The organism is Nocardia sp. (genome assembly GCF_025465275.1).
Taxonomy (GTDB): Bacteria; Actinomycetota; Actinomycetes; order Mycobacteriales; family Mycobacteriaceae; genus Nocardia.
The window spans coordinates 1-57,671 of the sequence record NZ_JAODNK010000012.1; the positions used below are offsets into that span (position 1 = coordinate 1).

Below are 57,671 nucleotides of genomic sequence, written 5' to 3' on the forward strand. Positions count from 1 at the left end.
CAGGTGTTCGCCTCCGGTGAGGCGCTGCCCGGCAGCACCGCGCAGAAGGTCCGCGAGCTGACCGGTGCGCGGGTGCACAATCTGTACGGCCCGACCGAGGCCGCGGTCGACGTCACCTATCACGAGGTCACCGACGCGGACATCAGCTCGGTGCCGATCGGTGCGCCGGTCTTCAATACCCAGGTGTACGTGCTGGATTCGCGACTGAACCCGGTTCCGGTGGGTGTCGCGGGCGAGCTGTATCTCGCGGGTGTGCAGCTGGCGCGCGGGTATGTGGCGCGGCCGGATCTGACCGCCGATCGGTTCGTGGCCGATCCGTTCGAAGCGCGGGGAGGCGGAGCGATGGGTGCGCGCATGTATCGCACCGGCGATCTGGTGAAGTGGGATGCGGGCGGTGAGCTGGAGTATCTGGGCCGCACCGACTTCCAGGTGAAGTTGCGTGGTCTGCGTATCGAGCTGGGCGAGATCGAGGCGGCGCTGCTGGCGCAGCCGGGTGTCTCGCAGGCCGTGGTCGTGGTGCGCGCCGATGCGCACACCGGTGATCAGCTCATCGGCTACGTGGTCGCCGATGCCGACGGCGAGGAGCTGAAAACCGCTCTCGCCCAGTCGCTTCCGGCCTACATGGTGCCGTCCGCGCTGCTGGTGCTCGACGAGTTCCCGCTCAATGCCTCGGGCAAGCTGGACCGTAAGGCGCTGCCCGCACCGGTTTTCGAGGCCAAGATGTTCCGGGCGCCGTCGACTCCCATCGAGGAGATTGTCGCCGGGGTCTTCGCCGAACTGCTCGGTGCGGACCGAGTCGGCGCCGACGACGACTTCTTCGAGCTGGGCGGTAATTCGCTCATCGCCACCCGGGCCGTGGCCCGGGTCAACGAGGCGCTCGATACCGATGTCGCGGTGCGCGAACTGTTCGAGACCTCCACGGTCGCCGGGCTGGCCGCTCGCGTGGTGCCCGGTGCGGGCGTGGGCGCGCGGCCGCCGCTGGTCGCGGGGGAGCGCCCGGCGCGGGTGCCGCTGTCACTGGCGCAGCAGCGCATGTGGGTACTGAACCAGTTCGATCCGGAGTCGGCGGCCTACAACATCCCCATGGCCATCCGCCTGCAGGGCGCCCTCGATGTACCCGCGCTGCGGCAGGCGGTCGAGGATGTGCTGACCAGGCACGAGGTGCTGCGCACGTGGTATCCGGAGTCCGCTCCGGGCGCGGCGGCGTACCAGGAGATCCTGTCGGTGGCCGAGGTGCTGCCGGATGGTCTCGAGGTGGAGCGGGCCGACGACATCGGCGCGCGGGTGGCCGAGCTGGTCTTCACCGGATTCGATGTGGCGCAGCATGTTCCGCTGCGGGTGCGATTGATCACCGGCGATGATCCGGACGACTACCTGCTGGTGCTGGTCGCTCATCACATTGCGGCCGACGGCGCCTCCATGGCTCCGCTGGCGCGCGATCTCGTGGCCGCCTACCTGGCACGCAGTGCGGGCCGGGAGATCGGCTGGTCGCCGCTGTCGGTGCAGTACGCCGATTTCGCGGTGTGGCAGCGTGCCGTGGTCGGCGTCGACGAGGACGAGAACTCGCTGGCCGCACAGCAATTGGCGTTCTGGCGCGAGCAGCTGGCGGACCTTCCGGCCCCGAGTCTGCCGCTGGATCGTCCGCGTACCGCGGCATCCTCCACGGCGGGCGCGTTCGTGGACTTCCGGCTGCCCGCCGAAGTGCACGTTGCGCTGAATCGTATTGCGCGGCAGCACAATGCCTCGCTGTTCATGGTGGTGCACGCCGCCGTCGCGGCCTGGCTGGCGCGGCTGTCGGGTAGTACCGATGTGGTCATCGGCACCGCCGTCGCCGGTCGCGGTGAGCGGGCTCTCGACGATCTGGTCGGCATGTTCGTCAATACCTTGACGCTGCGCACCCCGGTCGACCTCGACGCGCCGTTCGATGTGCTGGTCGCGCAGGCCCGGGAGACCGACCTGAATGCCTTCGGCAATGCCGATGTGCCGTTCGAGCGGGTTTCCGAGGTGGCGGCCGCCGGTCGCGGCGCCGCGAATCCGCTACTGCAGGTGGTGCTTTCGCTGCAGAACACCGAGACCCCGGTGCTGGAACTGCCGGGGCTGCGGGTGTCGGCCATCGATACCGAGCTGGCCGCGGCCAAGTTCGATCTGCAGATCAGCATGGAGCCGCGGTCCGGCGCCGATGGCGCGCTCGGCGTGCTGGACGTGATCTTCGCCTATGCCACAGACCTTTTCGACGAGGCGACCATTGATTCGTTCGGCCAGGTGCTGGAGCGGATCCTGCTGGCCGTGGCCGCCGACCCGCACGCGGTGGTCGGGGATATCGAACTGTTCGGCGCACCGGGTGCCGGGGTGGCCGCCGCACCGCAGTCCGCTCCCGAACCGGCCGCTCCGGCCGCCCGGGGCGCCGCGCTGACGCAGGTGCTGACAACCGCGGTCGAGGACGACCCGGACGGTCCGGCGGTGGTGTGGGGCGAGGAGTCGGTGACGTATCAGGAACTCGACGCCCGCTCCTCGCGGCTGGCCCGGGTCCTGATCGCGCACGGCAGCGGACCGGGCGCGGGTGTCGTGGTGAGTGTGCCGCGCAGCGTGGATCAGGCCGTGGCGATCTGGGCGGTGCTCAAGACCGGCGCCATGCTGGTGCCGTTCGTGGCAGCCGACGCACCGGGTCTGGATGTCAAGGTGGGTATCACTGTGAGTAACGCGCCATCCACGGCGGCGGGCATCGATTGGCTGGTGCTCGACGATCCGGAAGTGGTGGCGCAGGTAGCGGCCGAATCCGCTCGCCCGGTCACCTATGCCAGTCGAACGCGCGCCCTGCGCGGTGTCGACCCGGCGTACATTTCGGCCGGCGCCGTCCTCACCTATGACGCACTGGCCGCCGCTGTCGACCGTGCTCGCGCCGCCACCGAGCTCACCTTCGAGTCCCGAACCTTCCAGCACGGCTCACCGGATTCCGCGTTGGCCCTGGTGGAGCTGGTCGCCGCCGGTGCGGTGGGAGCCTCGCTCCTGCTGGTGGATCCGGCTGCCGAGCTGTCCGGGGCACTGGCCGAGGAATGGGTCACCCACCTGTTCACCGGCGCTGCGGGCGCCGTCGAACTGGACCCGTCCGCACTGGAGGATCTGCAGGCTGTGGTCCTCGACTCCGAGGCGAATGCCGCCGCGTGGCCGATGGTCACATTTGTCCTATCTGGTCTACCCACCGTTCACTTGGCGTAATAAAACTGCAGCCCGTAGTTCTCCACTGGGTTCGCCGATACGAATTCGGCGTTCACTGATCGGTTGTATTGTCCGCGCGGTAGCGGAAGGTCGAGCTTGCGCGCTCGGCTCTCCCGATGTGCACAGCTGACTCTTGCGGTGTGCACAGTCGCGCGGGGAACAATGGATACGGCGGGGACATCTTCGTGAAAACGGTTGCCGGGCAGTGGCAGATCCAGCTTTGGACGGTGTGGGCATGAATGGCACAGTGCGCGTACGACCCACTCGCCCGCGGCGGACGCGGGTGCCCACGCTGCCACAGCTGATTGCCGCTGCGGTCGAGACCAACCCGGAAGGGGTGGCGCTGGTTCTGGCCGATGCCACCGGCACACTCGCCGCTCTCAGTTATGCCGCGCTCGACGAGCGGTCGAGCCGGTTGGCGCGCTTGCTGATCGACCGCGGCATCGGCCCGGAGGATCGGGTCGCCGTCGGTATCGAGCGCTCACTGGAGTCGGTGATCGCCGCGTGGGCGATTACCAAGACCGGCGCCGCGTTCGTCCCGGTGGATCCGAATTACCCGGCCGACCGGATTGCCCACATGGTGCTCGATTCCGGTGCGGTGCTTGGCCTGACCGTCGAGGCCGCCCGGTCCGGGCTGCCCGGCGAGGTCGAGTGGCTGGCCGTCGACGCCGACGATTTCGGCGCCCGGCTCGTCGCGTACCCGTCCGATCTGGTCACCAATGCCGATCGGGTGCGGCCGCTGCGTGCGGGGCATCCGGCCTACGTCATCTACACCTCGGGCTCCACCGGCACACCCAAGGGCGTGGTGGTCACACACGCCGGGCTGGCGGCCTTCTGCGAGGTGCAGCGGAGGCGGTACGACCTCACCGCGAACTCGCGCACACTGCATTTCGCGTCACCGTCCTTCGATGCCTCGGTGCTGGAGCTGCTGCTGGCAGTCGGCGGCGCGGCCACCATGGTGGTGGTATCGCCGCGGGTGTACGGCGGCGCCGACCTGGCGGCGGTGCTGCGGCGCGAGCGGGTGACGCATGCCTTCGTCACCCCGGCCGCGCTCGCTTCCGTCGATCCGGACGGGCTGGACGAGCTGAAGGTGGTCATCACCGGTGGTGAGGCCTGTCCGCCGGATCTGGTGCAGCGCTTCACCGCCGGCGGCCGGGCCTTCTGGAATGCGTACGGCCCCACCGAGGCGACGGTCATGACGCATATGACCCGCCTGCTCCCGGATCGGGCGGTGACCATCGGTGCGGCCATTCCCGGCGTCACCCAGTACGTGCTCGACGAGCGGCTGGCCCGGGCGCCCGTCGGTACCACGGGCGAACTGTATGTGGCGGGACGGCATCTGGCCCGGGGCTATCACCGACAATCAGGGCTCTCGTCTTCCAGATTCGTGGCAAATCCCTTCGATGCCAATGGATCTCGACTCTATCGCACCGGTGATCTGGTTCGGCAGAAGGCCGGCGGTGAATTGGAATACCTGGGCCGCAACGACTTCCAGGTGAAGATCCGTGGATTCCGGATCGAGCTCGGCGAAATCGATGCCGTGCTGGCTGAACATCCGGCGATCGACCTGGCTGTCACTGTCGGCCGTGAACTGGTCAGTGGGACCACCGTGCTGGTCACCTATGTGCATGCCGCCGAGACCGCTTCGGTGCAGGTGGCCGAACTGACGGCGCTCGCCGAGCGTCGCCTGCCCGGGCATATGGTGCCGACCGCCATTGTGGTGCTCGACGAGATTCCGCTGACCCCCGCGGGCAAGCTGGACCGTCGTGCTCTGCCCGAACCGGAGTTGCGGACCGCGTCCTACCGCGCTGCGGAAACCGCTGTGCAGCAGTCTGTTTCCGAGGTGCTGGCCGAGGTACTGAAGAGCGACCGGGTCGGCCTCGACGACGATTTCTTCGCGCTCGGCCTGGACAGCATCACCGCTATCCAGATCGTCTCGCGCGCACGCGCGCGCGGGGTGGTGTTCAAGCCCAGGGATCTGTTCGCCACCCGCACCCTGGCCGCGCTCGCCGAGATCGCCACTGCCGCAACAGCACAGGCGGAGGTGGAGCCGGTCATCGGTCCGCTGGTGCGGCTCGACGATGCCGAGCTGGCGCGGTTGCGCGGGATCTATCCGAACCTCGCCGATGTCTGGCCGCTCACGCCGTTGCAGTCGGGCATGCTGTTCCACGCGCTGCTGGCGGAGTCCTCGGTCGACGCCTATATGACACAGTTCAGCGTCGATCTCGGTGGCGATATCGATGTCGAACTGCTGCACGCCGTGGCGCAGGCGGTGCTGGATCGGCATGTGAACCTGCGCGTGGTCTTCACCGAGGACTCGGCGGGCACCCCGATTCAAATCGTCCTCGATAACATCGAGGTGCCTTGGCGCTACCTGGATCTCGCGGATACGCAGCCGTCCGCGTCCGCCGTCAAAACGGATTGGCTGCTCGCGGCCGATATGGCGAGCCATTTCGATATGGCGACCGGGCCGCTGGTGCGATTCTCGCTGGTACGCACCGCGCCCGAGCAGTACCGGGTGTGGGTCACCAGCCATCACATTCTCCTCGACGGCTGGTCCATGCCGCTGCTCATGCAGGACATGCTGGCCCTGTACGCGCTCGGCGGCGGCGCACAGGCGCTGCCGCAGCCGCGGTCCTATCGCGATTATCTGGCATGGCTGGGAGCGCAGGATCAGGCCGCGGCCCGAGACGCCTGGCGCGCCGCGATGGCCGGTTTGACCGAGCCGACTCCGCTCGCCCCGGTCGATCGGTCGCGGGAAATCTCGGCCGGCATAGGCGAATTGGGCTTCGATCTGCCCGCCGCGGACACCGCCGCCCTGAGTCGTGTTGCCGCCGAGACAGGTGTCACGGTCAATACGATCGTGCAGGCGGCCTGGGGCTTGCTGATCGCACGCAGCACCGATCGTGACGAGGTGGTCTTCGGTGCGACCGTGTCGGGTCGCCCGCCGCAATTGGCCGGTATCGAGACCATGGTCGGCCTGTTCCTCAATGCCATTCCGGTGCGGGTGCGGCTGGCTGCGGCGGACACGCTCAGCGGAGTACTGCGGCGACTGCAGGACGAGCAGGCGGCGCTGCTGGATCACCACTATCTCGGCCTGGGCGAGATCCAGGAAATCGCCGGAGTCGAAGGCCTTTTCGATTCCCTGGTGGTGTTCGCCTCCTTCCCGGTCGATGGTGAAGCGCTCGATGAGGCTGCGGCGCCGATCGACGGTGTGGGCCTGCTCGGAACGGGTGCGGCCAGTGGCACGCACTATCCGGTGACGATCATGGTGCAGCCGGTAGCCGATCGGCTGCGCGTGCACGTCAAGTACCTGCGCGACCTGTTCGACGAGGACGCGGCACAGGCCATGGCACAGCGGTTTTCGCAGCTGCTGACCCGTTTCGCGGCGGAGCCGCAGGCGCGCGTCGCGGATGTGGACGTGCTCATCGAGAGCGAACGCGTTGCGCTGGCGAGCGTGAATTCCACCGAAGTCGCTGAACTGCTGGATGATTCGACACTGCTCACGCTGTTCGACGCGCAGGTCGCGCGGACGCCGGACGCGGTGGCGGTGATATCCGGCGATACCACCCTGACCTACGCGGAGCTCGATGCGCGGTCACGGCGGCTGGCGCGGGAACTGACGCTGCGCGGTGTGCGGCCGGAGTCGCGGGTGGCGGTGGCCATGCGGCGTGACATCGATCTGGTTGTCGCCATCTATGCGGTGCTGCGGGCGGGCGGCGCGTATGTGCCGGTTGATCCGGACCATCCGGCCGAGCGCAATGAGTACGTGCTGGCGGGCTCGGCTCCGGTGTGTGTGCTGACACGCACTGTTGATGAATTCGAAACTGCCTCGGGTGTACCGCTTTTCCTGGTGGATGCTGTTGCGGGCGCCCCCGATATCGAGTTCGTCGGTCAGGCGGTGGTGCGGCCGGGCAATGCGGCGTATGTCATTTACACCTCCGGTTCGACTGGTCGTCCCAAGGGTGTGGTGATCACGCATCGGCAGATGGCCAATCAGTTCCGTTGGGCGCAGCGTACGTATCCGCATGGTGCGGGTGATGTGGTGTTGCACAAGACGCCGATTACGTTCGATATTTCGACGTGGGAGTTGTTCTGGCCGTTGCAGACCGGTGCTGCGGTGGTGATCGCGGAGCCGGACGGTCATCGCGATCCGGCCTACATCGCGCATGTGATCGACGAATATTCGGTCAACACAGTGCATTTCGTGCCGTCGATGCTGGACGCCTTCCTCGACGGCCCCGCTACCGCCCATCCGTCGCTGCGCTGGGTGTTCGCCGCCGGTGAAGCGCTGTCGGCCCGGACCGCGGCCAAGTTCGATGCGGCGCTGCCGGATACGGCGCTGGTGAACTGGTACGGCCCGGCCGAGGCCACGGTCGTCACCGCACAGCCCGCCGGCAATGCTGCGGGCGTCGCCGTACCGATCGGCGGTCCCGTCGCCAATACCCGTGTGCACGTGCTGGATCGGCAATTGCGGCCGGTGCCGTTCGGGGCAGCGGGCGAGTTGTATGTGGCCGGTGTGCAGTTGGCGCGCGGCTACCTCGGTGCGCCCGCATTGACGGCGGAACGCTTTGTCGCGCACTCCGGCGGCGAGCGGCTCTACCGCACCGGCGATGTGGTGCGCTGGGATACCGACCCCGCCGGAGCCGGGCATGCGCTGGAGTACTTGGGCCGCGGTGACTTCCAGGTGAAGCTGCGCGGTCAGCGCGTCGAGCTCGGCGAGATCGAGATCGTGCTGCTGAGCCATGCCGCAGTGCATCGCGCGGCCGTCTCGCTGGTGCGCGGCGATACCGGTGACCGCCTGGTCGCCTATATCGTGCCGGAATCGGGTGCGCAGGTGGCCGATACGGATCTGCTCGCGCACGCGCGCGAGTCGCTGCCGTCGTACATGGTGCCGTCAGCGGTTGTGCATCTCGAGGCCATGCCGCTCAATGCCAGTGGCAAGCTGGACCGTAAAGCACTGCCGGTGCCCGAATTCCAGGCTCGTGCGTACCGCGCGCCGTCGACCCCGGCCGAATGCACCGTCGCCGAAGTCTTCGCCGCGGTGCTCGGCGTCGAACGGGCCGGGGCGGACGACGATTTCTTCGAACTCGGCGGCAATTCGCTCAATGCCACCCAGGTGGTGGCGCGGCTCGGCGCGGCGCTCGGAACCCGGGTGCCGGTGCGCGCCGTCTTCGATGCGCCCACTGTCGCCCGGCTCGCGGAACAGCTTGCCCAGCACCTGGATTCGGCTATCGCACCGCTGCGGCCGATGGAGCGCCCGGAGCAGATTCCACTGTCGTACGCCCAGCAGCGGATGTGGTTCCTCAATAAGTTCGATCCCGGTGCGGGCATCTACAACCTGCCGACCGCGCTGCGGATCACCGGGCCGCTGGACGTGCCCGCACTGCGGGCCGCGGTATACGACCTGGTCGACCGGCACGAGGTGCTGCGCACCGTGTACCGGGAGCACGACGGCATCGGCTACCAGGTGGTGCTGGCCGAGCGCGATCCCGAGGCGCTGCCCGCCCTCCCGCTGCGCGACATCACCGAGGCCGAACTCCCCGCATATGTGACCGACGCGGTTGTCACCGGTTTCGATGTGAGCGCGGCGCCGCCGCTGCGGCTGGGCCTGTTGCGCCTGGCTGCCGACGATCACGTGCTGGTCTGCGTGGTGCACCACATCGCGGGTGACGGCTTCTCCGCCGGACCGCTGACCCGCGATCTCGTCACGGCCTATCTGAGCCGCATCCAGGGCCGGGAACCGGAGTGGACGCCACTGCCGGTGCAGTACGCCGATTTCGCGCTGTGGCAGCGCGACATCCTCGGTGACGAAGCCGATTCGGCATCCCTGCTGGCGCGTCAGCTCGACTTCTGGCGTACCACCCTGACGGGGCTGCCCGACCAGTTGGACTTGCCCGCCGACCGGCCGCGCCCGGCGATCTCCTCCGGCCACGGCGCGACCCTGATCTTCGAGATCGATCCGGTGGTGCACGCCGGATTGCAGCGTATGACGCAGGAGCACAACAGCACCCTGTTCATGGTGCTGCACGCGGCCTTCGCCACGGTGCTGGCCCGGCTGTCCGGTACCCGCGATATCGCGATCGGCGCACCGATCGCCGGCCGCGGCGCAGCCGAACTGGATGATTTGATCGGCATGTTCGTCAACACCCTGGTGTTGCGCACCGATATCGACCCGGCCGCCAGCTTCACCGAGTTGCTCGCCGCCGTCCGGCAGGCCGATCTCGCGGCCTTCGAGCATGCGGACGTGCCGTTCGAACGCATTGTGGAACTGCTGGATCCGCCGCGCTCGCAGGCCCGGAACCCGCTGTTCCAGGTGGCGCTGACACTGCAGAATATGACACGCGCCGAGCTCGCCCTGCCGGGCATGACGGTGTCGTCCGTCGAGCTGGATCTCCCGGTGGCCAAGTTCGACCTGGATCTCACGCTGATCGAGAGCATCGGCGAGGGCGGTGCGCCCCAGGGGATTTCGGCGGCCTTCAACTACGCCACCGAACTGTTCGACGACGCCACGGTGCGGTCGTTCGCACAGCGTTTTGTGCGAGTGCTCGAGGCCGTCACCCACAGCCCGGAGCTGCCGGTCGGCGAGCTGCCGATCCTCGACACCGGCGAATACGAGCTGCTGACCCGGATCTCCGGCGATTTCGCCGAGGCGGCGCTCCTGCCCGAGCTGCTGACCAGGGGTGTGCGGCTGGGCCGGGACCGGATCGCGGTCCGGAGCCGGGACCGCTCGTTCGATTACGGTGAGCTGGACGACTATTCGTCGCAGCTGGCGCGCGTGCTGATCGCGCGCGGAGCCGGGCCGGAATCGGTGGTCGCACTGGCCATCGGCCGCTCGTACGAAATGATCGCCGCGGTCTGGGCCGTAGCGAAATCGGGCGCCGCCTATGTGCCGGTCGATCCGGCGTACCCGACGGACCGGATTCGGCATATGGTCACCGATTCCGCTGCGACGGTGGGTCTTACGCTGACCGGTCTCGCGGGTGATCTGCCCGGTGACGTGGAATGGCTGGCACTGGACGCCCCGGCGGTCACCGATGCGTGCGCCCGGATGTCGCCCGCCGCGGTGACCGATGCGGATCGCCGCGCGCCCCTGCGGCCACAGCACCCCGCCTATGTCATCTACACCTCCGGTTCGACCGGTCTGCCCAAGGGCGTCGCGGTCACCCACACGGGGTTGGGTGGGCTGGTGGATCAGGGCGTCGAATTATGCGCTGTCACAGCGGATGCCCGATTCTTGCACGTGTGCTCGCCGAGCTTCGACCAGTCCATGGAGGAGTGGCTGTACACCTTCTCCACGGGTGCGACGCTCGTCATCGTGCCGCCGGAGGTGGTCGGCGGCCTCGAGCTGCGTGAGCTGCTGCACGCCGAGCGGGTCACGCATACGATGATCACCCCGGCCATGCTGGGCACGGTCGATCCGGCGGGGCTGGACGAGCTGCGGGTGGTGGGCACCGGTGGCGATGCGACCTCCGCGGAGCTGATCGCCAAGTGGCAGCCCGGCCGCCGCTACCTCAACAGCTACGGTCCGACCGAGGTGACGATCGGCTCGACATATGTGAATCTTGCGGTAGGACAGCGGGTGACGATCGGTGCGCCGCTCCGGGGTATCTCGGCATTGGTGCTGGACACCCGGCTGAATCCGGTGCCGCCGGGAGTTCCCGGTGAGCTGTATCTGGTGGGCTCGGCACTCGCGCGGGGCTACCGCAATCGCGGCGGGCTGACCGCCGAGCGCTTCGTGGCCTCCCCGTGGGGTGCGCCGGGCTCCCGGATGTACCGGTCCGGCGATCTGGTGCGCTGGGTGCCCGGGGCGGACGGCTGGGAACTGGATTTCCTGGGGCGCACGGACTTCCAGGTGAAGGTCCGCGGTTACCGCATCGAACTCGGTGAGATCGACGCGGTACTGGCCGCGCACGAGGATATCGAGTTCGCGGTCACGCTCGGCCGGGAGAACGCCGCCGGCGCAACCATGCTCGTGTCGTACGTGCTCGCAGCGCCGGGCCGATCGGTGGACGAGGCCCGGCTGTTCGCCTACGCGGGCAGGCAGCTGCCGTCGCATATGGTGCCGGCCGCGCTCGTGGTACTCGACGAGATTCCCCTGACCCCCGTCGGCAAGCTCGATCGCCGGGCGCTGCCGGAACCCGAACTGGCACAACGGGAATACCAGGAACCCTGCACCTCGCTCGAAGAGCTGGTGGCCGGGGTGTACGCCGGACTGCTCGGCGTGGACCGCGCCGGTCGCGAGGACGATTTCTTCGAGCTGGGCGGCAATTCGCTCATCGCCACCCAATTGGTGGCCCGGCTCGGCGCCGCACTGGAGACGCGGGTCCCGGTGCGCGCCGTCTTCGAGACGCCGACGGTGCGGGCGCTGGCCGCCTTCCTCGAATCGCAGGCGACCGGCGATCGCATTCCGCTCGTGGCGCGTTCGCGTCCGGAATTCATTCCGCTGTCGCTCGCGCAGCAGCGCATGTGGTTCGTGAATCAGCTCGAACCGGCCGCAGCGGCATACAACATGCCGGTGGTGCTGCAATTGACCGGCGCGCTCGACGCCACCGCCTTGCAGCAGGCCGTCGCCGATGTGGTCGCCCGGCACGAATCGCTGCGCACCGTGTATCCGGAAGTGGACGGCATTGCTCACCAGGTGGTGCGGCCCGCCGAACAGGCGGTGCCGAGCCTCGTACCGGAGCCGGTCGAGCAGGCGGTACTGCTGGAACGGATCACCGCCGAGCTCACCAGCGGATTCGACGTCACCTCCGAGGTTCCGTTGCGGGCGAAGCTCTTCCGCATCGAACCGAGCCCCAGCGGCGATATCGAGCATGTGGTGATGTTCGTCGCGCACCACATCAGTGCGGACGGCTGGTCCATGGGACCGCTTGCCCGCGATGTGATGACCGCGTATCTGGCACGGACGGCGGGCAGCGCGCCCGCATGGTCGCCGCTGCCGGTGCAGTACGTCGACTACGCGCTGTGGCAGCGCGAGGTGCTGGGCACGGAATCCGATCCGGAGAACCTGATCTCGGCACAGGGCGCGTATTGGCGCAGCGCCTTGGCGGGTGTTCCTGAAGAACTGAACCTGCCCACCGATCGCCCGCGGCCGCCGCGCCCGTCCTTCGCGGGCGGTCAGGTCGCGTTCTCGATCGGCAACGAGCTGTGCGAGAGCCTGCGATCACTGGCACGTACCCAGAACGCGACGCTGTTCATGGTGGTGCATGCCGCGCTGGCCGCCTTCCTCGCGCGCATCTCCGGTACGAACGACATCGTCATCGGTACCCCGGTGGCCGGTCGTGGTGAGGCCGAGTTGGACGACATGATCGGCATGTTCGTCAATACCTTGGTGCTGCGCACACAGGTGCCCGGACAGCTGCGGTTCACCGAACTGCTCGCGGAGACCAAAGAGGTCGATCTGGCGGCCTTCGCACATGCCGACGTGCCCTTCGAGCGCTTGGTCGAGCTGCTCAATCCGGAACGCTCCACCGCCCGCAATCCACTGTTCCAGGTCATGCTGTCGTTCGAGAATCTCGCCGAGTCCGGCTTCGAACTGCCCGGATTGCGTATTGCGGCACTGGATTCCGGCGTCACGGCCTCGCAGTTCGATCTGTCGCTGATCATGCGGGAGGCCGCCGCCGGTGACGATATCGGCATGCACGCGGTATTCACCTTCGCCCGTGACCTTTTCGACGAGGCGTCGGTGCAGGTGTTCGCGGAGCGTTTCACCCGGCTGCTGGAAGCCGTTGTCGCACAGCGTGATACTCCGGTCGGTGACCTGTCGCTGCTGGACGACGGTGAGTACGGGCTGCTTACCCGGGTGTACAGCGATGAGGTCATGGCGACCGGGCTGCTGCCGGATCTGCTCACCAGGGGATTGCGGCTCGGCCGCGACCGCACCGCCATCCGGTACCGCGGTCACTCCATCACCTACGGCGAATTCGACGACTACACCTCGCAGCTGGCGCGGGTGCTCATCGCTCGCGGCGTCGGACCGGAGAAGCTGGTCGCCGTATCCTTCCCGCGCTCCTTCGAAATGGTGGCCGCGGTACTGGCCATCGCCAAGGCCGGTGGCGCACACGTGCCCATCGACCCGACCTACCCGGTGGACCGGGTCCGGTACATGATCACCGATTCCGGTGCGGCGCTGGGCATTACCAGCTCCGCGCATCGCAGCGGTCTGCCCGGCGACGTGGAATGGCTGGCACTGGACGATCCGGCGACCGACGCCCGGTTGATGACCGAGTCGGCGGCCCCGGTCACCGACGCCGATCGGCTGACGCCACTGCGCGCGCAGCATCCGGCGTACATGATCTACACCTCCGGATCCACCGGTATGCCCAAGGGCGTCACCGTCACCCACGCCGGACTCGGTGGTCTCACCGACTATGCGGTGGCCTGCTACGAACTGAATTCGCAGCACCGCATGCTGCACAACTGCTCGCCGAGCTTCGATCCGTCGGTGCTGGAATGGGTGTGTGCTTTCTACATGGGCGCGGTCCTGGTGATCGTGCCGTCGGAGATCATGGGCGGCCCCGAACTGGCCGAGCTGCTCCGCGCCGAGCAGGTGACGCACGCGATTCTCACCCCGGCGGTGGCGGGCACCCTCGACCCGGCCGATCAGGGGCAGTTGCAGCTGCTGACCGTCGGCGGCGATGTGACCACGCCGGAACTGCTGGCCAAATGGCAGTCGGGCCGGGTCTATCACAACGCCTACGGTCCCACCGAGGCCACGATCATCTCCTCGTACGCGCGGCTCACGGCGGGCGACCAGGTCACCATCGGCACACCGGTGCACGGCATGTCGGCCCTGGTGCTGGATTCCCGCATGCACCCGGTGCCGCCGGGCGTCGCGGGCGATCTGTACCTGTCGGGCGGCGCGCTGGCGCGCGGTTACCGGAACCGGTCCGGCCTGACCTCGGAGCGATTTGTCGCAAACCCCTGGGGCAGACCGGGATCGCGGATGTACCGCACCGGCGATGTGGTGCGCTGGTACGCCGATCCGGCACAGCGATCCGGCAATCGCGCTGTGCCGTCGGTGGATTGGGAGCTCGACTACGTCGGCCGATCCGACTTCCAGGTCAAGATCCGCGGCTTCCGCATCGAACTCGGTGAGATCGACGCCGTGCTCGGCCGGCACGAGAAGGTCGACTTCGTCCTCACCCTCGGCCGCAAGAACCCTGCCGGTGCAACGATTCTCGTCTCGTATGTACGGGGCGTGCCCGGTGCGACGGTGACGCCCGAGCACCTGCTCGAACATGCCGCGCGCAGTCTGCCGCCGCATATGGTGCCGTCTGCCGTCGTGGTGCTGGACGAGATCCCGCTCACCCCGATCGGCAAGGTGGATCGGGCGGCGCTGCCGGAACCGGTACTGGCACAACGGGAATACCGGGAGCCTGCCACTCCGATGGAGAAGACCGTCGCCGCCGCTTTCGCCGAGGTGCTCGCCGCCGAGCGCGTCGGCAGGGACGACGACTTCTTCACCCTCGGCGGTAATTCCCTGCTGGCCACCCAGGTTGTCAGCCGACTGCGCAAGCTGACCGGCGCGCAGGTCATGGTCGCCTGGTTCTTCACCGATCCGACCGTCGCGGGGCTGGCCAAGCAGGTCTCGGCCGCTGTCGACAGCAGTGCCGAGGGCGCTGCTGCCGATGCGGCGCTGCGGGTGGTGCTGCCCATTCGCGCCACGGGCACGCGCACGCCGCTGTTCTGTGCGCCGCCGATGGCCGGAATGTCCTGGTGCTACGCCGGTTTGGCGCGCTACCTGCCCGAAGACCAGCCGATTCTGGGTCTGCAGTCCCCGGCCCTCATCGAGGACGACTATCAGCCGGAATCGCTGACCGAGGTGGCGCGCCGCTATATCGCGGAGATGCGCGCCATCCAGCCGGAAGGCCCGTACCGCCTGCTCGGCTACTCGCTCGGCGGCGTGCTGGCCCAGGCCATCGGCACCGAACTTCGAGCTCAGGGGCAGCGCACGGAGGTGCTGGCCATTCTGGACGCCTACCCGGAGGCCGACCTGTCCGACTTCCGCAGCGCACTGCGCGACGAGTTCGCGGCGCTCGGTGTCAGCGCCGACAACTTCCCCGAAGGCGATCTGCAGGATCTCGGCGACGAGGCGCTGGCCGCCCTGCACGCGGCCATCCCGGCCGACCTCGCCGTGCTCAGTCTCGACGGGGTGCGCCGCATCTACCGGGGCGCGGTCCGCACCGTCGAACTCGGATCCGCCTATCGCCCGGATGTTTTCGACGGCGATATGGATCTTTTCCGGGCCGAGATCCGTGGCGTCGACGACTATCCGCACACCGCCGCGGACTGGCGTGCGTTCATCACGGGAGCGATTACCGACCACCCCATCCCGTTCCTGCACCAGTTGATGGTCACGCCCGAGGCCATCGCGATCATCGGCCCGCGATTGGCCGCGGTGCTCGAAGCCGCGGACCAGTGGACCGAGGAGATCGGCGACGAGGAGATGGGCGACATCGCCGAGCCGGCCGAGGATATTGTCGAAGAGAGTGTCGAGGCTGCCGAACCAGACACGGAGCCGGTTGCCGATTGGGCTGTTACCCAGGTACTTCCGGTGATCACCACGGCGGGCCCGCCCTCGGGCGTGACACTGCGGACCCGAATGGATCCGGCTCCCACCGACACAGGATCCCGGGCGCTGCCGGTCTTCGCGGTGGATCCCGCACCCGTCGCCGCGCCGCTTGCCGTGCCGGTCATGGGACCGCGTCTCACCGCGGTGGGCAAGGTATCGCCGCTCCCCGCCGGTGCGGTGGAACTGCTCACGGTCGAGCGGTCGGGCCGCTCGGTTCGGGCCATCACGCTGGATATCACGGCCGATGTCTCCGGATCGCGGGTCCGGCGATCGGTGGCGGCCCTGCTCGATCGGCATCCCGCCCTGCGCTCGCGCTTGCGGCGCGACGGGGCGGCGAGCGTGCTCGATATTCCGGCGCAGGCGAATTCACGCGATGCGATGGTGTGGCAGGTGGATCCGTCGGTCGAGGCGGTGGGCGATCCGATCGAGGCCGTCGTCCATGCCGCCGCGGCAGAGCTGGATCCGGAGAAGGGCCGCAATATTCGCTTCGTGCTGATGCAGGGCATCCAGGCGGATCCGAGTCTCGATCCGGCCGACCGCCCGGCGGCGGTGCTGGTCGTCGTCGCCAATGGCCTGGTGGTGGATGACATCTCGTGGCGCACCATGATCGAGGAGCTGACCGAGTCCTGGTCGGGTGGGCATGCCACGCCGCGTACTGCGGACGCGCATCCGGCCGTGATCGCGGAGCAGCTCGCCGAACGTGCCGCCGCGGTGTCGACCGTCAGCGAATTGGGTTGGTGGCATGCGGCGCTGGGTTCGGCGTCACGAGGCATCACGGTCGCGGAGGTGCGCGCCGCGGGTGCGGACCCGATCAGTCGCGGCCGGGTCTCGGTCTTCATCACCGGTGAGGGCGCGGCGGCCGTCGCTCGAGTGGCGCGCCGCTATGGGTCGGGTCTCGAGGAGGTCCTGCTCACCGCGCTCGCGGTAACCCTGCTTGACGACGACGGCGCCCCGGCGCGTGCCGGACTCGGTTCGGTGGTCCGGCTGGTCGCCGACGGCCGGGTGCTGGGCGATCCCGCCGGTCACCGCACGGTCGGGGCCTTCAGTGCCGCCTACCCACTGGCGCTGCGGCTGACCGCGGTGGATTTCGACGAGGTGCGTCGCGGCGGCCCCGCGGCCGGGTCGGCGCTCGAGCAGATTCGGGACCTCTGCCGCAAGGTTCCGTCCCGGGGTGTGGGCTTCGGACTGCTACGGCATCTGAATCCCGTGACCGCCGCCGAGACGGCCGCACTGCCGGCCGGTCATATCGGTTTCCGCTACCGCGATCTGCGCCCGGCCAGGGTGTATCCGGATCCGGTTGCCGATGACATCTACCTGGACGTCACTGTGGACACCCTCCAGTACGGTCTCGTCGCCCGCTTCGACTTCGCGGGTGCGGTGCTGGATCTGGAGCAGATAAAGCGACTTGTGGAGGGCTGGGTACAGGCATTGGGCGGACTCGCCGAGCACGGTCGCGCGAACAATCCGTAATATCGAGCGTTATCGGAGAGGCACCCCGATAACCCTGTTTCGATGTTGCAGGTCGCTCCCGGGCGGCCGTGCACGGTGATTACCGGCTGTCCCCAGCTGGCCGAGTAACACACCCCGCGCACACTCGATTCATTTCGGGGGGTGTACCGGCGGCACGAGCAACAACGGACAGGATGAGGGACATCTTCATGATTCGGGTGGTCGGCCAGCGGCACAGCGCGATTCGGGCGGTGCGCGCATGACCCGTACAGCTCGTGTACGGCCCACCCGCACCAGGCGTCCCCGCGTCCCCACGCTGCCACAGCTGCTCTCGGCCGCGGTCGAGGCCAACCCGACCGGGGTCGCCCTCGTCCTGGCCGATGCCGCGCAGGCATATGCGCAGCTCAGCTATGCCGAGCTCGATGAGCGCTCGACCCGGTTGGCGCGGCTGCTGATCGACCGGGGTGTGGGGCCCGAGGACCTGGTGGCCCTCGCGATCCCGCGGTCGGTCGAGTCGGTGCTCGCCATCTGGGCAGTCGCCAAGACTGGTGCCGGATTCGTCCCGGTCGATCCGAACTACCCGGCCGACCGGGTGCTGCACATGGTCACCGATTCGCAGGCGGTCCTGGGTCTGACCGTCGGCGGCCGCGGCGCGGAGCTGCCGGACGCGGTGACCTGGCTGGAACTGGACACCGACGAACTCGCCGAGCTCACCCAGGGCTACCCGGCGGAACCGGTGACCAATGCCGACCGGGTCCGGCCGCTGCGGGCCGAACATCCGGCGTACACGATCTACACCTCGGGGTCGACCGGCCTGCCCAAGGGCGTGGTCGTCTCGCATACGGGTCTGTCCGGCGTGACCGAGGAGCTGCGCGAGCGGTTCCGGGTCACGCCCGAGTCCCGGGTGCTGCAGGTGGCGTCACCCTCGTTCGACGCCTCGCTCTACGAGCAGCTCATCGCGCTCGGGTCGGCGGCCACCTTGGTCGTGGCCACGCCGGAGGTCTTCGGCGGCGAGGACCTGGGTGCGCTGCTGGCCCGGGAGTCGGTCAGCCATGCGGTGATCACCCCGTCGGTGCTGGCGTCCATGGACCCGAACGGGCTGGACGAATTGCGCATCGTGGTGGCCGTCGGTGAGGCCTGCCCGCCCGAAGTGGTGCGGCGCTGGGTGACTCCGATCGCCGAGGGCGAGCGGCTGCTGCTCAATGGTTACGGACCCACCGAGACCACCATCTGGACCAATAGCGCCGAGTTGTCGCCGGAGCGCCCGGTGACCATCGGCACGCCCATTCGCAGTGCGGTCGAGTACGTGCTGGACGAGCGGCTGCGGCCGGTCGCCCCGGGTGTGGCGGGCGAACTGTATGTGGCGGGCGTACTGCTGGCGCGTGGTTACCATCGGCGACCCGGGCTCACCGCGACCAGGTTCGTGGCGAACCCGTTCGACGACAATGGTTCCCGGCTGTACCGCACCGGCGACCTGGTGCGCTGGACCACTGCCGGTGAGTTGGAATACCTGGGGCGCAATGACTTCCAGGTGAAGATTCGCGGGCTCCGGATCGAGCTCGGGGAGATCGACGCCGTGCTCGCCGGCCACGAGTCCGTCGATTTCGCGGTGACCGTCGGTCACGAGGTGCAGGACCGCGCAACGGTTCTGGTCTCCTATGTGCACGCCGCTCCCGGCGTCACCGTGGATGTGGCCGAGCTGACGGCGCTGGCCGAGAGCACGCTGCCGCCGCATATGGTGCCCGCCGGGATCACGGTGCTCGACGAGATCCCGCTGACACCCGTCGGCAAACTCGATCGCGCGGCGCTGCCCGCACCGGAACTGACGGTCACCGCCTATCGGGCTCCGGAAACACCTGCGCAGCAACTGATCTCGGATATCTTCGCCGAGGTGCTCCGGGTCGGCCAGGTCGGTCTGGACGACGATTTCTTCGCCCTGGGCGTCGACAGCATCACCTCCATTCAGATCGTCTCCCGGGCGCGGGCGCAGGGCGTGGCGTTCAAGGCCAAGGACGTCTTCGCCGCGCGCACCGTGGCCGGGCTGGCGGAGCTCGCCGAATCGGTGGCGCCGGGTTCCGGCGAACTGGAGCTGTCCACCGGTCCGCTGGTGCAGATCAGCGCCGCGGATCGCGAACGGCTGCAAGAGATCTACCCGGCCATGTCCGATGTCTGGCCGCTCACCCCGCTGCAGTCGGGCATGCTCTTCCACGCGCTGCTGGCCGAATCGTCGGTCGATGCGTACATGGTGCAGTTCACCGTCGAGCTCGGCGGTGAACTCGATATTCCGCGACTGCGCGCTGCCGCACAGGCCATGCTGGACCGGCATGTGAACCTGCGTGTCGCCTTCGCGGAGGACTCCGCCGGCAATCCGCTCCAGGTGGTCGTCGACGATCTCGAAGTGCCTTGGCGCTATATGGATCTCGGCGATCGCGAGCCGGGTGCCGCGCCCGCGCGCACCGACTGGCTGATGGCCGCCGAAATGAGCGGCCACTTCGATATGCGGTCCGCCCCGCTGCTGCGGTTCACCCTGGTGCGCACCGCTCCGGAGCGGTATCAGCTGTTCGTCACCAGCCACCACATTCTGCTCGACGGCTGGTCGCTGCCGCTGCTCATGCAGGACATGCTGGCGTTCTACGCGCTCGGCGGGGATCCGGCGCTGCTGCCGCCGGTGCGGTCCTACCGGGACTACCTGGCCTGGCTGGCCGGCCAGGATCGCGAAGCCGCGCGGGCCGCGTGGCGGGAGGCGCTCGCCGGATTCACCGAGCCGTCGCCGCTCGCGCCGGTCGATCGGTCGCGCGAAATCTCTGCGGGCATAGGCGAATTGGGCTTCGAGCTGTCCGCCGCGAATACCGCCGCGCTGAGTACGGTGGCCGCCGAAAGCGGTGTCACGGTGAACACCATCGTGCAGGCGGCGTGGGGTCTGCTCATCGGGCGCAGCACCGATCGTGACGACGTGGTCTTCGGTGCGACCGTCTCCGGCCGCCCGCCGCAGCTGGCCGGTATCGAGACCATGGTCGGCCTGTTCCTCAATGCTATTCCGGTGCGGGTGCGGCTGGATGCCGCCGACACCCTCGCCGATGTCCTGCGGCAGTTGCAGGACGAGCAGGCGGCATTGCTGGACCACCACTACCTCGGCCTCGGCGAAATCCAGGAAATCACCGGCATAGACGGGATTTTCGATTCGCTGGTGGTGTTCGCCTCCTTCCCGGTCGACGATGCGGCTCTGGACGAAGCGGCCGCACCCATCGAGGGCGTGGGCCTGCTCGGCACCTCGGCGGCCAATGGCACGCACTACCCGGTCACCGTCATGGTGATGCCGGGCAAGACGCTGCGGGTCAATCTCAAGTACCTGCGCGATCTGTTCGACAACACGGCCGCGGAGGCGCTCGCGGAGCGGCTCGAGTTGCTGCTGGGCCGATTCGGCGCCGAACCGCAGGCGCGGGTCGCCGATGTGGACGCGCTGATCGACAGCGAGCGTGTGGCACTCGAGACCGTCAATGCCACCGAAGTGGATGAGCTGCTCGATGATTCGACGCTGCTGACGCTGTTCGACGCCCAGGCGGCACGCACGCCCGATGCGCTCGCGGTGATGTTCGGTGACACCACGCTGACCTATGCGGAGCTCGACGCGCGGTCGCGGCGGCTGGCGCAGGAGCTCACGCTGCGCGGCGTCGGACCGGAGACGCGGGTCGCGGTCGCCATGCGGCGCAGCATCGATCTGGTTGTCGCCCTCTACGCCGTGCTGCGTTCCGGCGGCGCGTACGTGCCGGTCGATCCGGACCATCCGGCCGAGCGTAATGAATATGTGCTGGCCGGTGCGGCCCCGGTGTGTGTGCTGACCCGCGGTGACGATTCGTTCGAAACCGCTTCGGGTGTACCGCTTTTCTTTGTAGAAGCCGTGGCGGGTGCCGCCGATATCGAGTACTTCGATCAGGCTGCTGTGCGGCCGGACAATGCGGCGTACGTCATTTACACCTCCGGTTCCACCGGTCGTCCCAAGGGCGTGGTGATCACCCACCGGCAGATGGCCAACCAGTTCCGCTGGGCCCAGCGCACCTACCCGCACGGTGCGGGCGACGTGGTGCTGCACAAGACGCCGATCACCTTCGACATCTCCACGTGGGAGTTGTTCTGGCCGTTGCAGACCGGCGCCGCGGTGGTCATCGCGGAGCCGGACGGGCACCGCGACCCGGCCTACATCGCGCGCATGATCGCCGACTACGGCGTCACCTCGGTGCATTTCGTGCCGTCCATGCTCGAGGCGTACCTCGACGGGGTGGCCACTTCGGCGGTGCCCGCTTCGGCGCAGCTGCGCTGGGTGTTCGCGGCCGGTGAGGCGCTGTCCGCCGAGACCGCCACCAAGTTCGGTGCGGCGCTGCCGGATACGGCACTGGTCAACTGGTACGGCCCGGCCGAGGCGACCGTGGTCACCGCGCATCCCGCGGACCGATCAGCGGGCGTCGCGGTGCCGATCGGCAGCCCGGTCGCCAATACCCGTGTGCACGTACTGGATCGGCAATTGCAGCCGGTGCCGTTCGGTGCGGCCGGTGAGTTGTATGTGGCCGGTGCGCAATTGGCGCGCGGCTATCTCGGTGCGCCCGCGCTGACGGCGGAACGGTTCGTCGCGCACGAAGCCGGGCAGCGGTTGTACCGCACCGGCGATGTGGTGCGCTGGGTGGCCGATCCCGCCGTCGAGGGTCATGCGCTGGAGTACCTGGGCCGCGGTGACTTCCAGGTGAAGCTGCGCGGTCAGCGCGTCGAGCTCGGCGAGATCGAGACGGTGCTGCTGAGTCACGACGCGGTGCATCGTGCCGCGGTATCGCTGGTGCGGGGTGCGACGGGCGATCGACTTGTGGCCTACGTGGTGCTCGAATCCGGTGCGCGAGTGGGTGATGCCGCGCTGCTGGCGCATGCCCGCGCGGCGCTGCCGTCGTACATGGTGCCGGCCACCGTGGTGCGGCTCGATGCCATGCCGCTCAATGCCAGCGGCAAGCTGGACCGTAAAGCCCTGCCGATTCCCGAGTTCCAGGCGCGGGCCTACCGGGCTCCGTCCACCACCGCCGAACGGACCGTCGCCGAGGTGTTCGCCTCCGTCCTCGGTGCGGAACGGGTCGGCGCGGACGACGATTTCTTCGAACTCGGCGGCAATTCGCTCAGCGCCACCCAGGTGGTGGCCCGGCTGGGCGCCGCCATCGGCGCCCGGGTGCCGGTGCGGGCGCTCTTCGATTCGCCGACCGTGGCGGAACTCGCCGGCACCCTCGGCGAGCACGTCGGCGCACTCATCGCACCGCTGCGCGCGATGCAGCGGCCGGAACAGATTCCGCTGTCCTACGCCCAGCAGCGCATGTGGTTCCTGAACCGCTTCGATACCGCCTCGGCGACCTACAACCTGCCCACCGCGCTGCGCATCACCGGGCCGCTCGACGTGCCCGCACTGCGCGCCGCCGTGCGCGATCTGGTGGAGCGGCACGAGGTGCTGCGCACCATCTACCCGGAGCAGGACGGTGTCGGGCACCAGGTGGTGCTGTCCGGCGACGATCCCGAGGCCATGCCCTCGCTGCCGATGGTGGATGCCACCGAGGCGAATCTTGTTGCCGCCGTGGCCGTGGCCGCCATTGCCGGTTTCGATGTGACCACCGCACCGCCGCTGCGCCTGCGCCTGCTGCGCCTGGCCGCCGACGATCACGTGCTGGTGTGCGTGGTCCACCACATCGCCGGTGACGGCTTCTCCGCCGGACCGCTCACCCGCGACCTCATGACCGCGTACCTGAGCCGCCTGCAGAGCCGGGAACCGGAGTGGACGCCGCTGTCGGTGCAGTACGCCGATTACGCGCTGTGGCAGCGCGAAATCCTCGGCGCGGAAAGCGATCCCGACTCACTGCTGACCAGGCAGCTGGACCACTGGCGCACCGCGCTGGCGGGGTTGCCGGATCAGCTGGAACTGCCGGGTGACCGCCCGCGCCCCGCGGTGGCCTCCGGCCGCGGCGCCACCCTGGTCTTCGAGATCGACGCGATCGTGCACGCCGGACTGCACAAGGTGGCGCAGGACCACAACGCCACGCTGTTCATGGTCGTGCACGCGGCCTTCGCGGCCCTGCTGGCGCGACTGTCGGGCACCGGTGACATCGCCATCGGCGCGCCGGTCGCCGGGCGCGGTGACGCCGCCCTCGACGACCTCATCGGCATGTTCGTCAATACGCTGGTGCTGCGCGCCGAGATCGATCCGGCCGCCTCCTTCGGCGAACTGCTGAATACGGTGCGCGACAGCGATATCGCCGCCTTCGGTCATGCCGATGTGCCGTTCGAGCGCCTGGTCGAGGTGCTGGACCCGGCCCGTTCGCAGGCTCGGCATCCGCTGTTCCAGACCATGCTGACCTTCCAGAACCTGGCCACTTCCGAACTGGAACTGTCCGGCGTCTCGGTCTCCGCGGTGGAACTGGATGTGCCGCTGGCCAAGTTCGATCTGCAACTGACCGTCGGTGAACGCACCGATGCCGACGGCACGCCGCAGGGCATGACCGGGCTGTTCACCTATGCCACCGATCTTTTCGACGAGGCGACGGTGCAGCACTTCGCCGATCGCTTCCGGCGGATTCTGGTCGCGGTCACGGCCGATGCGACCCGGGTGGTCGGCGATATCGACGTGCTCGGCTTCGACGAGCGCCGCAAGGTGCTCACCGACTGGAACGACACGGCGCTGGAACTGCCTGCCGGACAGTTGTTCTCGCAGTTCGAAGCCCGTGCCGTGCGGACACCGGACGCCGCGGCGCTGCGCTTCCAGGGCAGGGAACTGTCCTACGATGAACTGGCGTCGCGGGTGCATCGCCTGGCGCGGCACCTGATCACCGCGGGTGTGGGGCCGGAATCGCTGGTGGCGCTGGGTATTCGGCGCTCAGTGGACCTGGTCGTCGCCATCTATGCCGTGCTGGAGGCCGGTGGCGCCTATGTGCCGCTGGATCTGGATCAGCCAGCCGATCGCCTCGAGCACGTTCTCGAAACGGCGCGGCCCGCGTGGGTACTCACCACGCGGAGTGATGATTTCGGGTACGACGGCCCGGTGGCGGTCATCGACGCGATCGAGCTGTCGGGCTACTCCGACGCCCCGATCCAGGATGCCGAGCGCCTCGCGCCGCTGCACGGTGCGAATACCGCGTACGTCATCTTCACCTCCGGCTCGACCGGACGGCCCAAGGGTGTAGCGGTGTCGCATGCCGCCGCGGTGAACCAGGTCAGCTGGATCACCAGCGAATACGCGATCGATGCCGATGACGCGGTGCTGCTCAAGACCCCGGCCACCTTCGATGTGTCGGTCTGGGAGCTCTTCGGCCCGCTCGCCGTCGGCGCCCGCCTGGTGATCGCCACGCCCGACGGGCACCGTGATCCGGCGTACCTGGCCGAGGTGATCGCCGCCGAGCGCATCACCATGACCTCGTTCGTGCCGTCCATGCTGAGCGCCTTCACCGAGAGCGCGAACCCGGCGGCGCTCACCTCGCTGCGGACACTGCTGGTCGCGGGTGAGGCGTTCACCGGCGATGCGGTCGCCGCCTTCCGCCGGATCTCCGGCGCGGAACTGCATAATCTCTACGGCCCCACCGAATTCACCGTGCACGCGACCTATGCCGCTGTCGGCGAACAGGTTTCGGGTGCGGTGCCGATCGGCGCGCCGGTATGGAACGCGCAGACATATGTGCTCGACGCGCGGCTGCATCCGGTCGCGCCGGGTATGGCGGGGGAGCTGTATCTGGCCGGTGCGCAGCTGGCGCGCGGTTATTACGGTCGCGCCGACCTGACCGCGGACCGGTTCGTGGCCGATCCGTTCGGGGTGCGCGGAGCGCGCATGTACCGCACCGGTGACCTGGTGCGGTGGACCGATCGTGGTCAGCTGGTGTACCTGGGCCGCACCGACTTCCAGGTGAAGTTGCGCGGCCTGCGGATCGAGCTCGGCGAGATCGAAGCGGCGCTCACGGCGCAGGATGCCATCGCACGCGCGGTGGTGGTGCTGCGCGGTGACGAGCGGCTCGGTGATCAGCTGGTCGGCTACGTTGTGCCCGTCGCCGGGCGCACGGTTGATGTCGCCGAGCTGAAAATCGCACTCGCGGAACGGCTTCCGGGGTATATGGTGCCTGCCGCGTTCGTGGTGCTCGACGATTTCCCGGTGAACCCTTCCGGCAAGCTGGATCGACGGGCGCTGCCCGCGCCGGACTTCGCGGCCGCGCACGAGTTCCGGGCTCCGGTCACCGAGGCCGAGCAGACCGTGGCGGAGGTATACGCCCAGGTGCTCGGGCTCGAGCGGGTCGGTCTGGACGACGACTTCTTCGCGCTCGGCGGCAATTCGCTGGTCGCCACCCGGGTCGTCGCACGCGTGAACGCCGCGCTCGATACCGATCTCGGGGTGCGGGACCTGTTCGAAGTGCCGTCGGTTGCCGCACTCGCACAGCGGGTTTCGGGTTCCGAGGCGGCGGCGCCGCGCCCCAGGCTGGTGGCGCGGCCGCGTCCCGAACAGGTGCCGCTGTCCCTCGCCCAGCAGCGCATGTGGTTCCTCAACCAGTTCGATCCCACCTCCTCGGCCTACAACCTGCCGATCGCGCTGCGGCTCACCGGCGCACTCGATACCGAGGCGCTGCAGCAGGCCGTCGCGGATCTGGTGGAGCGGCACGAAACGCTGCGGACCATTTACCCCGAGACCGGGGGCACGGCGCATCAGGTGGTCCTGCCCGCCGAACAGGCGGTGCCACAGCTGGCACCCGAGCTCATCGGCGTCGACGCGGTGGCCGAGCGGGTGGGTGCACTGCTCACCGCCGGGTTCGAGGTGACGCGCGATACTCCGTTGCGGGTCAAGCTCTTCCGCCTGGATGTCGCCGACACGATCGAGCACGTACTGGTGGTGATCACGCATCACATCAGCTCGGACGGCTGGTCCCTGGGGCCGCTGGCCCGGGATCTGGTCATGGCCTATATGGCGCGCTCGGCGCATGCCGCGCCGGACTGGACGCCGCTGCCGGTGCAGTACGCCGACTACGCGCTGTGGCAGCGCGAACTGCTCGGATCCGAGGACGATCCGGACAGCCTGATCTCGCGGCAGACCGCCTACTGGCGGACCGAACTCGCCGGACTGCCCGACGAATTGAACCTGCCCGCCGATCGGCCGCGCCCGCCGGTGCAGTCCTTCCGTGGCGGCAGTGTGCAATTCGCGATCGACGACGCGACGCACGAGGGTTTGCAGCGGATCGCCCGGGAGCAGCACGCCACGCTGTTCATGGTGGTGCACGCCGCGCTGGCCGTATTCCTGGCCCGGCTGTCCGGGACCGACGACATTGCCGTCGGCACGCCCGTCGCCGGTCGCGGCGCGGCCGAGCTGGACGACGTCATCGGCATGTTCGTGAATACGCTCGTGCTGCGCAGCCAGGTATCCGGCGAACTGCGCTTCGATGAGCTGCTGGCCCGCACCAAGGACGCCGATCTGCGCGCCTTCGCACACGCCGAGGTGCCGTTCGAGCGCTTGGTGGATCTGCTCAATCCGGAGCGCTCCACCGCCCGCAATCCTTTGTTCCAGGTCATGCTGGCCTTCCAGAACCTGCCGGACAATGATGTCGACCTGCCCGAACTGCGCATCGCCGCACTGGAATCCGAGGTCGAGACCTCGCAGTTCGATCTGTCGCTGACCGTGAGCAGCAGCGAGTCGGCGGGCCTGCAGGCGGCCTTCACCTTCGCGCACGACCTGTTCGACTACGCGACCATCGGAGTCTTCGCCGACCGCTTCCAGCGGTTGCTCGCCGCCATTGTCGCTAGCCCCGAGACGCCTGTCGGCGATCTGACGCTGCTCGGCGGCGAGGAATACCAGCTGCTCACCCACGTGCACGGCGATGAGGTCATGGCGACCGGGCTGCTGCCCGATCTGCTGACCGCCGGTCTGCGCCTGGGCCGGGACCGAATCGCGGTGCGCTACCGCGGGCACTCCATCACCTACGGCGAGCTGGACGATTACTCGTCGCAACTCGCGCGAGTGCTCATCGAGCGCGGCGTCGGGCCGGAAAAGCTTGTCGCCGTGGCCTTCCCGCGTTCGTTCGAGACGGTCGCGGCCGTGCTCGCCGTCGCCAAGGCGGGCGGTGCGCATGTACCGATCGACCCGACCTATCCGGCGGATCGGGTGCGGCACATGGTGATCGACTCCGGCGCCATTATCGGCATCACGGGTAAGGCCCATCTGGACGGCCTGCCCGATACGCTCGAGTGGCTGTGCCTGGACGATCCGGCGACCGATCAACAGTGCGTCGACCACTCGGCCGCACCCGTGACCGACGCGGATCGCCTTGCGCCACTGCGCATGCAGCATCCGGCGTACGTCATCTACACCTCCGGGTCCACCGGTATGCCCAAGGGCGTCACCGTCACCCACGCCGGTGTGGGCGGACTCGCCGACTACGCGGTGGCCCGGTACGAACTCGACCCCGGGCACCGGATGCTGCACAACTGCTCGCCCAGCTTCGATCCGTCGGTGCTGGAATGGGTGTGCGCCTTCTACATCGGCGCGACCCTGGTGATCGTGCCCAAGGAGATCTTGGGCGGCGCCGAGCTCGGTGAACTCATGCGCAGTGAGAACGTGACGCACGCGCTGCTCACCCCGGCGGTGCTGAGCACCCTCGATCCGGCCGAACAGCCGCAGCTCGTCATGCTTTCGATCGGCGGCGATGTGACGCCGCCGGAGCTGGTCACCCGCTGGAAGGCGCCGGGCCGGGTCTACCACAATGCCTACGGTCCCACCGAGACCACGATCATCTCCACCTACGCGCAGCTCACGCCGGGCCGCCACATCACCATCGGCACACCGGTGCACGGTATGTCGGCGCTGGTGCTGGACGGCCGCCTGAACCCGGTGCCGCCGGGTGTCACGGGGGAGCTGTACCTGGCCGGTGGCGCGCTCGCGCGAGGCTACCGCAATCGGGCGGGGCTCTCGGCCGAGCGCTTCGTCGCAAATCCTTGGGGCGCAGCGGGATCGCGCATGTACCGCACCGGCGATGTGGTGCGCTGGTACGCCGATCCGGCGGACCGGGGCGGCAATACCGCACTGCCGGATACGAAGTGGGAACTCGACTACGTCGGGCGCTCCGACTTCCAGGTGAAGATTCGCGGCTTCCGCATCGAACTCGGCGAGATCGACGCGGTGCTCGGCGGGCACCCGGATGTCGACTTCGTCATTACGGTCGGGCGCAAGAACAGCGCCGGGGCAACGGTTCTGGTGTCGTACGTGCTCGGCACCGCCCTCGACCCGGAGCAGTTGCAGGCGTACGCCGCGCTGAGCCTGCCGCCGCATATGGTGCCCACCGCCATTGTGGTGCTCGACGAGATTCCGCTCACCCCGGTCGGCAAGCTCGACCGCAAGGCGCTGCCGGAACCCGTACTGCGGCAACGCGAATACCGGGCGCCGTCCACCGCACTGGAGGAGACCATCGCGGCCGCCTTCGCCGAGGTGCTCGAGGTCGAGCGGGTCAGCGTGGACGACGACTTCTTCGCGCTCGGCGGTAATTCGCTGCTGGCCACCCAGATCGTGAGCAAGCTGCGCAAGCAATCCGGCGCCCAGGTCATGGTCGCCTGGTTCTTCGCCGATCCGACCGTCACCGGCCTCGCCACCCGCATCGGCGCGGCGCTGGAGAACAGCCACGACTACGACTCGGCCGCCGACGGCGCGATGGCCGTGGTGCTGCCGATCCGTGCCACCGGCTCCCGGACGCCGCTGTTCTGCGCGCCACCCATGGTCGGAATGTCCTGGTGCTACGCCGGTTTGGTGGGCTTCCTGCCCGCGGATCAGCCGGTGTACGGCCTGCAGTCCCCGGCGCTCACCGAGTCCGACTACCTGCCCGCCTCCCTCGAGGAGGTGGCACGGCGGTACGTCACCGCCATGCGCGACGTGCAGCCGCAGGGCCCGTACCGCCTGCTCGGCTACTCGCTCGGCGGCATTCTGGCCCACGCCATCGCCACCGAACTGCAGGCCGAGGGTCAGCGGGTCGACGTACTCGCCAATCTCGACGCGTATCCCGACGCCGAATTCGCCGACTTCACCGCCGCGGTGCGGGACGAATTCGCGGCGCTCGGCGTCGGCGAGGAAGCCTTCCCCGACGGGGATATGAGCGATCTGAGCGATGAGGCGCTGGCCGCACTGCATGCGGCCATCCCCGCCGACCTCGCGGTCCTCACCGTCGAACGGCTGCGCCGGATCTACCGGGGCGCGGTGCACACCGTCGAACTCGGCGCGCAGTACCGGCCGAAGGTATTCGACGGGCAGATGGACTTGTTCTCGGCCGAGCAGGGGCGCGGCGACGATCACCCGCACTCGCCCGACGACTGGCGGGGCTTCGTCAGCGGATCCATTACCGATCACGTCGTGCCGATCACGCATCAGCTGCTGACCACGGCGGAGGCATATGCCGTCATCGGGCCGCAGCTTGCCGCACTGCTCGAGCGCGAAAGTGCGCCTGCCGCACGCGAAGAAGCCGCAGGCGAAGCGGTCGAGGACGCCGACTGGGCCACCACCCAGGTGCTGCCGATCATCAATTTCGACGCACCGCCCGCAGGACTGAAGCTGCGTGCGGCCGACGAGGCGTACGTGGCCACGGAATCCGACACGGGCGCGGGTTATGACTCGGCCTCGGATTACGTTGCCGCCGACGACTTCCCGGCTGCCGATGCGGAAGCGTTCGTCGACAAGCTCTTCTCCGGCTTCGACACCGGCGAGATCGCCGAATCGACGCCGGGCACCTCTGCCGCCGAAGCAGCCTCGGCCGCAAGGGAAACCGCAGACTCCGCCGCAGGTGCAGGTCCGGATGCCTTCGCCGAGGAAGCGCAGCAGGTTTCGGCCGAGGGATCACGGCGGGTTGCGGGAGGCGGGGCTCGGGACGCCCTCGGCGAGGGATCGCCGGTCGCTGACGACGAGGGATCTCCCGACGCTTATGCCGGAGGATCGGGGGACGCTGTCGTCGGGGGATCGGGGGACGCTGTCGATGCGGCAGCGCAGGAGAGTCCCGATGCGGCAGCGCAGGAGGGTCCCGATGCGGTAGTCCCGGAAGCTGCCGAGCCGGATGCCGCGGCTCCGGCCACGCCGCCGATCATGGGACCGCGACTCACCGCCGTGGGCAAGGTGTCTCCGCTGCCTGCGGGCGCGGTGAGCCTGCTCGAGGTCGAGCCGTCCGGACTCTGGGTCCGCGCGATCACCCTCGATATCGCCGCCGATGTCTCCGGCTCCCGGGTGCGGCGATCGGTGCGCACCCTGCTCGACCGGCACCCCGCACTCTGGTCGCGACTGCGCCGCGACGGCGAAGCGGCCGTCATGGACATTCCGGCACAGGCGAATTCGAGCGATGCCATGGTCTGGCAGCTGGATCCCTCGGTCGAGGCGGTGGGCGATCCCATCGAAGCGGTCATCCACGCCGCCGCGGCGGAGCTGGATCCGGAGAAGGGCCGCAATATTCGGTTCGTGCTCATGGCCGGCGCACAGGCCGACCCGGGCCTCGATCCCGTCGATCGCCCTGCGGCGGTGCTGGTCGCGGTCGCGAACGGGCTGGTGGTGGACGACACCTCGTGGCGCACCATTATCGAAGACCTGACGGCCTCCTGGTCCGGTGGACATGCCACGCCGCCCAGCGCGGACGCGCATCCGGTCGGCATTGCGCAGGGGCTCGCGGACCGCGCGGTCGCCGCCCCGACGGTCATCGAATTGGAGTGGTGGCGCGCCTCTTTGACCTCGGCCACCGAGGGCCGGGATCCGGCGGAGGTGTTCGGCGACAGTGAGGGGCCGATCGCCCGCGGCCGGGTATCGGTCTCCATCACCGGTGAAGGCGCGGCGGCCGTCGATACCGTGGCTCGCCGCTACGACGCCACCATCGACGAGGTGCTGCTCGGTGCGCTCGCCGTCACCCTGCTCGACGACAGCGGCGAATCGGTCCGCCGCGCACTGGGTTCGGTGGTGCAGCTGGTCGCCGACGGCCGGGTGCCGGGCGATCCCGCCGGGCATCGCACCGTGGGCGCGTTCAGCACCCCGTACCCCTTCGCGCTGCGGGTATACGGCGTGGATTTCGAGGAAGTGCGGCGCGGCGGCCAGGCCGCCGGATCGGTGCTCGAGCAGATCCGCGACCGCCGCCGCGACGTGCCCTCGCAGGGTGTCGGCTTCGGTCTGCTGCAGCATCTGAACCCCGACACAGCGGCCGCAATCGCCGGACTTCCGGTGGGTCGCATCGGTTTCCGCTACCGTGATCTGCGACCCGCCCGGGTGTATCCGGAGCCGGTCGCCGACGACCTCTATCTGGACGTCACGGTGGACACCACACAGGACGGTCTCGTCGCCCGCTTCGACTTCGCGGGCGCGGTGCTCGACCTGGAGCAGATCAAGCGACTCGTCGAGGGCTGGGTACAGGCCCTGGGCGGACTCGCCGAGCACGGCCGCGAGACCACTCCGTAACATCGACCGTTATCGCGTCGATTGCATAGGCCGTAGACCGGCACTAACGAACCACAGCGAAGGTGTGAACATTGATTCGTCGACATGTCCGGAACGGGCTTGCGGGTCGCCGGCGCGGTGCACGAGCCGCTGCCTTCCTCGCCGTCACAGCAGTTCTCACCGGCATGGTCGCCGGTGTCGGCGGTCCCACCGCGAGCGCCGACCCGATCATCGACAGCAAGAAGCTGCTCGCCGATCCGGTCGCCCCGGACGGGTCGAAGATCACCAAGGCCGAGATGAAGGACGGCCGGAACATCCGGCTGTACGTGCACTCCGCGGCCATGGACGCGACCTACCCGGTCGATGTGCAGCGCCCGGCCGACGCCACCGTGCCGCAGCCGACGCTCTACCTCCTCAATGGCGCCGGCGGCGGTCAGGACGACGCCTCCTGGGTCAAGAAGACGAATATCGTCAACGGCTTCCTCGCCGACAAGAACGTGAATGTCGTGCAGCCCATCGGCGGCAAGTGGAGCTACTACCAGGACTGGGACACCACCGACCCGACGCTCGGCGTCAACAAGTGGCAGACCTTCTTCACCGATGAGCTGCCCCCGCTGATCGACGCGGCCCTGGGCACCAATGGCGTGAACGCCGTCGCCGGTATCTCCACCTCGGGCACCACCGTGCTGCAGCTGCCCGAGATGCGCCCGGGCCTGTTCAAGGCCGCCGCCGCGTACAGCGGTTGCGCCCAGATGGCCGATCCGGTCGGCCAGGAATTCATGCGCCTCACCGTCGAGACCTGGGGCGGCGGCAAGCTCGAGAACATGCACGGCCCGGCGGATTCGCCGGAATGGGCCGCCAACGATCCGGTCATCAATGCCGAGAAGCTGCGTGGCACTGCCCTTTACATCTCCTCCGGCAGCGGCCTGCCCGGTCAATACGACAGCCTCGACGGGCCGTACGCCCTGCCCGGCCAGTACGGCCTGGCAAACCAGATGATCATCGGCGGCGCCATCGAGGCCGGCACCAACTACTGCAGCCACAACCTGGCGGCCAAGCTGGACTCGCTCGGCATTCCGGCCACCTACAACTTCCGCGCGACCGGCACCCACTCCTGGGGTTACTGGAACGACGAGTTCCTCAACTCCTGGCCGGTGCTGGCCCGGGGCCTCGGAATCTGATTCCCGAACCTGCGGGGCAGCAGCCCCGAACCGTGCACTCGAACGCCCCGGCGAATCAGCCGGGGCGTTCGGCGTTTTCGGGGGCAGTCGAGGCGATCTTCGCCGGGAGCGGGCGTCGATCTTCGGGGGAGTCGCGGCGGGCCGCTGCTATCAGCCTGATCACTTTCTAGAAGGTAGGTCTAAACAAAAAGTTCGGTTAGCCGTAATCTAATGTTGTGAGTACCAGCCTGGCCGATACACGCTCCAAATTCCAGCGAGCGAGATCAGCCACGGTCTTGCTCGGACCAGCTTTCGTCGCCGCCATCGCCTACGTCGATCCGGGCAATGTGGCCTCGAATATCAGCGGTGGCGCACAGTTCGGGTACCTGCTGGTGTGGGTCATCGTGATGGCCAATGCGATGGCCGGGCTGGTGCAATTCCTCTCGGCCAAACTCGGCCTGGTGACCGGCATGTCGCTGCCGGAGGTGGTGCGGGAGCGGGCAAGCCGCGGTGTCCGGCTGGCCTACTGGGGGCAGGCCGAAACCGTCGCCATCGCAACGGATCTCGCGGAGGTGGTCGGCGGCGCCATCGCGCTCAACCTGCTGTTCGGGCTGCCGCTGCTGCTCGGCGGCGTGATCACCGGCGTGGTGTCGCTGGGTCTGCTGGTCGTGCAGAATCGCCGCGGGCAGCAGCCGTTCGAACGCATCATCCTCGGCATGCTCGGCATTATCTCCATCGGATTCATTGCCTCCGTGGTGATTTCGCCGCCCTCCGTTTCGTCGACCATCGGCGGGCTGGTGCCCCGCTTCGACGGCACCGAGAGTGTGCTGCTGGCGGCCGCCATGATCGGCGCGACGGTCATGCCGCACGCGGTGTACCTGCACTCCGGACTGGCCCGCGACCGGCACGGCCAGCCCGAGGCCGGTCCGGCCCGCGCCCGGCTGCTGCGCATCACCCGCTACGACGTCGGGCTGGCCATGCTGCTCGCGGGCGCGGTGAATCTGGCCATGCTGCTCATGGCCGCCAATACGCTGCGCGGGCGGCAGGATGTGGATTCCCTCGAATCCGCCCACGCCGCAGTGCAGGACACGCTCGGACCGGCGGCCGGACTACTGCTCGCCATCGGGCTGCTCGCCTCCGGCCTGGCCTCCACCTCGGTCGGCGCCTATGCGGGGGCCATGATCATGCAGGGGCTGCTGCACCATCGCATCCCGCTGCTCGTCCGCCGCGTGGTGACCCTGATTCCCGCGCTGATCGTGCTCGGACTCGGGGTCGATCCGACTCGGGCGCTGATCATTTCGCAGGTGGTGCTGTCCTTCGGCATCCCGTTCGCACTGATTCCCCTGGTGCGCTTCACCACCGACCGCACCCTCATGGGCGACGACGTGAACGGCCGCCTGATTACAGTGCTCGCCTGGCTCGTGGCCGCCATCATCACAGCCCTGAACATCGCACTCATCTACCTGACCGTCGCCGGAAAGTAGCGGCCTGGCGGCAAGCCCCGTCGTCCCGGCGGACCCTCTCGTCATCCCGGCGTGTTTTCGGCCGGGATCCACAGCCCTACTCCGCGAATATCGCCTTGCGCTTCTGGAGCATGGCGGTCGCACCCTCGGCGAAGTCTGCGCCGCGCAACAACTCAGGCTGACCGATCCCTTCCGCGGCCAGTGCGGCATCGAGTGCCGGGAGAGCCGCCGCGTTCAACGCGCGTTTGGTGAGCTCGATGGCGCGGCGCGGGCCGTGTGCCAGCTTGTTGGCGGCGGCCTCCACCTTCGCATCGAGATCCGCCTCGGCGTAGACGCCGGTGATCAGGCCGCGGCGTTGCGCCTCGGCGCACGGCAGGCGATCGCCCAGCAATGCCATCTCGGCGGCCAGCGGCCGACCGGCGGCAGCCGCGACCATGGCCGCCGCACCTCCGTCCGGCATGAGACCGATATTGATGAAGGCCAGCAGCAGGTAGGCGTCCTCGGAGGCGTAGGTCAGATCGGCGGCCAGCGCGAAGGCTACGCCCACCCCGGCGGCCGCACCCTTCAGCCGGGCGATGACCGGGATCGGCGCGTCCACGATCGCCTTGATCATCCGATTCGCCGCGACCATGGTGTCCTCGGGCGAAATTCCGCGTGCCGCCTCACCGGGGCTGGCCGCCAGATCCGCGCCGGTACAGAAGTCGCCGCCCTCGCCGGTGAGCACGATCACTCGCACTGCGGGATTGTCGTATGCCGAAAGCACCGTCTCGCCGAGCCCCAGCATGGTGTCGTAGTCGATGGCGTTCTTGCGCTTGGGATTGGTGATGGTGACACGCAGTACCCGGCCGTCGAGCACGGCGGTGTAGCCCGGGGTTGTCGCAGTGTTACTCATGGGTGCTCCCGCGTGGTGTGTTCAGCTGTGCGAATTGTGGTTAACTTAGGTGGATTCGTCCGGCACTGTCAACAGCCGGTGCCGCGGAAAAGGAGAAAGTGCATGGTCGCCGATCGCAGCGAGGTGGGACTCGCTTCCGCGCGACCTTCCGGCGAACCGGGACCCCGGCGCCGACCCAAGAATCGCAAGGCCCAGATCGTCGGCGTCGCCGCACGGGCCTTCGCTGAGCGGGGCTATCACCCCGTCGGTGTGGACGAGATCGCCGCCGAGGTCGGCATTTCCGGGCCCGCGCTCTACCGGCACTTCAGCAATAAATACGCCATGCTGGTCGCCGCCGCCGAGATGGGCGCACAGCAATTGCTTGACGCCGCCCAGGCCGCCGACCACCCGGAGCTGGAACCGGAACCGCGACTCACCGCACTGATCCGCGGCATTGCCGAGCACACCATCGACTGCCGCCGCGAGGGCGGACTGTACCGCTGGGAGCGGCGCTATCTGGGGAGCGCGGACCGCGCTCGCATCCGGGTCATCTACGCCGATCTGCACAACACCCTCACCACACCCATCGCCGAGTTGTACCCCGAGGCCGACCCGGCCGACAACAGTCTGCGGGCCGCGGCCGTGCTCAGCGCCATCGGCAGTGTGACCGGACACCGCACCGCGCTCTCCAATGCGAGACTGGTCGGCCTGCTCAATGACATCTGCTGGGACATCCTGCGCGCTGAGCTACCGCCCGCGCCCGCGCCCGCCACCGGCGACCCGATCGTGCGCGGCCTGCCCGTCATCTCCAAACGCGAACAGCTGCTCACCGAGGCCATCCGGATCTTCGGGCGGCAGGGATATCACGAAGCCAGCATCGAAGAGATCGGCGCCGCGGCGGGCATCAACGCCTCCAGCGTCTACCGCTACTTCAGCAGCAAATCCGATCTGCTCGCCGCCGCTTTCCACCGCACCGGCGAACGCGTGGCCATCGCCAATGCCGAAGCGCTGTCGGAGGCCACCAGCCGCGCCGACGCCGCCGTGCGCATTGCCGAGCGCTTCGCCCGCATGACCTTCGCCATGCCGGAGATCCTGCCGGTGTACTTCGCCGAATTCTCCAATCTGCCCGCCTCCGAACAGCATCGACTACGGTCCATCCAGCGCCAGAACGTCCTGGAATGGGCCAACCTGCTCGAAGGCGACCAAATCGAAGCCCGCTTCCGCGTCCACGCCGCCATCGGCCAGGTCATCGACGTCGGCCGCCGCCTCCGCTTCGACTCCCGCCCCCAAAACCTCGCCAGAGTCGGCGCCCTCATGAGCGCCGTCCTCCTCGGCGGCCCGGCCCCCGCTGACGACTGAGCGCCTGCGCGGAAGCTCCGCGCAACTCGCTCTCGCATATTGCTATTCCGGCCCGCTATCGGCGGTGTCTGTATTTTTTCTGGGTGCTTTGTATTCGGCCCAGGGCGACTTGGCCGGGGAGCCCGCATCGTCGAATTTCATCTCGGAGCCGTGACCGAGGATGACGTTGCCATACTGTTTCGCCAGAGAGCCTGACCGGCTTTCGAAGCGACTGAAATGGGTGTTCTCAGTGGCGTGCACATCGAATCCCAGTCCTGAGGAATGCAACGATTCTGCCGACTTACGCGCGGCCGAGCGGCCGGCAGGCGAGCATGACATCTGAATCAGTCTAGCCGTTGATTTTGTCTTGACGGCCTGCTTGAAATGGTCGTTGGATGCGAGAATCTTCCCGTATGTCTTTCCGTCGACTTGCGTGGGTGTCCACATGCTCCATTTCGTCAAAGGAATCTTCTTCTTGACCTGGATGAAATATCCGCGCTTGGCGGCATGTGCTCGCGCAAACACCAGATTCTCTGACTTGTCGGTTGCCCAGGGCGCTGGCCGCCACGATCTGCCGAAGGTCCACTTCGGCTTTCGTGTCAGCAGTCCCTTCGGAGGCCATAGGCTGCGTGTTCTTTCAGCTTGGTAGTACTCGGTGTATATGGATTCGAGTCCCTCATGGCTGATCCATATGGGCTTTTTGCTATCGCTGACTTTCAGCGGAAAATTCACTCCGATGACGTTTCCGTCGAAGTCGGATATTGGCTGGCTGCGGATTTGTTCGGAAGTAAACATATGAGGCATTCCCGTCGCGGCGTTCATGCCTATGAAATGTGGCGTTTCGCTCGGGTTGAAACGCGGCACAATGTCCGACTCGGCTGTCACGATATTATCCGCCACTGTCCGCATATCGTTCGGTAATTCGGACACGACCGTCCGCAGCGCGCCCCCCGCATCGACGACCGCTGTACGAAGCCGCCCGGCCATCCGAGTCAGGCCGGCAGAGAGCTCCATAGCGGCAATCGTAGGTGGGTTCGCAGGCGGAAAAGCGCACTATTCCCACGTCTGGGAAGCCTGGTTTCTACTCGGTCGGTCGCAGGCTTCGAGTGCGGAGCAGGAATTGTGCGGAACTGCCCGGATTGAGCAGGATGTCGACGTCGACGGGCACGATGTCAGGGAGGCCGGCACCCAGTACCGGCCACCATCGGTCGGCCTCGACGCGGTCCTTGTGTATTGCGGCGGTCGCGACCGCAACGCACGGCACTCCGTCCGGAGCCGGTCCTATCAGCGGGTGGTTCTGGTTGTCGCATCCGATCTCCACCACGGCGTCACGCAGTGCCGCAATGACTTCGTCGCCGGTGATGTCATCGCCGTTCGCGACCCGTCTCAGCACGGCATCGAGCGGATCGGTCGGCAATGAGTCATCTGCGGGGACATAGTTCGGGTTGGGTTCGAACGGACCTGGCTTGCCCTCCTCGCCGACCTTCCAGCCGCCGAGGATCGCTCCTGATGGCGGCATCACCTCCGGTGTGGTTTCCTGCCAGCTCGGATCGACGAGCACGAACCAGTCGCCCTGCTGAACGACACTCCCCGCCGGGTTTTCCATAGTCGTGATCAAACCTTGTGACGGAGGCGGAAGAGGGCTCTTGCCATGCGGAGGCGCTGGGGGTGGTTGTCGAAACTGCTCAGACCCACGGGTTCTCGGTGCCGTTTGTCGATGATCGACTGCGTGCGGGCGAATTCGAACAGAGACTGCGGGTTGCGGATGCGCCCCGGGCCGTGAATGCCGTAGACCGGGGTGGCATTGACTGTCATCAGTTCGGTGCGGAGGCGGTCGGCGAACTCGGGGACGCTGCGCACATCGCGGGTGAAAACGGCTACCGGGAGCACTCTTTCAGGGGCGTTGACACGTTCCACCGCCTCGTCCATGGAGGCGACCCGGTTGACGATCAGCACCGGGCCCACCGCCTCGCCGGTAATGGCGAGGCTGATCTCCGGGACCTCGGTGAGCACCACGGGTTCGATATAGGGCTCGCGAATGGACTCCAGGCTGCCGACCACCGCGCGACCACCGCGGGTGAGCGCATCGCGGACCTGGCGGCGCACCACATCCAGGTGGGCTTCGAGCACCATCGGCCCGTAGGAGGCGCGCTTGTCCGCGGCGGGCCGCAGCTTGCGGGCGTGATAGGCCACCATTTCCAGGAACGGCTCGTACACCGAATCGGCCACGTACACGCAGTGCACGCCCGCCGGATGCTGCCCGGCATTGGCCATGGCGCCGTACACCGCTGCGGCCGCGGCGGTATCGAGACGGGCATCGACCTGGACGATCATCGCGCCGCGGCCGCCCTGCTCGATCACCAGGGGAGTGGCGGTCTGCGCGCACAGCGCGGTGACCTCGCGGGCGCCGGCGGCCGAGCCTGCATAGGCGATCTTGTCCACCCGCGCCCGGCAGAGGGCGGCGGCGGTGGAACTGTCACCGGTAACCACCTGCAGCACAGGCTGACTCGGGGACAGGCGGTTCCAGGTGTCGGCCAGCCACGCCCCGACGCCGGGGGTGAGCTCGCTCGGCTTGAACACCACGGTATTTCCCGCGGCCATGGCGGAGGCGATCGAATTCATCGGCGCGAGAACGGGATTCTGCCAGGGGCCCAGCACGCCGATCACGCCGAGCGGCAACCGCCCGACCGAGCCGTTCTGGTCGTGCCGGAACCAGGCCGTGCCGCGGGTGGAGCGGCTCAGAGTCTTCTCGGCATGGCGCGCAACCCAATCCAGATGCTCCACGGCCAGCGTCACTTCGACGGCGGCATCCATGCGCGGTTTGCCGGTCTCACTGCTGATGAGGTCGACGAGATCGCGGGTGCCGCGTGCGATAGCGCGTTTCCAGTCCAGCAGCCAGCGTTTGCGGCCGGCGAATTCCAGTGTCGCCCACCACTGCTGCGTGGTGCGGGCGGCGCGGACCGCGCGGGTCAGCTCACCGGCGCCCATGATGGCGTAGTCGCCCACGACCTCCCCGGTGCGCGGATCGTAGGATGTCAGCACCTTCGGTCGGCCCACTCCGGTGCGCGCTGCCCGTGGCTGCTGCGCAGGCTCGGCCATGGTTACCCTCTCGTGGCCAATGAATATCTCCCCGCCGCCAGCCTATGGTTCGGCGCGCACACCCGACAAGGTGCGGAAAGCTGAGCAGACCGCACGGTCTGGGTCTGGATCAGGGGCTATTCGAAGACCTATCGGTTTGTGACCAATGACACGTTTGACCGATCGCTGCTTCGGCAAAGGAATGACCCCGCATCCGGACCGCCGGTAACATCACGCGCGACGGAGTGGATCATCCCCGAGGGGATGTGGGGACCCGCCGCCCGGGGCGAACTGAATTGCCCGCCCAGCCGATAGTGGAGAGTTGATGCCGAGCTTGGACAAACCGGATTCGCACACAGCGGAAGTGCGCAGCGCAGGGAGCGATCCGGCGGTTTATGTCGAAGACATCCGCAAGTCGTTCGGCGAGGTGCACGCGCTGCAGGGCATCAGCTTCACCGCCGCCCGCGGCCAGGTGCTCGGCATCCTCGGCCCCAACGGCGCCGGTAAGACCACCGCGGTGAAGATCCTTTCCACCCTGCTGCGTCCCGACTCCGGCATCGCCCGGGTCGCAGGACACGATGTGCGCAAAGATCCCGCCGCCGTCCGCCGGTCCATCATGATGACCGGTCAGTACGCCGCCCTTGACGAAAATCTTTCCGGACGCGAGAACCTCGAACTGTTCGGCAGGCTCATGGGCCTGCCCCGCAAGGCCGCCCGGCAGCGTGCCGACAGCCTGCTCGAGGAGTTCGACCTCACCAACGCCGGCCGGCGTGCCGTCCGGCACTACTCCGGCGGTATGCGCCGCCGGGTCGACATCGCCTGCGGACTCGTGGTGCGACCGGAAGTGGTGTTCCTCGACGAGCCCACCACCGGACTCGATCCGCGCAGCCGCCAGGGTGTGTGGGATCTGGTCAACGCGCTCAAGACACAGGGCATCACCGTCCTGCTGACCACGCAGTACCTCGAAGAGGCCGACGTGCTCAGCGACAACATCATCGTCATCGACAAGGGCACCGTGATCGCCGAGGGCACCGCGGACGCGCTCAAGCAGAAGACCGGCGGCAGCTACTGCGAGGTCGTACCGCTGGATCCGACCCATCTGGCCGCGGCCGCGGACGCTCTGGGCGATCTTGTACCCGAGGCGACGCGAACCGAAATCGGTAGTGGCGATCGGCTTTCGATTCCCGCGCCGGACGGGGCCGCGACCCTTTCCGAGGCGCTGCGCCGACTCGACAGCGCCGGAATCGAACTCGCGGACATCGGGCTGCGGCGGCCCTCGCTCGACGATGTGTTCCTCTCACTCACCGGACACTCGGGCGGCATCCAATGAGCGCGCCGGCCGCCGCCGAGGTCCGCACCGATCTGTTCGCCGGGCTGCCGGTGGCCAAACCGAACAACTTCGGGCAGTGGCGGGCACTCACCGGCCGCATCCTCTGGGTGATGGCCACCAAGGGCGAGCTCGCCTTCGCGGCGGTCACACCGCTGGTCCTCACCCTCGGCTTCTACCTGCCGCTCAAATACGTCATGCAGTTCCGCGGCATCGATTACGCGCAGTTCGTTATGCCGATCATCGTGCTGCAGACCATGTCCGTCACCATGATGTCGAATGCGCAGATGGCCGCGTTCGAAGCGCTGACCGGATTCAACACCCGGTTGCAGACCATGCCGGTCGGCAAGATGGTGCCGCTGCTGTCGCGCTTGAGCGCCGGCCTGGTGCGGTCGATCGTCTCGCTGGCCGCGGCCATCGGCTGGGGCCACATGATCGGCTTCCGATTCGTGGCGGGCTGGGGGCAGACGGTGCTGTTCTGCCTGTTCTCGCTCGCGGTCGGCACGGTGCTGGCCATCGGCGCGGACGCGCTCGGATCGCTCACCAAGAGTCCCGAATCGCTGAGCCAGGCCTTGACACTGCCGACGCTGATCTTCGGCATGCTCTCCTGCGGGTTCGTGCCCGAATCCGGCTTCCCGGTGTGGGCTCGGCCCTTCGTGCGCAATCAGCCCATCTCCCAGTTCTCCTTCGCGCTGCGGGATATGGCCGCGCACGGGGTGACCTGGCAGGTGTTCTGGGTGCCGATGGTGTGGCTGATCGGCGCCGCGGTGTTCTTCCTGCCGGCGGCGGTCTGGGCGAGTATGAGGCGGTCATGAGTTCTGTTGTCGAAGCCCAGTCCGTCGGGGGCGATACCGAAACCGCAGTATCCGATAAGGACGCGTGGGCAGGGCATCAGCCGCTGCCGCGGGTCCGGCAGCGGTCCGAGCGGACCCTGTCGATCTGGCTGGAGCAGAGCTTCATCCAGTGCAAGCGACTGTTGATCGGCTGGGCGCGCGACCCCGCCACCACCATTCAGACCATCGCCTATCCGGCGGCCACCCTGATCATGTTCCGTGTGGTGCTTGGTGATTCGATCACCTCCGCCACCGGTGCGCCCAGCATCTACGGCACGGTGCCGATGGTCATGCTGGTCGCGGCCATGGCGGGCTCGGTGGTCTCGGCGCTCGGCTTCAAGGTCGAGAAGGCGACCGGACTGCTCGGCCGGTTCTGGACCATGCCCGTGCATCGCGCCGCCGGACTCACCGGGCGCCTGCTGGCCGAGGCGATCCGCGTGCTGCTCACCTCGCTGATCGTGCTCGTGGTGGGCGTCTGCCTGGGCTTCCGATTCTGGAACGGCGGGCCCGCAGCCATTGCCATGCTTGCGCTTCCGATCATTTTCGGCATCGGATTCGCGGTGCTGGTGACGGCGCTCGCCACCATCACCGAGGGCATCATGCTGGTGCAGGTCATCGGTGTCATCAATAGCCTGCTCATGTTCTTCAACTCCGGTTTCGTGCCGGTCTTCGCGTACCCCACGTGGTTGCAGACGACCGTCCAGAACCAGCCCATGAGTACGGCCATCGATGCCATGCGCGGGCTCTCCTTCGAAGGGCCGATCGCGGTGCCGTTGATGAAGACCGTCGCGTGGGCGGTCGGCATGGTGGTGGTGTTCGGTTATCCGGCGATTCGCGGCTACCGCAGGGCGGCCGAAACCGGCGCCTGATCTGTTGCCTCGGCGGGGCGGTATCCGGTACTCCGGGTACCGCCCCGCTGTGTTGCCTGGGGGTAGCTCTCCACGAAAATGCGTCCCGCATGCGAGTTTTGGGTGTTATGCGGAGCCGCAGTCAGGGTGTGGTGTGCGTCACGCTAGGGTGTGCGCATGGCTTACCTGGTTACCGGGGCAACTGGGTTCATCGGGCGGTTTCTGATTCCCGAACTTCTCAAACGCGGCGAAGACGTTCATGTGCTCGTACGCCCCGGCGAAGACTCGATACTGCGCTTCAACCGCTGCCTGCGCGCCTGGGATGCCGGGGATCGGGTGCGACCGGTGCGCGGCGACCTGAGCGCGCCCGGAGTCGGCATCGAACCGAGCTGGATTGCCGCGCACCGGGGTTCGATCGAGCACGTGTTCCACCTGGCCGGCGGACTGGACTCCGTCGTGCCCGGCGGCGGCACCCGGCGCGTCGCCGAACTGGCCGGGCAGCTGGAAGCCGGGCTGCTGCATCATGTTTCGACGGTGCGGGTCGCGGGCGGCTGGGACGGGCTCTTCACCGAGGACATGTTCGATATCGGGCAGCCGCTGCCCGCGCCCTACCAGCGCGCCATGCTCGACGCCGAACTCGCCGTGCGCGACCAGGACAGGGTGCCGTGGCGGATCTATCGGCCGTCCATTGTCATCGGGCATTCACGCACCGGCGAAATCGACCGGATCGACGGGCCGTACTACTTCTTCCGGTTGCTGCGCATGGCCGCACAACTCCCGCGCATCCTGCCGGTGGTTTCGCCGAAACTGGGCGATACCAATATGGTTCCGGTCGATTTCGTGGCGCGGGCGCTCGACCACATCGCGCACCGGCCCGGGGGCGGCGGCAACACCTATCATCTGGTGGATCCGCGCGAACAGAGTGTCGCCGACGTCTTCAACCTCTTCGCCGACGAGGCCGGGGCGCCGCATCTGGTGGAGGTCATGCCCAAGCAGACCCTCGATATGACGCTGCGGGTACCCGGCATGGGGTGGATGCTGCGGCAGGTCGGTGTGCCCATGGATGTGATCGCGCACAGCGAGATCAGCTGCCGGTTCGACTCCCGGCATACCGCTGCCGCGCTCGCCGGGACCGATATCAAGGTGCCGCCGCTGGCGGGGTACGGGTCGGTGATCTGGAAGTACTGGATCGAGAACTGGGTCTGAGCCTCGGAGCCTCAGGCCGGGTCTGATCTCAAGACGTGGCGGTGCCCTCGGGTGCCGCCGGAGAGTTCCGCGGCTCCGGCTGTCCGTAATCCCAACCCACCCAGCGGTTTCGATTCGTCCAGCCGACCAGGTCGTAGCGCCAGCGGAAGGGCCAGGTGCGGGCCACGGTCAGGAAAAGACCCGCGCCGAGCGCGGCGAAATCATCGTGCGCGGAGAGCAGCGCTCGCTGCTGCCGCGGGGAACCGGTGAAGAACGCCTCGAACATGGAGACGGCCTGGGGTGTGGTGAGTCGCCCCAATCCGTACACACCGCGCATCCGCATCCAGTACACCAGTCGCGCCTGCCACGGCCACAGCGCTTCGACCGGATCGTCGCCGCGCTGCAGGGCCGCGAGCGCGATGTCCACCTGCGAGAGCGAGTCGGCCACGCAGTAGCCGGTGATGGGATGCATCTGCCCGCCGCGCGAGCCGAACGGAATCACCTGTCCGCGACCGGTTTTCGGCGGCATATTGTCGAGCGGGTAGTGCGCGGCCTCGCTCGGTTCGTCACCGCGTAGTCGAATACCGTGTGCCGCAAGCCGATTCAGTGTCCGGCGGCGTAGCTCGTGCTGCGGCATGCCACCCCGCAACCCCAGGCTGGTCTCCTCGAAGATGACCGTCCCGTCGCCCAGCGGCACCGCGTACAGGAACGACGGCGGCTCGCCGGTGCCCGCGCCGTTCTCGTTCCGCCAGTCCAGCAGCAAACCTTCGCCCGGAGTGACCATGGGTGCGGCGACGTCCTCGTCCACGAAAATGCCGTGCGCACTGGCGGTCCGGCGCTGCCCCGGCGACGCCTGCCCCCGGGTATCGAAAACCGTGGCGGCCCGCACCTCGGTGCCATCGGCCAACTCCACCCGATGCGCCTGCACCACCCGGGCCCGCCCGGTGATCACGGTGGCGTCATCCAGCGGCAGCGCATCCCGCAACCCCTGCTTCGACAGCACGCAGTACGGCCGCGCAATCCGATGCTCGCTCTCGGTCCACACCACCGGCGCCTCGATCCGGCTGGCAATCACGCTGCGCGGCAACCACTCCGGCAACTCATCGATCCAGCACGAATATGTAGGCCCCCACAACCGCTCCGGCCGCGGATCCACCGCGACCACCCGCAACCCCGCCACCACAGCCCGATGCGCCAGCGCCCGCCCCGTAGGCCCGAGCCCCACCACACAAACATCGGCAGCCCCGCTGACCTCACTCATACCCGCATTCAAACAGCCCCACCCCACCCCCGCCACCCTCCCACCCCGGATAGCGGGGGCTGGGTGCTACTTGGGGGTGATCCAGGTGGTGATGTCGGCGTGGACCACTTCGAGGCCGGACTTGTCGTAGATCGAGACCGGGACTATGAGGTTTTGGCCCTCGGTGATGGCTGGGAAGTCCGGCAGCTCAGGGAGTTTGGCCACGGCGCGGAGGCTGGAGTTGGCCTTGGCCAGGTATTGGACGTTCATGGCCTTGGGGATCCAGCGGTGGGTGTCGGGGACGGTGGCCTCCGACAGCATGCCCATGGCCACCTCGGCGAGGTTGCAGGCGGCGATGGCGTGGAAGGTGCCCAGGTGATTGTGGATGCCGAACCACTTGGGGGCGGTCACCTCGCACAGGCCGGGCTCGAGGCGTACGACGTTCGGCAGCACGGTGCCGAAGTAGGGGACGCGCGCGACCATGCCGAGGGAGAACAGGGTGTGGCCGAGGCGATTGTCCGGCAGTTTCTTCCAGCCGCGGTAGGTGGCGGTCTCTTTCGTCATGCCGCGTATCTTACTCAGAAGTAAGTTCTGTGGAAGACCGGCTGTTCTAAAGTGTCGCCACTATCGCGTTTATCGCGAAGCTGGGCGCCGATGCCAGTTCATCGGCACGTCGGGTGAATGGAGCTCTACACATCATGCGAATCAGGACCGCTGTCGCCTCGCTCGGAATCGCTCTGGCGGGCGCGGGTGTCATGTCTACGGTCGGGGCCGCATCGGCCTCCGCTGTCGTTCCCGAAATCGATCCGGGCCACGGGATCTACTTCGGTCTGGATTTCGACCAGAACGAGACTGCCGCACTGGGCAACAGTGCGATCCCCGGCCTGCTCACTCAGTTCCTGCCCGCGGGCCGGACCGGCTATGTGGTGGACCAAGACTCGGATCTGCCCCGGGTCGACGGCCGGCTCTACGCCACCCCGGGTGCGGTGATCAACGAGGCTGCGGCCCGTCAGGGTGAGGTCGCCATCGCGGTAATGGACCCGGCCTTCATCAAGGGCTTCCAGTTCCTGATTGTCGAGCAACTGCCCTGATCTATGTACGGCGGGTGTGGCTGCGCCCGCCGTACTGTCCGGTTCCTCCGGAAACAGCGGGGGTGACCCGTGCCATCTGCGGGAACGGGGGAGGGGGCGATTTGAAGTCACCCATAGCCCTGGTGCATACTATTCAGGTTGCCCGGACCGGGTTGTGTCTTTCTTCGGAATAGATGCAGGTGGTGGCGGGTGAGAAGGACACTCTTGCACCCCGCTGATTACAGCGGCGGTGCGTCCGGGACAAAGTTTCTTCCGGCCAAGTGGGATTCGATTCCAGGGCCGAAGAATGAGCGGATGGGCGACACGCCCGACCGCGTGGACCGGAAGAACCATGACAGATGAACAGCGGCGATGGATCGGGCCCACACGTGGCCTCGGTCGTGTGGTGGCTGATGCGTCTTCGTGTGTTCGGACTGTGCAAATGAGGGTGCTTCGGCAGCGAAAGCTGCTGGGGCACAAACGTTAAGCGGAGAAAAGGACACTCAGCGTGGCGGGACAGAAGATCCGCATCAGGCTCAAGGCCTACGACCATGAGGCGATCGACGCGTCTGCGCGCAAGATCGTCGAGACGGTGACCCGCACGGGCGCTCGTGTCGTTGGCCCGGTGCCGTTGCCCACCGAAAAGAACGTGTACTGCGTCATCCGTTCGCCGCACAAGTACAAAGACTCGCGCGAGCACTTCGAGATGCGTACTCACAAGCGGCTGATTGACATCCTCGACCCCACGCCGAAGACGGTCGACGCGCTTATGCGCATCGATCTTCCGGCCAGTGTCGACGTCAACATTCAGTGACGGGGATTCCAGATATGACTGACAACAAGAGCAGGCCGGCTGCCGGCATCCTGGGAACCAAGCTCGGCATGACCCAGGTCTTCGACGAGAAGAACCGCGTTGTTCCGGTGACCGTCGTCAAGGCCGGTCCGAACGTCGTGACCCAGATCCGCACCGCTGAGCGCGATGGCTACGCAGCCATCCAGATCGCTTACGGCGCCATCGACCCGCGCAAGGTGAACAAGCCGGTTTCCGGCCAGTTCTCCAAGGCCGGTGTCACCCCTCGCCGCCACATCACGGAGATCCGCGTCGCTGACGTCGCCTCCTTCGAGGTCGGCCAGGAAATCGGCGCGGAGGCCTTCGCAGAAGGCAGCTTCGTCGACGTGACGGGCACCTCCAAGGGCAAGGGCTTCGCCGGCACCATGAAGCGTCACGGCTTCAAGGGCCAGGGCGCCTCCCACGGTGCGCAGGCTGTGCACCGTCGTCCGGGTTCCATCGGTGGTTGCTCCACCCCGGGCCGCGTGTTCAAGGGCATGCGTATGTCCGGCCGGATGGGTAACGACCGCGTCACCACGCAGAACCTCACGGTCCACAAGGTGGATGCCGAGAACGGTCTGCTGCTGATCAAGGGTGCGATCCCGGGCCGTCGCGGCCACGTCGTGATCGTCAAGAGTGCAGTGAAGGGTGGTGCCCGGGCATGAGCACCGAGACCAAGACCAACCTGACGCTCCCGGTCAAGGCCGCGGGCGGTAAGACTGAAGGCACCGTCGAGCTCCCCGCGGAGATCTTCGACGTGACCGCCAATATCGCGCTGATGCACCAGGTTGTCGTGGCCCAGCAGGCCGCGGCACGCCAGGGCACGCACTCGACCAAGACCCGCGGTGAAGTCCGCGGTGGTGGTCGTAAGCCGTACCGGCAGAAGGGCACCGGCCGCGCCCGTCAGGGTTCGACCCGTGCGCCGCAGTTCGTCGGCGGTGGCGTTGTCCACGGCCCGCAGCCGCGCGATTACACCCAGCGCCTGCCCAAGAAGATGAAGGTCGCCGCTCTGCGTGGCGCCCTCTCCGACCGGGCCCGCAACGAGCGCATCCACGTGATCACCGAACTGGTCCCGGGTCAGACCCCGTCGACCAAGATCGCCAAGAACTTCCTTGCCGAGCTTTCGACTCGCAAGCAGCTCCTGGTCGTCGTCGGTCGCGAGGACATCGCCACGTGGAAGAGCGTTGCGAACCTGGAGAACGTGCACCCGATCGCTCCCGATCAGCTGAACACCTACGACGTGCTGAAGGCCGATGAGGTCATCTTCTCCGTCGAGGCGCTCAATGCCTTCGTGCACGGCCCTGCCGAAGCTGCACAGGAGGAGAGCAAGTGACCACGATCGCCGACCCCCGCGACATTTTGCTGGCGCCGGTCATCTCCGAGAAGTCCTACGGACTGATCGAAGAGGGTACCTACACCTTCATCGTGCACCCGGACTCCAACAAGACGCAGATCAAGATCGCCGTCGAGAAGGTCTTCGGCGTCACGGTGACCAGCGTCAACACTGCTAACCGTCAGGGCAAGCGCAAGCGGACGAAGGCCGGTTACGGAAAGCGCAAGAACACCAAGCGCGCGCTCGTGACCCTCTCGGCCGACAGCAAGCCCATCGAGATCTTCGGAGGCCCGGTCGCGTAAGCGCCTGGGAATCCAGAAAGCAGAGAAGAACTCATGGCAATTCGTAAATACAAGCCGACTACCCCGGGTCGTCGTGGCGCCTCGGTCTCGGATTTCGCCGAGATCACCCGCACCACCCCCGAGAAGTCGCTGATCCGTCCGCTCACCAAGACCGGTGGCCGTAACGCTCAGGGCCGCATCACCACCCGTCACAAGGGTGGTGGCCACAAGCGCGCGTACCGTCTGATCGACTTCCGTCGCACGGACAAAGACGGCATCCCGGCCAAGGTCGCTCACATCGAGTACGACCCCAACCGCACCGCCAATATCGCGCTGCTGCACTTCGCCGATGGCGAGAAGCGCTACATCATCGCGCCCAAGGGCATTGCCCAGGGCACGAAGATCGAGTCCGGCACCGGCGCCGACATCAAGCCCGGCAACAACCTGCCGATGCGCTCGATCCCGACCGGTACCACCATTCACGCGGTGGAACTGCGTCCGGGTGGCGGCGCCAAGCTGGCTCGCGCCGCAGGCATGAGCATTCAGCTGCTGGGTAAGGAAGGCTCCTTCGCCGTCCTGCGTATGCCCTCCGGTGAAATCCGTCGCGTCGATGTGCGCTGCCGCGCCACCATCGGCGAGGTCGGCAACGCCGAGCAGTCGAACATCAACTGGGGCAAGGCCGGCCGTATGCGGTGGAAGGGCGTTCGCCCGACCGTCCGTGGTGTCGTCATGAACCCGGTCGACCACCCGCACGGTGGTGGTGAAGGTAAGACCTCCGGTGGTCGCCACCCGGTCTCGCCGTGGGGCAAGCCTGAGGGCCGTACCCGCAAGCCCAACCGTCCCAGCGACAAGCTCATCGTCCGCCGCCGCGGCAAGAAGCGTTAAGGAGGAGGTTAAAGATGCCACGCAGCCTCAAGAAGGGCCCGTTCGTAGACGATCACCTCCTCAAGAAGGTGGACGTTCAGAACGAGAAGGGCACGAAGCAGGTCATCAAGACCTGGTCGCGTCGTTCGACCATCATTCCCGATTTCATCGGGCACACGTTCTCGGTGCACGACGGCCGCAAGCACGTCCCGGTGTTCGTGTCGGACAACATGGTTGGGCACAAGCTCGGTGAGTTTGCGCCGACCAGGACGTTCCGTAGCCACGTCAAGGACGATCGGAAGAGCAAGCGGCGATGAGCACTGAAACTCAGAACCAGACTGCACGCGCTACCGCTAAGCACGTGCGCGTTACGCCGATGAAGGCTCGTCGTGTTGTGGACCTGGTCCGCGGCAAGCGAGTCGAGGACGCGCTGAACATTCTGCGGTTCGCCCCGCAGGCTGCCAGCGAGCCGGTCGCCAAGGTGGTGGCTTCGGCCGCGGCCAACGCCGAGAACAACCTCGGTCTGAACCCGGCCACCCTGGTCATCTCGACGGCTTTCGTCGACGAGGGCGCGACCATGAAGCGTTTCCAGCCGCGGGCCCAGGGCCGTGCGTTCCGGATCCGCAAGCGCACCAGCCACATCACCATCGAGGTCGAGAGCGTGCCTGAGCTGGCCAACGCCCCTCGCAACCGCCGGAAGGGAGGGGCAAAGTAAATGGGACAGAAAATTAATCCCCATGGCTTCCGCCTCGGTATCACGACCGACTGGAAGTCGCGTTGGTACGCCGATAAGCAGTACAAGGAATACGTCGGCGAAGACGTCAAGATCCGCAAGCTCCTCGCCACTGGCATGGAGCGGGCCGGCATCTCGAAGGTCGAGATCGAGCGGACCCGTGACCGTGTGCGTGTGGATATCCACACCGCTCGTCCGGGCATCGTCATCGGTCGTCGCGGCGCCGAGGCCGACCGTATTCGTGCCGAGCTGGAGAAGCTCACCGGCAAGCAGGTGCAGCTGAACATCCTCGAGGTCAAGAACCCCGAATCGGATGCGCAGCTCGTTGCTCAGGGTGTTGCCGAGCAGCTGTCGAACCGTGTGGCGTTCCGTCGTGCGATGCGTAAGGCCATTCAGTCGGCCATGCGTTCGCCGAACGTCAAGGGCATCCGCGTGCAGTGCTCGGGCCGCCTCGGTGGCGCCGAAATGTCGCGCTCGGAGTTCTACCGTGAAGGCCGTGTGCCGCTGCACACCCTTCGCGCGGACATCGACTACGGCCTGTACGAGGCTCGTACCACCTTCGGCCGTATCGGCGTGAAGGTGTGGATCTACAAGGGCGACATCGTCGGCGGCAAGCGCGAGGTCACTGCGACCGCTGCGCCGGCCGGTGACCGTGACCGTCCGCGTCGTGAGCGGCCGAGCCGCCCGCGTCGCTCGGGCGCCCAGGGCACCACTGCCACCAGTACTGAGGCCGGGCGTGCCGCGACTGCAGTCGCGGAGGCGCCGGCAGAGACGACCCAGGAGGGCTGACCTATGTTGATGCCTCGCAAGGTCAAGCACCGTAAGCAGCACCACCCGGGCCGCTCCGGCATGGCCAAGGGCGGCACTGCGGTGACGTTCGGTGAGTACGGCATCCAGGCTCTGGAGCCCGCTTACGTGACCAACCGCCAGATCGAGTCTGCGCGTATCGCAATGACTCGCCACATCAAGCGTGGCGGCAAGATCTGGATCAACATCTACCCCGATCGCCCGCTCACGAAGAAGCCGGCCGAAACCCGCATGGGTTCCGGTAAGGGTTCGCCGGAGTGGTGGATCGCGAACGTGAAGCCGGGACGGATCATGTTCGAGATGTCTTACCCCAGCGAGGAGACCGCTCGTGAGGCCCTGCGCCGCGCGATGCACAAGCTCCCCATGAAGTGCAGGATCGTGACCAGGGAGGAGCAGTTCTGATGGCTACCGGAACTCCGGCTGCAGAGCTGCGCGAGCTGACCGAAGAGGAGCTCGTCGCGAAACTGCGTGAAGGCAAGGAAGAGCTGTTCAACCTGCGCTTCCAGATGGCGACGGGACAGTTGCAGAACAACCGTCGTCTGCGTGTGGTCCGCCACGAGATCGCGCGCCTCTACACGGTCATGCGTGAGCGCGAGCTCGGGCTGGCCACCGGTCCTGAAGGCAAGGGAGATGCGGCATGAGTGACGCAAAAGGCCCGGCCAAGACGCCGGCAACGGTCGAGGAGCGGGGCCAGCGCAAGATCCGCAAGGGCTACGTTGTCTCCGACAAGATGACCAAGACCATCGTGGTCGAGCTGGAGAATCGCGTGAAGCACAAGCTTTACGGCAAGATCATCCGCACCACCTCGAAGGTCAAGGCCCACGACGAGAACGAGAGCGCGAACGTCGGCGACCTCGTGCAGCTGATGGAGACCCGTCCGCTGTCCGCCACCAAGCGCTGGCGTCTGGTCGAGGTCCTGGAGCGGGCGAAGTAAGTCGTAACGACTGCTTGCAGGTCGTTCGAAACGGCCAGCCCCCTCCGCGACTGACAGAGTCGTAAAACGAAGGCCCGCTTCCCTTTTGGGACGCGGGCCTTCGTCGTTTCACGGGTCGGGTGAAACGGTCAGAATGAGCCCATGTCGGCGGATAGCCAATGCTCGGGGCGCATGTATATCGCTACCTGTTCGCCGATGGATTCGGCGTATTTCAGGTAGCCGTCCACCTTGTCGGCGGGCAGGTAGCGCGCCGCCATCTCGTGGTGTTGTTCCTCGGTCATCGGGGTCACCCGGGTGACCGGCCCCTCGGCCGTCACGTAGCGGACGGTGGGTTCGAGGGTCTCGACCATCAGGCTGAAGCGCCCGGCCTCTTCGAGCAGCCGCATCTTCTGCGACGCGGGACCCGTCAGCACCCACAGCTCACCGCCGGGCGAGTACTGGTACCAGATGGGCACCGTCAGGGGTGCGCGTCCCGGCCGGTTGTTCACGGCCAGCGCCCCGATGTGTGGTTGTGCGAGGAAACTCTGTCGTTCTTCCAACGTCAGTGCCATGAATCCACGGTACCGAGATGGTGTGACGAATTCAGGAGTCGCCCTGCGCGGTTCTTCGAGATGCATGATGTTGGGCGGCTTCGGTATCACTCGCGGTATCATCGAAGTATGGCCTGGACAATGCGATTTCCTGCCGATGAAGAGGCTGCGCTGGATGCGCAGGCCGAGGTGGAAGGCCGGTCGAAGCATGAGATCACTCGCGATGCGGTTCGTGCCTATCTCATCCGTCACCGCCGTTGGGATGAGCCGCTGCTGACCGACGAGGAGACCTTCGATCTAGGCGGCCCGATAGGCAAGGATGACATTCGAGATGCGATGAATCGACCCGCATGATCGCGGTTGCGGATACCTCGGGTCTACTCGCGTTGTTCAATCGTTCCGATTCGGAGCACTTTGCGGTTCGGCGCGCTGCGGACGCGGCGAGCGCTTTGATCGTCAGTCCGCTGGCCCTGACCGAGGTGCACCACGTGGCAAGCATCCGTGCCGGCCGGAAGGTCGCTGATGCCATCCTCAATGTGCTCGCAGAGCGAATCGGATCGAACCGCATCGTTCTCGGAGACGTCACCGCAGCGCAGCTGAAAGTTGCTGTGAGAGTGCGTATGAACTACGAGGGGATGAACCTCGACCTCGTGGACGCGATGTGTGTCGCTCTGGCGGACGAGTACGACACCGACCTCATCCTGACTCTGGATCGTAGGGACTTCCGTGCATTACGCCCCCTGAACGGGTACGCCACCTTTCGGTTGCTGCCCGACGACCTGCAAACTCCGGCCTAGTCGCCAGGGCGCATCTCGGCGCGCCCATTATGACTGCGCTCGGCACCCGCATCTCCCGCAAGCGAATGCTCATGCTGCTGATGGGCTTCTTCATCGCCGGGAATCTGATCTCCGCCGTCGCACCCGTCTTCGGCATCATGCTGCTCGGCCGCGTGGTCGCCTCGCTGGCGCACGGTGCGTTCTTCGGGATCGGTGCGGTGGTGGCGGCCGAGCTGGTCGCACCGGATCGCAAGGCCGGGCCATCGCCATGATGTTCACGGGGCTTACCGTCGCGAATGTTTGTCGGCGTACCGCTGGGGACGTTGATCGGCCAGCAGTTCGGCTGGCGCATCACCTTCGGTTTCGTAGCGCTGCTCGGTGTGGCCGGATTGTTCGGCATAGCGAAACTGGTTCCCGATCTGCCCGCGCCCGAGGGTGTGCGGCTGCGCCGGGAACTGGCTGCTTTCAAGAACATTCAGGTTCTGCTGGCCAATGGCATGACCGTGCTGGGGTTCGGTGCGGAGTTCGCCGCCATCACCTATATCGCGCCGATGATGACCGAAATCGTTGGCAACGCAGACAGTTCCATCACCTGGCTGCTGGAGCTGGCGTTGGTGTCGGGGGCGCCGCGAAACTGCCTCGGGCGCAGGCGAGCCCGCTGCGGAGCTCGCGGCAGCCGTTCGCTGACGGTCCGGTATCGGCCGGAATTCTCGCGGTAGCCGGTCACTGCTTTTCCAACACGCAGAGCGCAATACTGCGTTCGGCGTTTCGCGAGGAAGGACGTATTCCGTACCGCGCGTTCTTGTATGGGATCGGTGACCTCGCTACTCTCGGCGACGTGCCCGCTACCGGGTGCAAATCTTCGGGCGCGATCGGTGAGTGCATGCTCGACAATGTGGTTCGGATTGCGATCGTCGGAATGGGACCTCGCGGTCTGAATGTCTGTGAGCGAATTTGTGCCAATGCTCGGCAGCTCGGTAATTCTTCGGGCGTCGAGCTCATTCTGCTGGACTCGAAACAGGTTGGCACCGGCGCGGTATGGCGTACCGACCAGCCTGCTCAGCTGCTGATGAATACGGTATCCGAGCAGGTCACCGTGTTCACCGATGACACCGTCGAGATGGCGGGACCGGTCGATCGCGGTCCGAGTCTGCATGAATGGGCCAATTTCATCGCCAAGATCGGCAATTTCGCCGGACTGCCCGTACGGGCTTATCGAGAAGCCCTCCGGATACGCGCGGAAACCTATCCGCCGCGCTACTTCTACGGCCATTATCTGCGCTGGGCATTCGAACGAACGCGCGACCGCTATGCGGAATGGGTGCATGTGCGCGAAATTGTGGCTACCGCAGTGGATTTGCGAGACGGCCCGGGCGGATTGCAGGAACTGGAGTTGAGTACGGGGGAGCGGGTGCGCGGCCTGCACGCCGTAGTGCTCACGCAGGGACACCTGGGGGAGGCGCAGCCGGAAGTGCCCGGCTCACTGCCGGATTCGGCGCGCCGGCTCGGGCTCGGCTACGTGCCCCCCGCCAATGCCGCCGATATCGATGTGGACCGGATTCCGGAGCGCGATCCCGTGCTCATCCGCGGCCTGGGGCTCACCTTCTTCGACTATCTGGTGCTGCTGACCGCCGGCCGCGGCGGGGTCTTCAAGGAGTGCGACGCGGGGCTGGAGTATGTGGCGTCCGGCCGCGAACCGGTCATTATCGCGGGCTGCCGCCGGGGTATTCCGCATCACGCGCGCGGCGAGAACCAGAAGGGTGTGGACGGCCGGTACGCGCCGCTGCTGTTGAACCCCGCGCGCATCGACCGATTGCGCAGTCGCTCACGGAAGTTGGGCGATGTCTCCTTCCGCCGGGATGTGTGGCCGCTGATTGCCCGCGAGGTCGAATCGGTGTACTACGCGGCGCTGCTGTCCGAGCAGCTCAGCCCGCAGCGGCTGGAGTCCTTCCGGGATCGCTATCTCACCGTGCCCACCGACCAGGACGCCGCCGAGCTGTTGCAGCGCTTCCATATCCGGCAGCAGGAGCAGTGGAATTGGGACACCCTGGTGGATCCGACGGGCGGCCGGCGCTTCGACCGGCCCGGCGCTTTTCACGACTGGCTGCTGGCCTACCTGGATGCCGATGTGCGCGAGGCCCGCCTCGGCAATGTCCGGGGTCCGGTCAAGGCGGCGCTGGATGTACTGCGGGACCTGCGCAATGAGGTCCGGCTCGTGGTCGACTACGGCGGTATCGCGGGGTCGTCGTATCGGGACGATCTGGACCGCTGGTACACCCCGATGAACGCCTTCCTCTCGATCGGCCCGCCCGCGAGCCGCATTGCCGAATTGGCGGCGCTGATCCGTGCGGGCATCGTGCGGGTGGTCGGTCCCGGCATGCAGGTGGATATCGATGCCGAGCGCGGGCTCTTCATCGCCGGTTCACCGCATGTGCACGGATCACAGGTGCAGGGCCGCCATCTCATCGACGCCTGGCTGCCGGCGCCCGACCTGCGCCGCACGGCTGATCCGCTGCTGCGAAATCTACTGGGCCGCAATGATGTGCGCGGTTATGCCATCGACTCACCGGACGGCAGCAGCTATCGGACCGGTGGCCTCACCATCGCGCCGCACACCCATCACCTGGTGGACGGCACGGGCCGAATCCATCCGCGCCGCTACGCCTTCGGTGTGCCCACCGAGTCCGTCCGCTGGGTGACCGCGGCGGGCCCGCGCCCCGGCGTCAATTCGGTGACCCTGGCAGACGGCGACGGCATCGCCCGCGAAATCCTCACCACCCACCGCTACGACGAGCATGCGAATTCTCCTGAAAGGCACGACGATATGGCGATCGAATGCGGGCTGCTGTCTCCGGTGAGCGTCGGCGCCCCGGTGGAATCCCTGCTGGGCGATGATGCCTGGATCGAGGCCATGCTGGAGGTGGAGCTCGCGCTCGCTCGCGCCGAGGCCCGGCTCGGCATGGTTCCGGACAGTGTCGCCGAGCATATGGCGACCGCCGTGCGCGAGCACGAATTCAGCGCCCGGGATATTGCCGAAGCCGCACGGGGAGCGGCCAATCCGGTGGTCACCTTCGTGGAGCGACTGCACCGCGCGGTCGCCGATATCGACCCGGTGAGCGCGAACTACGTGCACTACGGCTCGACCAGTCAGGACATTCTCGATACGGCGACCATGGTGATCGCCGCGCGCGTGCTGTCGGTCATCATCACCGATCTCAACACCATGCTCGGGTCGCTCGCCGAATTGGCGCGCCGCCACCGCGATACGCCCATTGCCGGGCGGACGCTGGCCATGCAGGCGGTACCGACCACGTTCGGCGCCAAGGTGGCGGTGTGGATGCAGGGCCTGCTCGACGCCCGCGATCGGCTGTGCCAGGTGCGCACCGGCCTGCCGGTGCAATTGGGCGGTGCGGCAGGCACTTTGGCGTCCTATATCGAATGCGCCCGTTGCGCGGATTCGGAGCTGTCGCAGGCGCCTGCCGGTGAGATCGTGCAGCGGCTCACCGAAGAGTTCGCGGCCGAACTCTCGCTCACCGTCACCGCGACCCCCTGGCATACCGTCCGCACCCCGATTGCCGATCTGGCCGCGGCGCTGGCCCTCACCTCGGGAGTGCTCGGCAAGCTGGCGGTGGACGTGATCTCCCAGTCCCGCACCGAGATCGCCGAACTGTGCGAACCCTCGGCCGCGGGTCGCGGCGAATCCTCCGCCATGCCGCAGAAGCGAAACCCGGTATTGAGCACCATGATTCGTGCCGCCGCCTTGCAGGTGCCCGGGCTGGCCTCGACGCTCTTCGGTGCGCTGCTGGCCGAGGACGAACGCCCGGCGGGCTCCTGGCATGCCGAATGGCAGCCGCTGCGCGAGTGCCTGCTGCTGGTGGGCGGCGCCGCGCATACTGCGGTGGAGCTGGCCGCCGGCCTGACCGCGGATGCCGACCGGATGAGCGCGAATCTCACGCTCACCGAGGGCCAGATCGTCTCCGAGCGCCTCTCGATCCGCCTGGCCCCGCTGCTCGGTAAGCCGGTCGCGAAGAAGACGCTGCAGGCGGCCGCGTACGAATCGCAGTCCACCGCGCGCCCGCTGGCCGACATCCTGGCCGAATGCCCGGATATCGCGAGGCATATCGGCCAGCCGGAGCTGGCCGAACTGTTGCGGCCCGAAAACTATCTCGGCGCAGCCCCTGATCTTGTCGATCGGGTGCTGCGCCGGATGTGAGTCGTGAGCCGGACTACCAGTTCTTGGCCGGGCGGTTGGTGGCCGCGCGCCGTTCGGCATCCTTGGCCTTGACGCGCTCGGCTTCCTTGCGCACCTCGGCGAAGTTCTCCCGCTCCTTCACCAGCCATTCCGGCGGGGCGGCCAGCAGGGCGTCGATCTCCGCATTGGTCAGCGCGTCCTCGACACCGGCGCGGCCCAGCCCGGAGTTCGAGATGCCGAGTTTGCGGGCGACCACATCGCGCGGGAAGGGTCCGTCGGCGCGCAGGTCGAGCAGCCACTGCGGCGGAT

At 67.3% G+C, this 57,671-nt stretch carries 33 protein-coding genes and 2 pseudogenes (1 of these 35 running past the window's edge); 27 read left to right on the forward strand and 8 right to left on the reverse strand.

Annotated features, from left to right (window positions below; genetic code table 11):
* The 5 genes and pseudogenes from JWN03_RS03275 to JWN03_RS03295 all read left to right on the forward strand — a co-directional run.
* Positions 1-3,216 (forward strand): condensation domain-containing protein (locus tag JWN03_RS03275; RefSeq protein ID WP_297609439.1); only part of this gene is annotated, 3,216 nt, incomplete at its 5' end.
* Positions 3,217-3,499: 283 nt separating this feature from the next.
* Positions 3,500-17,263 (forward strand): annotated as a pseudogene (locus JWN03_RS03280) (amino acid adenylation domain-containing protein); the annotation flags it as partial.
* Positions 17,264-17,501: 238 nt separating this feature from the next.
* Positions 17,502-31,691 (forward strand): annotated as a pseudogene (locus JWN03_RS03285) (non-ribosomal peptide synthetase); the annotation flags it as partial.
* Between the two features lie 164 nt (positions 31,692-31,855).
* Positions 31,856-32,851 carry an alpha/beta hydrolase gene (locus tag JWN03_RS03290; protein ID WP_297609579.1) on the forward strand — a complete coding sequence of 332 codons (996 nt, stop codon included), beginning with the start codon at positions 31,856-31,858 and terminating at the stop codon, positions 32,849-32,851.
* Between the two features lie 215 nt (positions 32,852-33,066).
* A complete protein-coding gene (locus tag JWN03_RS03295) occupies positions 33,067-34,314 on the forward strand; it encodes an Nramp family divalent metal transporter (RefSeq protein ID WP_297609448.1) in 1,248 nt (415 codons plus the stop codon).
* Positions 34,315-34,390: 76 nt separating this feature from the next.
* On the opposite strand, the gene JWN03_RS03300 is transcribed toward JWN03_RS03295, so the two are convergent.
* Positions 34,391-35,185, reverse strand: a complete 795-nt coding sequence (locus JWN03_RS03300) for an enoyl-CoA hydratase-related protein (protein WP_297609452.1) — start codon at positions 35,183-35,185, stop codon at positions 34,391-34,393.
* A gap of 102 nt (positions 35,186-35,287) precedes the next feature.
* On the opposite strand from JWN03_RS03300, the gene JWN03_RS03305 reads away from it, so the two are divergent.
* On the forward strand, positions 35,288-36,523 hold the full coding sequence (locus tag JWN03_RS03305; protein WP_297609455.1) for a TetR/AcrR family transcriptional regulator: 1,236 nt from the start codon (positions 35,288-35,290) through the stop codon (positions 36,521-36,523).
* Between the two features lie 42 nt (positions 36,524-36,565).
* Here JWN03_RS03305 and JWN03_RS03310 read toward each other — a convergent pair whose 3' ends face one another.
* The 3 genes from JWN03_RS03310 to JWN03_RS03320 form a co-directional block, all read right to left on the reverse strand.
* Entirely contained in the window at positions 36,566-37,516 is a 951-nt protein-coding gene (locus JWN03_RS03310; RefSeq protein ID WP_297609458.1) for a hypothetical protein, read from the reverse strand.
* A gap of 67 nt (positions 37,517-37,583) precedes the next feature.
* On the reverse strand, positions 37,584-38,108 hold the full coding sequence (locus JWN03_RS03315) for a type VII secretion system-associated protein (protein ID WP_297609461.1): 525 nt from the start codon (positions 38,106-38,108) through the stop codon (positions 37,584-37,586).
* Positions 38,109-38,116: 8 nt separating this feature from the next.
* On the reverse strand, positions 38,117-39,601 hold the full coding sequence (locus tag JWN03_RS03320) for an aldehyde dehydrogenase family protein (protein WP_297609464.1): 1,485 nt from the start codon (positions 39,599-39,601) through the stop codon (positions 38,117-38,119).
* 304 nt (positions 39,602-39,905) lie between these two features.
* Here JWN03_RS03320 and JWN03_RS03325 point away from each other — a divergent pair, with 304 nt between their 5' ends.
* From JWN03_RS03325 to JWN03_RS03340, 4 genes are all read left to right on the forward strand, one after another.
* On the forward strand, positions 39,906-40,910 hold the full coding sequence (locus JWN03_RS03325; protein WP_297609467.1) for an ATP-binding cassette domain-containing protein: 1,005 nt from the start codon (positions 39,906-39,908) through the stop codon (positions 40,908-40,910).
* Positions 40,907-41,722 carry an ABC transporter permease gene (locus JWN03_RS03330; protein ID WP_297609470.1) on the forward strand — a complete coding sequence of 272 codons (816 nt, stop codon included), beginning with the start codon at positions 40,907-40,909 and terminating at the stop codon, positions 41,720-41,722. Before JWN03_RS03325 ends, JWN03_RS03330 begins: the two co-directional genes overlap by 4 nt.
* A complete protein-coding gene (locus JWN03_RS03335) occupies positions 41,719-42,609 on the forward strand; it encodes an ABC transporter permease (RefSeq protein ID WP_297609473.1) in 891 nt (296 codons plus the stop codon). The genes JWN03_RS03330 and JWN03_RS03335 overlap by 4 nt, the downstream gene beginning before the upstream one ends.
* Before the next feature lie 156 nt (positions 42,610-42,765).
* Positions 42,766-43,794, forward strand: a complete 1,029-nt coding sequence (locus tag JWN03_RS03340) for an SDR family oxidoreductase (RefSeq protein ID WP_297609476.1) — start codon at positions 42,766-42,768, stop codon at positions 43,792-43,794.
* 28 nt (positions 43,795-43,822) lie between these two features.
* Here JWN03_RS03340 and JWN03_RS03345 read toward each other — a convergent pair whose 3' ends face one another.
* Both JWN03_RS03345 and JWN03_RS03350 read right to left on the reverse strand, forming a co-directional pair.
* On the reverse strand, positions 43,823-45,034 hold the full coding sequence (locus tag JWN03_RS03345) for a lycopene cyclase family protein (protein ID WP_297609479.1): 1,212 nt from the start codon (positions 45,032-45,034) through the stop codon (positions 43,823-43,825).
* Positions 45,035-45,100: 66 nt separating this feature from the next.
* Positions 45,101-45,577 carry a hotdog fold domain-containing protein gene (locus tag JWN03_RS03350; RefSeq protein ID WP_297609480.1) on the reverse strand — a complete coding sequence of 159 codons (477 nt, stop codon included), beginning with the start codon at positions 45,575-45,577 and terminating at the stop codon, positions 45,101-45,103.
* Positions 45,578-45,711: 134 nt separating this feature from the next.
* Here JWN03_RS03350 and JWN03_RS03355 point away from each other — a divergent pair, with 134 nt between their 5' ends.
* The 12 genes from JWN03_RS03355 to rpsQ all read left to right on the forward strand — a co-directional run bounded on the left by JWN03_RS03355 (position 45,712) and on the right by rpsQ (position 51,864).
* On the forward strand, positions 45,712-46,104 hold the full coding sequence (locus tag JWN03_RS03355) for a hypothetical protein (RefSeq protein WP_297609483.1): 393 nt from the start codon (positions 45,712-45,714) through the stop codon (positions 46,102-46,104).
* Positions 46,105-46,591: 487 nt separating this feature from the next.
* A complete protein-coding gene (gene rpsJ, locus JWN03_RS03360; RefSeq protein WP_003938093.1) occupies positions 46,592-46,897 on the forward strand; it encodes a 30S ribosomal protein S10 in 306 nt (101 codons plus the stop codon).
* 14 nt (positions 46,898-46,911) lie between these two features.
* Positions 46,912-47,577, forward strand: coding sequence for a 50S ribosomal protein L3 (gene rplC / locus JWN03_RS03365; RefSeq protein ID WP_297609487.1), 666 nt, complete (start codon positions 46,912-46,914; stop codon positions 47,575-47,577).
* Positions 47,574-48,245, forward strand: coding sequence for a 50S ribosomal protein L4 (rplD, locus tag JWN03_RS03370; protein WP_297609489.1), 672 nt, complete (start codon positions 47,574-47,576; stop codon positions 48,243-48,245). The genes rplC and rplD overlap by 4 nt, the downstream gene beginning before the upstream one ends.
* The gene (rplW, locus tag JWN03_RS03375; RefSeq protein ID WP_297609492.1) at positions 48,242-48,547 is read left to right on the forward strand and encodes a 50S ribosomal protein L23; all 306 of its coding nucleotides are present in this window, start codon (positions 48,242-48,244) and stop codon (positions 48,545-48,547) included. Before rplD ends, rplW begins: the two co-directional genes overlap by 4 nt.
* Positions 48,548-48,580: 33 nt before the next feature.
* The gene (gene rplB / locus JWN03_RS03380) at positions 48,581-49,411 is read left to right on the forward strand and encodes a 50S ribosomal protein L2 (protein ID WP_297609495.1); all 831 of its coding nucleotides are present in this window, start codon (positions 48,581-48,583) and stop codon (positions 49,409-49,411) included.
* 14 nt (positions 49,412-49,425) lie between these two features.
* Complete coding sequence (gene rpsS, locus JWN03_RS03385; protein ID WP_067519528.1) at positions 49,426-49,707, forward strand: 30S ribosomal protein S19; 282 nt, start codon at positions 49,426-49,428, stop codon at positions 49,705-49,707.
* A complete protein-coding gene (gene rplV, locus JWN03_RS03390) occupies positions 49,704-50,105 on the forward strand; it encodes a 50S ribosomal protein L22 (protein WP_297609501.1) in 402 nt (133 codons plus the stop codon). Before rpsS ends, rplV begins: the two co-directional genes overlap by 4 nt.
* Positions 50,106-50,912 (forward strand): 30S ribosomal protein S3, encoded by an 807-nt coding sequence (rpsC, locus tag JWN03_RS03395; RefSeq protein ID WP_297609504.1) that lies wholly within the window; start codon positions 50,106-50,108, stop codon positions 50,910-50,912. It abuts the gene before it with no gap.
* 3 nt (positions 50,913-50,915) lie between these two features.
* Complete coding sequence (rplP, locus tag JWN03_RS03400) at positions 50,916-51,332, forward strand: 50S ribosomal protein L16 (protein ID WP_297609507.1); 417 nt, start codon at positions 50,916-50,918, stop codon at positions 51,330-51,332.
* Positions 51,332-51,571 (forward strand): 50S ribosomal protein L29, encoded by a 240-nt coding sequence (gene rpmC / locus JWN03_RS03405; RefSeq protein WP_297609510.1) that lies wholly within the window; start codon positions 51,332-51,334, stop codon positions 51,569-51,571. The genes rplP and rpmC overlap by 1 nt, the downstream gene beginning before the upstream one ends.
* Entirely contained in the window at positions 51,568-51,864 is a 297-nt protein-coding gene (gene rpsQ, locus JWN03_RS03410; protein WP_297609513.1) for a 30S ribosomal protein S17, read from the forward strand. Before rpmC ends, rpsQ begins: the two co-directional genes overlap by 4 nt.
* A gap of 128 nt (positions 51,865-51,992) precedes the next feature.
* Here the strand turns inward: rpsQ and JWN03_RS03415 are convergent, their stop codons facing one another.
* Complete coding sequence (locus JWN03_RS03415) at positions 51,993-52,415, reverse strand: pyridoxamine 5'-phosphate oxidase family protein (protein WP_297609516.1); 423 nt, start codon at positions 52,413-52,415, stop codon at positions 51,993-51,995.
* A gap of 108 nt (positions 52,416-52,523) precedes the next feature.
* Between JWN03_RS03415 and JWN03_RS03420 the strand changes: the two genes are divergently transcribed.
* The 5 genes from JWN03_RS03420 to JWN03_RS03440 all read left to right on the forward strand — a co-directional run bounded on the left by JWN03_RS03420 (position 52,524) and on the right by JWN03_RS03440 (position 57,383).
* Complete coding sequence (locus tag JWN03_RS03420; RefSeq protein ID WP_297609519.1) at positions 52,524-52,748, forward strand: CopG family transcriptional regulator; 225 nt, start codon at positions 52,524-52,526, stop codon at positions 52,746-52,748.
* A complete protein-coding gene (locus JWN03_RS03425; RefSeq protein ID WP_297609522.1) occupies positions 52,745-53,191 on the forward strand; it encodes a type II toxin-antitoxin system VapC family toxin in 447 nt (148 codons plus the stop codon). The genes JWN03_RS03420 and JWN03_RS03425 overlap by 4 nt, the downstream gene beginning before the upstream one ends.
* Positions 53,125-53,442, forward strand: coding sequence for an MFS transporter (locus JWN03_RS03430; protein WP_297609581.1), 318 nt, complete (start codon positions 53,125-53,127; stop codon positions 53,440-53,442). Before JWN03_RS03425 ends, JWN03_RS03430 begins: the two co-directional genes overlap by 67 nt.
* Before the next feature lie 24 nt (positions 53,443-53,466).
* Positions 53,467-53,889 (forward strand): hypothetical protein, encoded by a 423-nt coding sequence (locus JWN03_RS03435; protein ID WP_297609526.1) that lies wholly within the window; start codon positions 53,467-53,469, stop codon positions 53,887-53,889.
* Between the two features lie 119 nt (positions 53,890-54,008).
* Positions 54,009-57,383 carry a 3-carboxy-cis,cis-muconate cycloisomerase family FAD/NAD(P)-binding protein gene (locus JWN03_RS03440; RefSeq protein ID WP_297609529.1) on the forward strand — a complete coding sequence of 1,125 codons (3,375 nt, stop codon included), beginning with the start codon at positions 54,009-54,011 and terminating at the stop codon, positions 57,381-57,383.
* Positions 57,384-57,396: 13 nt separating this feature from the next.
* Here the strand turns inward: JWN03_RS03440 and JWN03_RS03445 are convergent, their stop codons facing one another.
* A protein-coding gene (locus JWN03_RS03445; protein ID WP_297609532.1) for a DUF5997 family protein crosses the window boundary here: on the reverse strand, positions 57,397-57,671 show its 3' portion. The gene runs 136 nt beyond the window's last position; 275 of the gene's 411 nt are visible here — the last part of the coding sequence; the start codon falls outside the window, past its right edge; its stop codon occupies positions 57,397-57,399.

Excerpts from the sequence above, each read along its gene's own strand:
- JWN03_RS03290 (WP_297609579.1), top strand. The coding sequence starts at position 31,856 with ATGGTCGCCGGTGTCGGCGGTCCCACCGCGAGCGCCGACCCGATCATC.
- JWN03_RS03300 (WP_297609452.1), bottom strand. The coding sequence starts at position 35,185 with ATGAGTAACACTGCGACAACCCCGGGCTACACCGCCGTGCTCGACGGC.
- JWN03_RS03305 (WP_297609455.1), top strand. The coding sequence starts at position 35,288 with ATGGTCGCCGATCGCAGCGAGGTGGGACTCGCTTCCGCGCGACCTTCC.
- JWN03_RS03310 (WP_297609458.1), bottom strand. The coding sequence starts at position 37,516 with ATGGAGCTCTCTGCCGGCCTGACTCGGATGGCCGGGCGGCTTCGTACA.
- JWN03_RS03315 (WP_297609461.1), bottom strand. The coding sequence starts at position 38,108 with ATGGAAAACCCGGCGGGGAGTGTCGTTCAGCAGGGCGACTGGTTCGTG.
- JWN03_RS03320 (WP_297609464.1), bottom strand. The coding sequence starts at position 39,601 with ATGGCCGAGCCTGCGCAGCAGCCACGGGCAGCGCGCACCGGAGTGGGC.
- JWN03_RS03325 (WP_297609467.1), top strand. The coding sequence starts at position 39,906 with ATGCCGAGCTTGGACAAACCGGATTCGCACACAGCGGAAGTGCGCAGC.
- JWN03_RS03330 (WP_297609470.1), top strand. The coding sequence starts at position 40,907 with ATGAGCGCGCCGGCCGCCGCCGAGGTCCGCACCGATCTGTTCGCCGGG.
- JWN03_RS03335 (WP_297609473.1), top strand. The coding sequence starts at position 41,719 with ATGAGTTCTGTTGTCGAAGCCCAGTCCGTCGGGGGCGATACCGAAACC.
- JWN03_RS03340 (WP_297609476.1), top strand. The coding sequence starts at position 42,766 with ATGGCTTACCTGGTTACCGGGGCAACTGGGTTCATCGGGCGGTTTCTG.
- JWN03_RS03345 (WP_297609479.1), bottom strand. The coding sequence starts at position 45,034 with ATGAGTGAGGTCAGCGGGGCTGCCGATGTTTGTGTGGTGGGGCTCGGG.
- JWN03_RS03350 (WP_297609480.1), bottom strand. The coding sequence starts at position 45,577 with ATGACGAAAGAGACCGCCACCTACCGCGGCTGGAAGAAACTGCCGGAC.
- JWN03_RS03355 (WP_297609483.1), top strand. The coding sequence starts at position 45,712 with ATGCGAATCAGGACCGCTGTCGCCTCGCTCGGAATCGCTCTGGCGGGC.
- rplC (WP_297609487.1), top strand. The coding sequence starts at position 46,912 with ATGACTGACAACAAGAGCAGGCCGGCTGCCGGCATCCTGGGAACCAAG.
- rplD (WP_297609489.1), top strand. The coding sequence starts at position 47,574 with ATGAGCACCGAGACCAAGACCAACCTGACGCTCCCGGTCAAGGCCGCG.
- rplB (WP_297609495.1), top strand. The coding sequence starts at position 48,581 with ATGGCAATTCGTAAATACAAGCCGACTACCCCGGGTCGTCGTGGCGCC.
- rpsS (WP_067519528.1), top strand. The coding sequence starts at position 49,426 with ATGCCACGCAGCCTCAAGAAGGGCCCGTTCGTAGACGATCACCTCCTC.
- rplV (WP_297609501.1), top strand. The coding sequence starts at position 49,704 with ATGAGCACTGAAACTCAGAACCAGACTGCACGCGCTACCGCTAAGCAC.
- rpsC (WP_297609504.1), top strand. The coding sequence starts at position 50,106 with ATGGGACAGAAAATTAATCCCCATGGCTTCCGCCTCGGTATCACGACC.
- rplP (WP_297609507.1), top strand. The coding sequence starts at position 50,916 with ATGTTGATGCCTCGCAAGGTCAAGCACCGTAAGCAGCACCACCCGGGC.
- rpmC (WP_297609510.1), top strand. The coding sequence starts at position 51,332 with ATGGCTACCGGAACTCCGGCTGCAGAGCTGCGCGAGCTGACCGAAGAG.
- rpsQ (WP_297609513.1), top strand. The coding sequence starts at position 51,568 with ATGAGTGACGCAAAAGGCCCGGCCAAGACGCCGGCAACGGTCGAGGAG.
- JWN03_RS03415 (WP_297609516.1), bottom strand. The coding sequence starts at position 52,415 with ATGGCACTGACGTTGGAAGAACGACAGAGTTTCCTCGCACAACCACAC.
- JWN03_RS03420 (WP_297609519.1), top strand. The coding sequence starts at position 52,524 with ATGGCCTGGACAATGCGATTTCCTGCCGATGAAGAGGCTGCGCTGGAT.
- JWN03_RS03425 (WP_297609522.1), top strand. The coding sequence starts at position 52,745 with ATGATCGCGGTTGCGGATACCTCGGGTCTACTCGCGTTGTTCAATCGT.
- JWN03_RS03435 (WP_297609526.1), top strand. The coding sequence starts at position 53,467 with ATGTTTGTCGGCGTACCGCTGGGGACGTTGATCGGCCAGCAGTTCGGC.